A 41,601-nucleotide genomic window follows, 5' to 3' on the forward strand; every position below is an offset into this window, starting at 1 on the left:
GTCAAACTATGCACGTCTCCCCGGCAAAGCCGGGGGATTTCCCAATAGATTAAAGCATCTTATGCAAATATATCGAATTGCTTGTATATATTAATTGACAATGCCGCATTTGCAGTGACGAATAACTATTCAGAAAATGAAGAACCATTCATAGAAGTATCAATCTATAGACAAAACAGTTCCATTGTCATTGACATAAATGATAATGGAGAAAATATTTCAGAATCTATTAAGAGTGTTATTTTTTATCCAGGAATATCTTCCAGAAAACAATATGGTGGCACAGGATATGGGTTATGGCGAGCTATGGCAATTTGCAAATCAATGCATGGGAACCTTGAGTTAATAGATAACTCAAATGCTGTTAAAACCTTTAGAATGACACTACCGGATAACCAAATCACCAAGAAAAAGTTAGCCTATGTTATAGATGATGAAACTTCTTGGGTGAGAATCATTAAACGGTGGCTAGAAGAAATTGGATATAACGTAAAAACTGCAAATAACTATGAAGACGCCATCTCTTTAATAAAAGAACCTGAAAACGATGTATCATTAATAACCTTGGATATAGCTTTAAACGCCATCGACTCATACAACATTGATGGTCTTAAACTAATCAACCTAATAAAGGAAAGTTTAAAAAATACGAAATTAGTTGTAATATCCGGCCTTGTGGACAAGGCAGAACAATACACAAATCAAATAGATTTCTTACTGGAAAAAGTTAGCGATCATGGTGCTATTGATAAAAATGTATTTCAGTCATTAATAAAACAGCTAGAGAAATAAAATGCAATACAAAGAACCAGTATTTAAAATTTTATTAACCAGTTCTACATCTAGTGAATCAATTAAGGCCATTGAAGATAGAATTCATACTGCATTTAAAGACTCAGGAAAAAAAGCTTCAATAGACTCGTTCGAAACATGTGACAAAGCATTTTATAGCATAAAAACCCAAACTAATGCTTATGATTTTTTTGTTATAAATACAGAGAATCCACAATGCTACGGACACTCATTGATTGATTATATTGGATCATTCCCCCAAAACAAAAATAAAACTAAACTACTGATAAGTGGCAGTATTGCAAATATACACTCAAAAAACTATATTGGATCCAAACAATTCTACTATGTTCCAGAAGAAAAGTTAATCCAAATACATGCAACTGAATTCAACAATACAGAAATTTTAAAAAAAATCATCAAAACTTTTTTTACTGAAACACCAACTTTGTATATCTCCTACGGAAATGACCCTAAATTTACATCTAGAGAAATCATTGAAGAGTTTGATAAACTTGCAAGAATAGCCATCCCTCATTTTAATATATTATTTGACTTTAAAAGCTTAAAAATTGGAAGCGATGTAAAACAGTTTATGAATAACATGAAAGATGGCGACATTGTTTTGCTCATAATAAATGAAAAATATTTTAACTCTCCGTATTGTATGGAAGAGTTAGTTAATATGTTTGAAGCTTTGCATGGACGGATTTACCCACTATTTCTTGATTCAGGAAGATCATTTTATGACTCAAGAGTATATAGCACTATATTAATGGAGTGGATACAAGATAAAAAACATTTAGAAACCCAACAAGAACAAATAATATCGTTAGGTTCAAGACGAGATCAGAGTATTGACACAGATATCCACTTAAGGGACAAAATAATAGAAACCCTTCCAAGGTTTAGAGAATATGTCTTGCATTTTTTTACTGCCCCCATTGATCTTTACAGACAAGAGAAATACCTAGATATTTTTCAAAAAATCACTAATGATTTAAAATATAGAGATTACATAGACTTTTACGGCTCTGAAGAAGAAATGAAAAAAGCCCTACAAAACTGCTCCATTAAAAACATATCAAGTTAATCAAAAAATATAAATTCATACAAAAACCATCTTCACCTTATTTCTGGACTATAGCGTCGGTATAATATAAAAATTAATAAAACCCACCTCACACAATAAGCAACCCCACCACAAACAAAAAGAAAACAATCGCCCCCATTAAAGCATTCCAGCTAAACCTTCCCATCTTACTGGAATAAACCTCAGAGACTTCACCGGCTGGCACCCTTGTTTCCCCATCCCATGATTTGATGGTGACAAATCCCGGCACATGCTCAACCGAACTAGCCCGATACACAGAACCATCCTGCAGTATCACCCGGTAATGGTGTTTCATAGCCCTCTCTCCTGCACTGATGATAAAAAGTACACTCGCAGGAACAGGTTAGCCTACTTTAATGGCAGCGTTAATCGGATAGTTGTGATAAATATCATGTTTCTTATAAGTTACAACTAATTAATCCCCACTAAATTCCCACATCCGGAAAGCAGGCCATTATCAGCCAACCACTTCGCCAGCGCCACCAAACCCAGCATTCCCAGATAAAATGGCCACACCGCCAACGACAGCAACGCCTCCAGGAAAGTGCGTGGCAATTTGCCATTCGTAATGACCTTGTAAAGCTTATCCACCGTCAAGACGCCATTGTGCAAATCATTGAGAAAACTGTTATAAGCCGCGCGGAACTGCTTTTCCAACGCCAGATAATAGGTATCCAGAAAGCAAAACAGGATGATCGGGATGCCCGCCAGTATCGCCGCCTGATTAATGCCATCCTTGGCCACCACGACCAGTATTGCCGACACCAACGTGACAGCCCATTTTTTGCACTCGGCGCTATTCCCCGCCATTCGGTTGATGATGCCCTGATACATGTCGATATGCTTCATCACCGCACCGGAATCTGGTTTCAGGAAATCGTTCGCATCGCTCATCGCGCATTACCTTCAGCAAATTGTCCAATTAAGATCAGGATAATTGACATCCGCCTTCCAGCACAACACCCGTGCAGCTGTGGCTGCGTCTTGCGCTGCGGCATGCATTGGCCAAAGCCGCTTGACTAAACCCCGGCTCTCTGGACAATCCGGGGTGATCAATCCAATTTTGCGACAACCCCAAGGAAAAACCATGTCCCACTTGCAGTTCAGCCTGCTCGCCACTGACGGAGCCGCCCGCCGCGGACGCCTGAGTTTCCCGCGCGGCACGGTGGAAACGCCCGCCTTCATGCCGGTCGGCACCTACGGCACGGTCAAGGCGATGACGCCGGAAGAATTGCAGGGCATCGGCGCGGAAATCATCCTCGGCAACACCTTCCACCTGATGCTGCGCCCCGGCACTGACATCATCCGCCTGCACGGCGACCTGCACGGCTTCATGCACTGGGAACAGCCGATCCTGACCGACTCTGGCGGCTTCCAGGTGTTCTCGCTGGCGGACATGCGCAAGATTTCGGAAGAAGGCGTGCGCTTCCAGTCGCCGGTGGATGGTGCCAAGGTGCTGATGACGCCGGAATCCTCCATGCAGGTGCAGCGCGAACTCGGCTCCGACATTGTGATGATTTTCGACGAATGCACGCCTTACCCGGCCACCCCCGACGAAGCCCGCCACTCGATGGAACTGAGCCTGCGTTGGGCGCAACGCAGCAAGGCGGCGCACGCGGGCAACCCCTCCGCCCTGTTCGGCATTGTGCAGGGCGGCATGTATGAGGAACTGCGCAAGGCTTCCGCCCACGGCCTGCTGGAAATCGGTTTCGACGGCTACGCCATCGGCGGCCTGTCCGTCGGCGAGCCCAAGGACGAACGCGACAAGGTGCTGGAAGCCACCCTCCCCGAATTGCCCGGCGATCACCCGCGCTACCTGATGGGCGTCGGCAAGCCGGAAGACATCGTGGAAGCGGTGCGGCGCGGCGTGGACATGTTCGACTGCGTGATCCCCACCCGCAATGCGCGCAACGGTTTCCTGTTCACCCGCTATGGCACGCTGAAAATCCGCAACAGCCAATGCCAGCACGACACCCGCCCGATTGATGAGCAATGCGGCTGCTATACCTGCCGCCACTATTCCCGCGCCTACCTGCGCCATCTGGACAAATGCGGGGAAATCCTCGGCGCACGCCTCAACACCATCCACAACCTGTATTACTACCAGGAGCTGATGCGCGGCATCCGCACGGCGATTGCTGAAGGCCGGTTTGAGGATTTTGTGCGGGAGTTTTATGCGCTACGCCAGCAAGATGACTAACCAGGCGTCAGGCGGATGCAATGCCAGCAGGGGACATGCAGCACCGCTGACATCCCACAAACAACGCCCGGACTGACCCGGAGGCCGCCGCGTTGCATTACCGGACAACCATAGACGGCCTGCGGGCCGTGGCGGTGCTTGCTGTCATTAGCTACCACGCAGGCTTTTCCGTCTGGGGGGAAAGCGCACTACCGGGAGGTTTCCTGGGCGTCGACGTGTTTTTCGTGATCAGCGGCTACCTGATTTCGGGCCTGCTGCTGGCGGAGTTGGAAAACACTGGGCGCATTGACCTCAAGCATTTTTATGAGCGCCGGGCGCGGCGTATTTTGCCAGCCCTGCTGCTGGTGATGGCGGTTTCCCTGCCATACGCCTGGCGTTATCTGCTGCCCGACGGCCTGATCGAATACGCCCGGTCGATGCTTGCAACCCTCGCGTTTGTCTCCAACGGCTTCTTTTACCTCACCACCACGGCATATGGCGCGGAATCAAGCCAGCTCAAGCCTTTGCTGCACACCTGGTCGCTGGGGGTTGAAGAGCAGTTCTACCTGCTGTTTCCCTTGTTGCTGCTGCTGTTCCGCCGCCGTCTGCAACACTATCCGTTGCGGATCACCTTTGGGACGCTGCTGGCGAGTTTCTGTTTCAGCTTGATTTACAACGGGCGTGACCCGTCCCTGAATTTTTATCTGCCGTTTTCGCGCGGCTGGGAATTGCTCACGGGTACGCTGGTCGCCATCCTTGAGCGGAAATATCCGCCCCCTGGCAATCGGTTCGCCGCCGAAGCCATGCCCATGATCGGCCTGGGCATGGTGTGCTACGCCATCCTGTTCCTGTCCGGCGAAACCCACCACCCCGGCCTCCCCACACTGGTTCCAGTTGCTGGCGCGGCGCTGATCCTGGCCTTTGCGCGCGATGATGGCGTTGTCGGCAGGCTTCTGTCCCTGAAGCCGGTGGCATTTACCGGGCTGGTTTCCTATTCGCTGTATTTGTGGCATTTCCCGGTGTTCGCCTTCATGCGTATCCAGCACGCCACGCCGTCCAATGCGGAAATAGCCCGAAGCCTGCTGACCGTTTGCCTTCTGGCGGTGATCTCCTTTTATGGGGTGGAGCGCCCGTTCCGTAACCGGCGCATGGTTCCCCTCCGGCTGCTGGCGGTTTCCTTGGGTGCGGCGGGTGGCCTGATCCTGGCGGCCAGTTGCTGGTTTATCAGCGTTGACGGTGCGGTGTCCCGCCTGAATGGGGCCGCCCTGAATTTTTACCAGCATTTCAGCCGGAACGAATGGGATCGCCTGGAAGGTGAAAATGGCTCCAGCGGGGAAAGCCTGCATTTTGGCCGTAAGCGCGCGACCTGCGACCGGCGCGACCCGCCACACGCCTGCCAATTCGGCGATGGGCGTTTCGTCACCCTGGGCGACAGCTTTGTCGGCCACTACGAATACGCGCTGCTGGAGCGCCTCAGACAACGCCAGCAGGGGCTGCTCAGTTTCAGTTATGCGCAGTGCCCCTTCGTGGCGACGGATTTATGGTTCGGCGACCACGCGGAATGCCCCCTGGTCAACGAGCGCCGCTGGGCGATCATCAAGGGTTTCCACGAGCAGAAAATTTTCATTATTTCTGCCAATGAAGGCTTGTTCCTGGACGCCAAACGGCGCACCCGGAACCCTTTGCAGGACGGGCGGAATGAAATCCGCGCAGGCGAGCCGGTCGCCGCCCAGCAAGTCTGGGACAGCTATTTCGCCAATATCCGGCAGTTGCTGGCGCTGGGGCACAAGGTCATCCTGATCCGCACACTGCCGCCGCCTGACGGCATTGACGCCAAACAGGCCTTCTTCAATGCGCTCAGGGAGGCGGGCGCGGTCACGGTTCCCGTCCGTTATTCCAGCGTCAATCCGCAGGCAGTGCTGGAACGGGACAATAGCATTTACCCCGATTTCCATGCAGACAACCTGCTGGTCATCGACCCGGTCAACGCGTTGTGCTCCCAGCAGGGTCGGCTTGGCCAATGCATGGTCATCGCCCCGGAAGGGGCCCTGTATAACGGCGGCGGACATTTGTCCTATTTCGGTGCCAACCGGATACTGGATGACATGTTCCGGAAAATGGCCGAAAAACACTGGTAGCGGCGTAAACACTAACCCTCAATGGTGAAAATGGTTTGCCTGGCACCATTCCACTATCATGATGGAAACAGACATAAAACAGCCACCAAAGGAGCCCCCATCATGTTCAAGGCGCTGATACTTACCCAAATCGAAGGCAAAACCACGGCGGAAGTCCGCCAGATCGGCATTGACTCGCTGCCGCCGGGCGAGGTGCTGGTGGATGTCGCCTACTCCTCCGTCAATTACAAGGACGGCCTGGCGGTCACCGGCACCGGCAAAATCATCCGTTCCTTCCCGATGGTGCCTGGCGTCGACTTCGCCGGGACGGTGGTGGAATCCGCTTCCGACCGCTTCAAGCCGGGCGATGAAGTCATCCTCACCGGCTGGGGCGTGGGCGAGCGCCACTGGGGCGGTTATGCGCAGAAAGCCCGGGTGCAGGCCGACTGGCTGACGCCCATGCCCAAGGGGCTGGATGCGCGGAAAGCCATGATCATCGGCACCGCTGGCTTCACCGCCATGCTGTGCGTCATGACGCTGGAGGAAGCGGGTGTGAAACCGGACTCCGGCGATGTGCTGGTGACGGGCGCGGCGGGTGGCGTGGGCAGCGTGTCGGTGCTGCTGCTGTCACAGCTTGGCTATCCTGTCACCGCCGTCACTGGCCGCCCGGAAACGCAGGAGTTCCTCACCGAGCTGGGCGCAAAAGACTTCATCGACCGCGCCGTCATGCAGGAACCAGCCCGTCCGCTGGAAACACAGCGCTGGGCCGGGGCGGTGGATGTGGTCGGCGGCGACATCCTGGCGCGGATACTGGCGGAAATGGCTTACGGCGGCGCGGTTGCAGCCTGCGGCCTGGCCAACAGTCACGAACTGCACACCACCGTCATGCCCTTTATCCTGCGCAACGTCAGCCTGCGCGGGGTTGATTCCGTCAGTTGCCCGCAGCAACGCCGCATCCAGGCATGGGAACGGCTGGCCGAGCTCCTGCCGGAATCCGCCTACGCCAACATCGGCTGCGCCGTGGCGTTGGAAGAAGTCCCGCAAATCGCGTGGGAAATCATCGGCGGGAAAATCCAGGGGCGGATGCTGGTCGACCTGAACTTGTGAAGCGAGGGCGGAACATGACGCAAAAAACCCCGGTTTACCTGCGCTTCGCCAGCCAGTACGCCGAACAACTGCGCACCGGCCTGTCGGCGGTCGTCGCCATTGACGAAACCTTGTGGGTGGCCAACGACGAAACCACCAGCGTGGAGCGCCTGAGCGCGCAAAAACCCGACCATGACGGCAACCCGCAATACGGCGGCCACGCCCATTTCGACCTGCAAGACTACCTGCGCCTGCCGCAGGAGGCGGAATCCGGCAAGAAAACGGCTGAAACCGACACTGAAGGCATGGCTTACGCCGACGGGTATCTGTGGCTGGTCGGCTCCCACAGCCTCACCCGTGGCAATCCGGACAAGCACGAAGACGGGGACACTGCCAAGCGGTTCCAGCAACTGGCGACCCTCAAACGTGACGGCAACCGTTTCCTGTTGGCGCGGATTCCGGTTGCAAACGGCGACCACGGCCTGCCCGAGTTGCAGAAACGCGCCACACAGGACGGCGTCACCCGCACCGCCGCCCGCCTGCGCGCCAACGCCAGCGGCGATGAGCTGACCGACGCGCTGCGTTCCGACCCGCACCTGCGCGCCTTTCTCGACATCCCCAGCAAGGAAAACGGCTTGGACATCGAAGGGCTGGCGGTGACGGGGCAGCGCGTGTTCCTCGGCCTGCGCGGGCCGGTGCTGCGCGGCTGGGCGGTGATCCTGGAGCTGGTGCCGGTGGAGGATGCAAGCGCTTCCGGCCTGCTCCGGCTGACGCCGACCGGGCCGGAGGAACGGCCTTACCGCAAGCATTTCCTGAACCTGGCCGGGCGCGGAATCCGGGATTTGTGCGTGCAGGGTGATGACCTGCTGGTTTTGGCCGGGCCGACCATGGATTTGGAAGGGCCGATGGCGGTTTACCGCTGGCGCGGCGGCGCAACCCCGGCGGCGGAAAGCTTGGTGGAGGCGGAAGAGCTGGAAATAGTGTTGCCAGACATTCCGGTCAGCCCCGAAGACCACGCTGAAGGCGTCGCCCTGTTTCCCCGGCAGGATGGCGAGCCGGGGCTGCTGGTGGTGTATGACCCCTCCGCCGCCACGCGCCAGCCCGACAAGAAAACGGTCATCGCCGACCTGTTTGCGCTGGATTGAGGACGGCTCGCCGCAGCCATCATCCTTTCCCCCGCAGCCCTGATCCACATGCGCTATCATACTTCTTGCGACTCTCCGTATCAGTTGGTAAAACAAGGACATGATAGCAAGCAACCCCACCACCAACCTGCTGGTCGACCGTTTCGGGCGGCAGGTGACTTATGTGCGCCTCTCCGTCACCGACCGCTGCGACCTGCGCTGCGTCTACTGCATGTCGGAAGACATGGTCTTCGTCCCGCGCGAACAACTGCTGACGCTGGAAGAAATGGCGCGGCTGGGCAAGACGTTCGTTGGCCTCGGCGTGCACAAAATCCGCATAACCGGCGGCGAACCGTTGGTGCGGCGCAATATCCTCAAACTGTTCCGCGACCTGGGGCAAATAGAGGGTTTGCGCGACCTGACCCTGACCACCAACGCCACCCAGTTGGCGCGTTATGCCCAGGAGCTGAAGGATGCAGGTGTCACCCGCATCAATATCAGCCTGGACACCTTGCAGCCGGAACGTTTCCACCGCCTTACCCGCCTCGGCGACATCAACAAGGTGCTGGCGGGCATCGACGCCGCGCTGGCGGCCGGTTTCCAGCGCCTCAAACTGAACGCCGTCATCCTGAAGCACCGCAACCACGATGAAATCCGGGATCTGGTCGAGTTCGCCCATGAACGCGGGATGGACATCACCTTCATCGAAGAAATGCCGCTGGGCGTGATCGGCGACCACGACCGCGCCGAAGCCTATTACTCCAGCGATGAGATCCTGCGCGACCTGCGCCGGGACATGGAGTTGCAGGCAGTCGAGGACAATACCGGCGGGCCGGCGCGCTATTTCCGGCGCGTTGGCAGCCCGTACCGGGTCGGCTTCATTTCACCGCATAGCCACAATTTCTGCGACACCTGCAACCGTGTGCGGGTGACGGCGGAAGGGCGGCTGTTGTTGTGTTTGGGGCAGGAACATTCCGTGGATTTGCGCCGGGTGCTGCGGGCCAACCCGACCGATGACGACAGGGTGCGCGAGGCGCTGGTCCAGGCGATGGCGGTCAAGCCGCAAGGGCACGAATTCGCCATTGGCGGGCAGCCCGTGATTTTCCGGCACATGAATGCAACGGGGGGATAAGGGAATGCGTCTGCACAAAATCTGCAAAACTTTTCCGAGGTATCTCCACAAAATTAAAATATTGCCTGCACAAAGCGTGGGTAGCATACGTACCTGACACTACTCACCGAAACCGGGTTCTGACGATGAAAAAAATAATCTGTTTATCGTTAACGTCAGTTTTCCCGGCGGGTTCTAGCAGCCCAAAGACTCCACGGATTCCGGCTGACGGCGCGATGTCCGCAGCCGGGATTCCGAATCTTTCCCCATTATGTGATTGACTGCCTTATAGTGGCGGCTCCATCGTCGGTTTTATTAAGTGATGGAGGACAAATATGAACAAACAGATTCTGATTGCAGACGACGACCCCCACATCCGCGACGTGATCAGCTTTGCGCTGGAAAAAGCGGGCATGCAGGTGGCCCAGGCCGAAGACGGGCGGCAAGCGTTGGATGCGTTCCGCGCCCACCCGGCAGACCTGATCGTGCTTGACATCAATATGCCGGAGCTTGACGGGCTGGAAGTCTGCCGGGAGATCCGCAAGTTTTCCGATGCGCCGATCCTGTTTTTATCGTCGCGGGACGATGAGATCGACCGCATCCTCGGCCTGGAAATCGGCGGTGATGATTACGTCACCAAGCCGTTCAGCCCGCGTGAGCTGGTGGCGCGCATCAATGTCATCCTCAAACGGACGCAAGCGATACCCAAGGTGGTGGTGGAACCGCCACTTGGCGAGTTGCGTCATGGGCAGCTCAGTATCCAGCCGGAACAGCATGCCGCCCACTGGAATGCGCAAGCCATCAGCCTGACCGCCACCGAATTCGCCATGTTGCAGATGTTTGTGCGCCAACCTGCCCGCGTGTTCAGCCGCGACAGCATCATGAACAGCGCCTATGACGGCAATGTGTACGTCAGCGACCGCACCATTGACAGCCATATCCGCCATATCCGCCAGAAATTCGCCGAAGCGGGTTGTGACAACGTGATTGAAACCGTGCATGGGGTTGGGTATAAACTTGCTGCATGCCAATAAACGCACACCTGCCGTTACCCCGCAAAACCTTATTCCGTTTGCGCAGCATCCTGCTGATCGTGATGCTGGCGATTTTGGCGCTGCCGCTGGGTGGAATTTATTTTTTCCGCATTTACGAAAATGAACTGGTGCAGCAGACCGAACTGGAGCTGATTTCCCAGTCTGCCGTGCTGGCCGCCGCCATCCGCCAGTTCGTGCGCGACAAGCAGCAAAGCGATTATGGCTACATCCATTTTTCCCCTTCCCTGACTTCCCCACCCGGCTTCAGTCCGGATGGCCTGCACCCTGCCAATGATTTCTATACCCCTGTCAGCCCACGGGTGGACTTGATTGACCCAATCCTGCCGCCGCGCCCGGATGCCCGCCCCAGCACCCAGGCCACTGATCCGCTGGCCCGGCAGATTGGCGAATATATGGCCCACATCATCCAGGACACGCAGCAAATCACGCTCTCCGGCATCCGCCTGCTGGACATGAACGGCACCGTGATCGCCGGGCGTGAGGAAGTCGGCCTATCGCTGGCGCACGTTCCGGAAGTCAAGGAGGCGCTACAAGGCCATTACGCCAGCGTCATCCGCCAGCGCCTCTCCGATGAGCCGCCGCCGCCGCTGTATTCCATTAGCCGGGGCGCCAATATCCGCGTCTTCACCGCTTTTCCGGTCACTGAGAACGGGCGCTTGCAGGGCGTCATCTACCTGTCGCGCACGCCCAAAAACATTATCAAGCACCTCTATGAGGAACGGGACAAGGTGTTTCTGGCCACCTTCATCCTGATCTCACTGGCGGTGTTGCTGGTGTTGTTTGTGTCCTCCACCATTTCACGCCCGATCCGCGAGCTGTTGCAGCAGACCGAGCGGGTGCGGGAGGGCGAACAGCGGGAAGTGGAGCCGTTGCGGAACCCCGTCACCCGCGAAGTGGCACAGCTTTCCGACAGTTTTGCCGGTATGTCGCATGCGCTGGCGGAACGCTCCGACTACATCCGCCGCTTCGCCACCCATGTGTCGCATGAATTTAAGACCCCGCTGACCGCCATGCAGGGCGCGCTGGAACTGCTGCATGACCATCTGGATTCCATGCCGCCGGAACGCAGCGCACAATTCATCAACAACTTGCTGGCTGACACCCAGCGCCTCAAACAACTGGTCAACCGCCTGCTGGAACTGGCGCGCGCCGACGCCATGGCACCCAGCAACCAAACCAGCACCCTACCCGCCACCATCAAGGCGCTGCACAACCGTTACCAGGAACGCGGCTTACAGCTGCATTGCGGGGAACTGCCCACCACCCTGCTGGCGATCGCGCCAGATGCGCTGGAAGTGGTGTTCACCAACCTGCTGGACAACAGCCTGCAACACGGTGCCAGCCACGTCAGCCTGTATACCGGGAAGCGCAAGGGCAAACTGGAGCTGCGCCTGCACGACAACGGCGAAGGCATTTCCCCCGCCAACCGCGACAAGATTTTCACCCCGTTTTTCACCACCAAACGCAACAAGGGCGGCACTGGGCTAGGGCTAGAAATTATCGCCTCTATCCTCAAGGCTTATGGCGGCAGCATCTGTTTGGGTGAAGCGGAACAAGGTGCGGAGTTTGTGCTGGAGCTGCCGGTAGAAACTTAAGCAATTCCTGCCTGTTTGGCCACTCCGCCAAGCCATCTCTCGACCATCGTGTTTCCACTACCGATTGACATGCCCAGATCTTTCCAGAATCCGATCGAGCGCCAGAATAGCGGAAAGAAACCCGCAAACGCCGATTTCGGCCAGTTAGGGTAACCGCCTGCCGCACCACCGGCAGGCAACCGAGTGTCAATTGCCGAGTGATGTTATGCGCTACCTGAAAATCCTGTTACTGACATGCCTTTTCCTGTTTCCGTTGTACGCTGGCGCTTTCGCCCCGCCCGCAAAAATACAACTGGAAAGCAAGGACTGGGGTGACGCCAATCCCGATGACATAAAAACCGTCTTGGACTCGGTGGTGGAAGCCATCAGCCCTTACATGGAAGGACGCCAATTTGGCAATATCTTAGTCCGCAATGGCACAACTGGCCCCATATCCATTTACGATCGGGGACCAAATGGCGAATACATCGTCATGCTCAATGTGCATGGCCGTTACTGGGCGCAATTGACCTACCAGTTTTCACATGAAATGTGCCATCTGATGTCGAACTACGATCTGGCACCACGTAATATTTCTCACCAACAATGGTTCGAGGAATCCCTTTGTGAAGCTTTCAGCCTGTTTACCCTGGAAAAGATGACCGAACACTGGCATGACAACCCGCCTTACCCGCAATGGAAGGAATACGCCCGCAAGTTTCTTGAATACGAACAAGATAACCTCAAACAGGAGCACCGCAGGCTGCCCAAAGGCATGAAACTGCCCACTTGGTATTTGGAGTATCAAAAAGCACTTAGTGCCGACCCGTATGCGCAAGGACGCAGCCTCAACGAGTTGGTCGCCAACCAATTATTGCCAATCTTTGATGCGAACCCGGAAACCTGGGGAAGTATCAACTACCTGAATCTGGGCGATGACACCGATGACAAGTCCCTGGACAAGTATTTGACAGACTGGCAAAAAAGCGTGCCGCCCAAATGGCTCCGCACTGTCAAGGAAGTCAAGCAAAAGTTACTTGAAACGGCTGGATAGGCCTTTCTTCGGAAAAAGGTTTTTTGACCAAAAAAATAATTTTATTATACCCTATATAAAAAGCCGAACTTTCGAACCAAAAGTCCGTCATATAAAACAAGAGTTGCGGACAGGGAATAGGGTGTTAGATATGAACAAAAAACCTTTGCTACTTTTGTTGGCATTAACAATATTTATGATTGGGTACTGGATACCGGAAGACCGTCATGTGCCCGTTGAGGGTGCCAGACCGTATGACTGGAATCCTGCCGCTTACGGTTACAAAATCGGCGGCATCAATGCACAAAAAGGCATTAACATTTTTGCCAACAGGGGTACGCCAGTTGTAGCGACCACCAGTGGCTTGGTTCTTTACCGTGAAAATTCACCACAAGGCGAGAATTCGGTTTGGGTGCTGGGCGCAAAATGGCGCCTGCACCATTACGCCAATTTGGATGAAGTGGATGTCAAACCGGCAAGCTGGGTTAAAACGGGTGAAAAAATCGGCACTGTCGGCATACCTGCCAATGCTGCGGCGCGCTCACCTAACTTGTACTATTCCATTCGCAGCCTTCCTCCACAGGTCAGTGAATGGAAACCGGCGCAGCCTCTGGGATTAGACCAAGTGTTTTACGTCAATCCACACCAATTTTTGACGGATTACCAAAGTGACAGCGGCGAAACACCTACAGAGAACGTCACAACAGCTGAAAAAAAATGACACAGGTGCTTATTTATTGTTAACTTTCAACCACTAAGCATAACTGATCAATAAGCTCGATAGATGCCTGAGTTTTCTTTGGATGAAAACCCAGGCATTTATGCTTCATACAATATCAGCTCCTGCCACATACTTTTATGATATGTTTCCCGCACTATGCGTATTCCCCGATTCTACCTTCCCCACCCCATACAGGCAGGCCAACAGCTTGACCTGCCGCCGACGCTTTTCCACCATGCCATCCAAGTTCTGCGTTTGAGCGCTGGCGAATCGCTTATCCTGTTCAACGGTGACAGCGGTGAATATCTGGCGCGGCTTGAGACAGTAGGTAAACGCAGCGCCACAGTCCTGCTTGAAAACTTCTCCTCCGCCAATACGGAATCTCCCGTACAACTTACTTTGGCGCTAGCGATCATCAAGCCTGAAAAAATGGATTTCGCCCTGCAAAAAGCGGTGGAGTTGGGAGTCACCCATATCCAGCCATTGATCACCCAGCGCAGCGTAGTGCGGATAGGCAAGGAAAAAGCTGATAAAAAGGTGGAGCATTGGGAAGGCATCGCCATCGCCGCCTGTGAACAGTCTGGGCGCACCCGCCTACCAACAATATCGCCACCACAGACGCTGGACGCCTGGCTGGAACAGAAAACAACAGGCTCATGCCTGCTGCTGGCTCCTGGTGAATTTCCAAGCATACACCAGTTGCCTGCGCAGTTGCCCCCCCCCATTGCCTTACTCATCGGCCCAGAAGGCGGGTTCACGGATGAAGAAGTGGAGCAGTGCCTACGGGCAGGCATGACAGCGGTTTCGCTTGGCCCGCGCATCCTGCGGGCGGAAACTGCCAGCATTGCGGCGTTAACCTTGCTCCAACACCGCTATGGTGATTTCTGACCCTGCCTTTTGGGGCAGGCTCACTCCGTCGTTAATGGCGGCAGTTCTTGAGCCGCCTTTTTCAAGTATTCATCCAACGGCAACGCCGGTTTGGCATGCATATTGAGTGAACTCAAGGTCTGGTTGTAATACGGGTCGGCGGAAAATTCACTGTCCGCCGCCATTTCATCCAACATGTTCATACCGCGCAATCCCAATGGCAATGCGCTCAGCAGCAGGGCGATGCCCAGTGCGTGCGTCCGTTTCTGGCTGAGCACCCAATGCAGGTAAGCGTACAGCAGGATAGGCAACAACAGGAAATCGCCAATGCCCACCAACAACCAAGTGCTGGGTCGGTCGGAAGTCAGAAAATAATCCAACCAGCTGCCCAGTTCCTGCAATATCAGGGGAATCAGGGTAAACAGGGACACCACACTCAAAGCAGGCACAAATTCCCAGCGATGCGTGACCAGCCGGGAGATCCCGCCTATCAACAATGTCCACAGCAAGATCCACAATAAATTGGGCAATAAACCGCTGAGGTAGAATAACGGCTCTTTCTGTAAAGAAGTGTCCAGATAAGCATCAACCAGCAGTGAAACAATCGTCAGCAACAACAACAGCCCCGCCCATAACGGCTTGCACAAAGGCGTAAAAATGCCGCTGCAACGGCTGACATGCGTCATTTCCACCGGCATCTCTGACGACACCAGCCGCATCTTGCGGTTGCCCAACAGCAGCAGGCTGGGGATGGGTGCCAGCACAGGTTGTTGCCCCAGCTTATGGCCGTTCATGCGGGTGCCATTTTCATCCGACAAATTGTGGGCAAACAGCTGTCCGGCTTCATCCTGCTCCAAACGCAGATGGTGGGCGGAAACTGAGGCGTCCGACAAAATGATGTCATTGTCCAACGCCCGCCCGACAGTGACCGGGAAGCTTTCCAAGCGGTGATATTGGTTTAGGCCACGGCTTTGGATTTCCAGGATCATTTTTGCCATTTGAAATCCTCCAGCATCCGCTTAAGCAGCTGCATGCCGCCATCAAAAGTGGTTCCGGTTATGTCCAGATTGAACAACATTCCCTCACGCTTATGCCCAACCAGTGCGCCGCTAATCAGCAAATCACTCAAACCGGCATAATTGAGGTAATCACGGCGGCAGACCGTCATCTTGAATTCCTGCCCGGATACCGGCGTGAAATCGGTAAAACATTCAAAATTGGTGACATCTTGCTTACCGGCCTGGCTATTGGGCACGCTGGAATTCATGTTTTCATACTGCCGGTAGAAACGCGCCGGAATGATTTTATCGGTTTCCAGCCAAATATATTCATAAGAGAGGTTGCCCACTTCCAGATTTTCATCCAGATAAATGCTGTTCTCATTGCTGCACTGGGTGTAATAGGTGCGGATCAGGTCATCTGGATCAGGTTTCTGGCTATTATCCCAGCAACGGGTGGCACCCTCAATGTCACCAGGGACAGAAAAGCTCCCAATTTTCAGGCTAGTCCATTTTGAGTCCTGCAGATGCTGCACATACTTGTCGGCGCTGCCGTGCAACTGCTCGGTAATACGCAGGAGAATATCCTCATCCGCCTTAAACCCTGTCAGCTTCAGGCGCTCCAGCATGATGGCCAAATACTGGGCTGGCACCAGGAAACTAATGCCATTGCCGGAAGTGGCCACATTCACCCCAACAACTTCTTTCCCGCCATTGAGGGTCGGGCCGCCGCTCATACCGGGATTAAGACTGCCGGAAAACAGGATGTTGTTGTCATCACTGTATTTCATGACCCCGTTGTTGGTGCCTTCCACAATGGAAAACCCCTTGTCCATCGGGTTGCCGAGCGAGTACAGGCGCTCCCCTTTGGGCGGCACCTGGGTAATTTTCAGGGGTTCGCCCAAGGGGCGTTCGGCGCGCAAGACCGCAAGATCATGAATCACATCCACCGCCAGCAGCTCCAAACTGCCGGTATTGCCAGTGGTGGACAGATAATCCAGTTCAAATTCACCCGGATTATTGATGAACGTGCTGACCACATGGTAATTGGTGGCGATGATGTCGGATTGCATCACAACAAAGCCAGAACCGATGGTGGTTTTCTTGCCTGTTTGCTGGTTGATGACCCGCACCTGATAGACGGAACCTTCCACATCGGAATAAATGGATGATGATTCGCTTTCCGCCAGCGCAAACGGCGCAGCCAGCAGGATTGCGAACAGGAGTATGAGCCGTAGAAACACGTGGATATTCTTCCTTGAATTACAAAGCGGCAAAGACTTCCCTGGCAATGGCGATGGTTTCATCCAGATCGGCTTGGGTATGGGCGCTAGAGACGAAACCAGCCTCATAAGCGGAAGGTGCCAGATAAACCCCCCGTTCCAGCATACCATGGAAAAAACGGTTGAATTGCGTAATATTGCATGCCGTCACTTGGGCATACGTATCGATCCGCTTTTCGGATGTAAAGAACAAACCAAACATGCCGCCGACCTGCTGGGTAATAAAACCCACACCAGCGGTGGCGGCGGCCTGCCGCATGCCATTCATCAGATAATCAGTGCTATTCGTCAGATCAGCATAAAAATCCGGGCGGGAAATAATCTCCAACAGTTTCAACCCTGCCGTCATCGCAATTGGGTTGCCGGACAAGGTGCCCGCCTGATACACCGGCCCCAACGGCGACAACTGCCCCATAATGTCGCGCCTGCCGCCGAACGCACCAACCGGCATCCCTCCGCCGATCACCTTCCCCAACGTGGTCAGGTCAGGCCGGACGCCGTACACCGCCTGCGCGCCGCCCAGGGCCACCCGGAAGCCAGTCATGACCTCATCGAAAATCAACACCGAGCCATACTCGTCACACACGGCACGCAATGTTTCGAGGAATCCAGGCAGCGGTGGGATGCAATTCATATTGCCTGCCACCGGCTCGACGATAATACAGGCAATTTCATGCCCGCGAGCAGCAAACACTTCGCGCACCTGTGTGCTATTGTTGTAGTCGAGAGTCAGCGTGTATTGCGCCAACTCGGCTGGAACGCCGGGCGAGCTAGGTTGTCCAAAAGTGAGGGCACCGGAACCGGCCTTTACCAGCAGCGAATCGCCGTGGCCGTGGTAGCCGCCTTCAAACTTGACCATGTAGTTGCGCCCGGTGAAACCGCGCGCAAGGCGGATGGCGGACATGGTGGCCTCGGTGCCGGAGCTGGTCATGCGCACCATTTCGATGGCAGGCATGATAGAACAAATCTTCTCTGCCATGATAATTTCGATTTCCGTTGGCGCGCCGTAGCTCAGACCATCAACAGCGGCTGCCTGCACGGCGGCGATGACTTCCGGGTGCGCATGACCCGCCACCATCGGCCCCCAGGAGCCAACATAATCAATCAACCGGTTGCCGTCAGCGTCCCACATGTAAGCGCCCTGTGCGCGGGCGATGAAGCGGGGGGTTCCTCCAACGCTACGGAAAGCGCGCACGGGGGAATTGACCCCGCCGGGGATGGAACGTTTGGCTTGCTCGAACAGGGTTTCGGAACGGGTCACAGCTGGCATCCTTGACAGTTGAAGTTTACAGGGGGAAAAAGATTGCTATCTTACGTGAGAGGCGTCCGCTTGAACAGATACCAACTGGGTTTAGGACTATTGGCAGGCGCCGCCATTTTCCTATTTTACCTTGTCGGTAAACCACCCCCTATCGCCAGACTATCACCAGCTGGCCCGGCGACGGCACCAATAACAACAGTCCCCAAAGCCGGGATAGCGGCCTTTCTCTCACCTTGGCCGCACGCCAACACCGAACCCACGCCACCCCCGCCTTCCACAACCACAGCTGCTACCGTTGGCGGCGGTATTGAACCCATACTGGACCAGCTTAAAATTGTCCTGCAGGAATTGTCCGACTTGCAGGCGATGATGCCCAACCCGCTCACTCCCTACCAAACACCGGATGAATTTCTGCTACAAACTTGGCAACCGCGCTTTGACGCCCTGAACCAACAGCTCCAAGAACTGGTTGACAAAGCCAGCAGCATCTCCAGGAGGCAAACCCAACGCTTCTTGTGGGGGCAAGCGCTGACGCTTGGATTTGGCGATGAAACCGCTTACACCTTGGTGGCGATGCTGGGAAACCCACAGGACAATGCATTGTTCGACGAAATGCTGGACACCCTGGCCAACGGCCCCTACCTTCCAGAGGTAAAACAGCGGCTGGCATTCAGCATCCTGATGTCCTCCAGTTCAGGCAACTATGATGATGCGGGCAAGCCCATTGCCAACCAGACATTCACCCCCCGCCAACAACGTATCCGCCAGTTTCTGGAAGAACAGTTCCAGCACGAGACAGCCCCCCTCATATTGGGCGCTTACCTGGACATTTACTACTCACTATCACAGGAAAGCCCCACCCTAATCCCCGCCGATCAATTCTGGCAACAGTTGGAAACCTTGCGCACCCAACTCACACCGGACACCTATTACCGTTACCGCCTGCAAAAGCTCAACTTGGCGGGCGCTGACGCGGATTATGCCGACCTGTTGCGGGAAATCAGCACCAGCAGCATGACTCCCCAGCAACGTCAGGATACGGTCTTCGCCCTCAACAGCCAGGTCGCCATGCAGTTTTCCCCTGGATTCGACGGCGCGGCCAAACCGGTGGAAATGCCAGCGCAACAACGCCGCCTGTTGCAACACTATCTGGAAAACAACCTGCCGACACCTGATGCGCAAGACCGATACAGCCTATTCCAGTATGGGGAACAGACCTACACCATCGAACTGTTGCGCGACCAGAACAAGGCGGGCGACGCTTTCTACCAAAAAATCATCAACAGCAGCTCGCCGTTGGAACAACTGGCCCTGTTGTTGGGGACGCCCGTGAGCAATGAAAATATCTTGCAACGTCTGCGGGAAAACGCGCCACTGCGGCACAAGCTGAACACCCAGTTGCAACAACCCGACCTTACGCCGGAAATGCGCCGCCTACTGGAAGAAGGCGTCGGCATGCTCAAAAGCGAACCTTATGGGGAAGGGCAACCAACGCAGTCCGACCTGGGGGTTGACGAATATGGCCGCAGCATTTACACCCTACAGACCTTTACTGCGGATGGTGCCCGCCCTGATCCTGGATCAGCGCCCGATACAACATCGCCTGATGGGCAATATCCGGGCTATTGAACACATCTGTGATCACCGCCAGCATATCCGCCCCGTTTGCCAGCAAATCAGGCGCATTGGCTAAGGTAATGCCACCAATCGCACAGATGGGCAAATCCAGCCGTTGCCGTGCCTCACGCAGCAACCCCAGGGGGATCTGCGGCGCATGTGGTTTGGTTTGGGAAGGGAAAAAACTGCCAAAAGCGACATAATCCGCGCCGTGGCTTGCCGCTTGCAGCGCCAGCTCCAACGAGCCGTAACAAGAGACGCCGATAATGGCGGAACGCCCCAGATAGTCGCGGGCGGCATTGATCGCCGCATCATCCTTACCGATATGGACGCCATCCGCCAGCACCACTTTCGCCAGCGCCATATCATCATTGACGATGAACAACGCGCCATGTTCATGGCAGAGAGAGCGCAACGCCCGTGCCTCCTGTTCCCGACGCCCTTGCCCAACTGTTTTGTCACGGTACTGGACTAGGCTGGCCCCACCGCGCAACGCCTGCCCCACCTTCTCCAGCAGCAGGTTGCCGACGGAACCATCCGTAATGACGTAAAGCCCCTGCATCAAGCCCGTTGCCAGTAAAAACGGTCGGGAATCCACTGACAGCGCCCAAACTTGCGCCCCGCCTGCAAACTTCCCCAGGTATACGCTTGCGCCGCCGCCACCGCTTTGCTGACCTCCATGCCTTTGGCGAGATTCGCCGCACAAGCGGAAGCCAGCGTACAACCGGAACCGTGATAGTGCCCTGGCAGCCGTTCCCACGTCCAACCACGCAGCCGCTTGCGTTCACCGTACAGGACATTTTCCACCTGCTCAGTTTCGGCATGGGTTCCCGTCAGCAACACATAATCGCAACCCTGTTCCAGCAAAGAAAACGCCTGCTCATCCCGAGTTGCGCCCCCCATGGCCAAGCGCGCAGCTTCCGGCATATTGGGCGTCAGCAGCGTCGTCAGGGGCAACAGACATTCACGGATGGCTTCAACCAGAATATCGGAAGCAAGGCCTTTGCCGCCACCCGCAGCCAGCACCGGATCAAGAATCACGGGGGTCTCCGGTGCCTGCAACAGGATGCACTGCACCGCCTCGACTGCCGCCACACTGCCAAGCAGGCCGATTTTGAAAGCGGCAATGGGCATATCGGCCAGCACTGCTTCGGCCTGCTGCTCAATCAGGTAATCAGCGACCGGTTCCACGCGTTGCACATCACAAGTGTCTTGCACCGTCAAACAGGTGATCACCGAAACAGGATGGCAGCCTTGACTAACTATTGCTTCAATGTCAGCTTGAACGCCAGCACCGCCAGCGGGGTCATGCCCAGCCAACGTCATGACAACTGGCGGGGCCGATTGAGCGGATCCTTCCACTAGCAACAAATCTCTCCCAGACGTTTGACAACGATGACGATATTATCATCCATCTCGCTTCTATGCTTGTCGAATCCAAGACGTTGCATCAGCTTGAGCATACCGGTGTTGTGCGCCAACACTTCGCCCTCGACGGTGCGCAACCCTCTGCTGCGGGCGGCGTCAATCAAGGTTTGCATCATCAGCCCGCCCAATCCACGGTTCTGCCAAGCATCCGCAATCACCAGCGCAAACTCGCAGCTGGACTTGTCGGGGTTGATGGCGTAACGCGCCACACCGATTTCGACATCCTGGCCATCCTGCTTGCTCAACGCCACAAACGCCATTTCACGGTCGTAATCAATCTGCGTAAGCCGCACCAGCATGTCAGGCGTCAGCTCACGCAAGGCCTGCATGAAGCGCATGTAACGCGACTCTTTCGACAGGTTGCGCACGAATTCCTGCTCGACTTCCGCATCTTCCGGGCGAATCGGACGGATAACGATGTCCGTGCCGTCCGCCAGTTGCGGCTGCTTGACCAGGTCGTTCGGGTAGGGGTGAATCGCCATATGGTCATAACGCCGCGCCGTCGCAGGCGGGTAGTTGATGATGAAACGTGCGTCCACCGCCACCACGCCCTGCTCATCCGCCACCAGCGGGTTGATGTCCATTTCAACAATTTCCGGCAGCTCGCACACCATTTCGGACACGCGCTGCATCACTTTCCACAACGGATCGAAATTGATCGACGGCATATTGCGGAAATTGCCCAGCAGCTTGGCGACCCGGGTGCGGCAAACGGTTTTCTTGATCATGTAATCGTTCAACGGCGGCAACGCCACCGCACGGTCACGGTGCACCTCCACCGAAGTGCCGCCCGTACCGAAACTGATCACCGGCCCGAACACCGGGTCGCGCACCACGCCAACCATCAGCTCACGCGAGGATTTGCTGTGGTACATGCTTTCGATGGTGACGCCTTCGATCCTGGCTTCCGGCAAACTGCGGCGGGCCGCCTCGGTCAGCTCCTGATAGACGCTGCGCACCGCATGGGCGCTGCTGATGTTCAGGCGCACCCCATCCACATCCGATTTGTGGAGGATGTCAGGGGAACTGATTTTCATCACTACCGGGTAGCCGAGGGATTCTGCCGCCACCAACGCTTCAGAGGGGCTACGCGTCAGGATGGTTGGCATGGACGGAATGCGGAACGCCGCCAAAATGGCGCGTGACTCAGTGGTGGAAAGCGAGCGCCGCCCCTCGGCCAGCACGCTCTCAATGATCAGGCGTGCTCCGGCCACATCAGGCTCGCGTGCCTGCTCCTTTACGGAAGGGGGCACCTGCATCAGCAGCTTCTGGTTGCTGCGGTATTGGGTAAGGTAGGCAAACGCCTCCACCGCCGAATCCGGCGTACTGAAATGTGGCACCCCGGCATCCACCAACAGCTGGCGTCCAGCCGCCACCTGCTGTTCACCCATCCAGCAGGTCAGGATAGGCTTACAATGTTTGCGGTTTTTGGTGTCCTTGCACACCTCCACAATTGCTTGCGCCACTCCCGCAGGGTCAGTCATCGCTTGCGGTGCCAGCATCACCAGGACACCATCCAGGTTCTCATCCTGCATGCAGACTTTGAGGGCGGCGGTATAACGCGCCGGGTCTGCGTCGCCGAGAATATCCACCGGATTGCCATGTGACCAGGTAAACGGCAGAATTTTATTCAGCTCCGCCAGCGTATCAGGGCTGAGTTCAGCCATACGCACGCCCACTTCCACCACCCGGTCAGTCGCCATGACACCAGGGCCGCCGCCATTGGTGATGATCAACAAGCGGTTTTGCTGGGCGCGGATACCGGAGGAGAGTATTTGGGCCGCGGCAAACAACTGTGTCACCGTATTGACGCGCACGACGCCTGCCCGTTCCAATGCGGCCTCGAAAGCATCATCACCGCCAACAATCGCGCCAGTATGGGACGTGACCGCACGGGACACCTCCTCGTAGCGGCCAGCTTTCAGCACGATGACCGGCTTCATGCGCGAAGCGGTGCGCAACCCGCTCATAAAGCTGCGGGCATTGTGTATGCCTTCAACATACAGCAGAATACTGTCAGTTTTGGGATCAAGCGCCAAAAAGTCGAGCACATCACCAAAATCGACATCAGCGGTGTCCCCCAGCGTGACAACTGTGGAGAAACCAATCTGATGGCTGGCGGCCCAATCGAGGATGGCGGTGCACATTGCCCCAGATTGTGAAACCAACGCCAAATTCCCGGGTTGTGCTTGGTTGCGGCTGAATGTAGCATTAAGGCCAGAGGAAGGACGCATTATGCCGAGGCAGCTCGGCCCGATGATGTGGACGCCATACTGACGGGCAATGTCCACAATGTCTTTTTGCAGGCGTTTCCCTTGTGGGCCGGTTTCGGCGAAACCAGCAGAGATGATGACCACGCCTTTTACGCCGTGTTCGCCACATTGCTGGATAATGCCGGGAATGGTACGGGAGGGCGTCGCCACTACGGCCAAGTCGACAGGTTTATTCAGTTCGGTCAAATTAGGCCAAGCTTGGTGACCATGAACTTCGGTATGCTTAGGGTTGATCGGGTAAACAGCTCCCTTGAATCCTGCATTGAGCAGATTCTGGAAGACAATGGAACCCACTGAATTTTCCCGGTGACTGGCCCCGAATAGCGCAATATTATGCGGTGAGAATAGTTGATTTAAGTAATGGTGGCTCATGGCCAAAACCTCTATGATATACAGATGTAGCGCATTAAAGTCTATCTTTTTGTGCAATGCAGCATATTCTACTCCCATTTTTTAAAAAAGAACATGACAGTTGCAGTAATAACACACTCACATTGCCATTTGCATGACAACGGCACCCCGCACCACCCTGAATGTGCGGAGCGTTTGGACGCCATCAACAACCGCATGATCATGTCCGGGGTGGACTGGATTTCACGCCATTATGACTCGCATTGCGCGGAACGTGAACACCTGTTGCGTGTACATGACGCCGCTTATGTGGATCGCGTGTTCGCCACCTCGCCCAAGGAAGGCTTTGCCGACCTGGATGGTGACACCGGCATGAGCCCGTACACCTTGGATGCAGCCCTGCATGGCGCGGGTGCAGCAGTGATGGCGGTCGACCTCGTAATGGCGGGGAACCACAAGCATGCTTTCTGCATTATCCGCCCGCCCGGCCACCATGCTGGACGCAGCCGCGCCGCCGGTTTCTGCATTTTCAACAATGTGGCTGTCGGCGCAGCGCATGCCATGGACGTGTACGGAGTGGAGCGCATCATCATCGTGGACTTCGACGTACACCACGGCGATGGCACCGAAGAAATTTTCTCCGGCGACCCGCGCGTCATGTTCTGCTCGTCTTTCCAACACCCATTCTACCCCTTTACCGGGGCAGACACGAATGTGCCCAATATCTTCAACCTACCCTTGCCAGCAGGAACCGGCGGTGCCGCTTGGCGGGAAGCCGTATCCAACAATTGGTTGCCTGCCATGCGTGATTTCAAGCCAGAACTGGTGATGATTTCCGCAGGGTTTGACTCCCACTTGGAAGACGACATGGGCGGCTTCAATCTGGTGGAGCGCGATTACGTGTGGATTACCCGTGAGCTATGCCAGATCGCCAAGGATCACTGTGGTGGCCGGGTCGTGTCCTGCCTGGAAGGTGGTTATGAGTTGTCGCCACTAGGGCGCAGCGTGACCGCGCACATTAAAGAACTGGCCGAGTTTCACTGACTCGGCCGTTCAACTCCATAAGAATATAATTAATAATCGATATTTGTCGGATTTTCTCAATCCGATCTATTTATTTGATTTGCAAATCAATAAAAGCACATATCCCCATTAGGGTAGCCGCTGGAATGCGGCGCATAAAGTATAGTATCCTGCCTGCCACTTTAAGGGAGCGCCCTCCCGCTGACCCGTACACAGTTGGCTAATCACGGGCGTTTCACACAGGATTTCCAATACTGTCCTTGACGGAGGAGCCTCAATGACGGCTGTCGTTGCAACCAACCAGACCATTATCGTCGTCGGCGGTGGCATCAGCGGTATGACTGCTGCGCTGGAAGCTGCTGAAACCGGTAAGCAGGTCATCCTGCTGGAAAAACGCCCTTATCTTGGCGGACGTGTCTCCCAGCTGTACAAATACTTCCCCAAAATGTGTCACCCCACCTGCGGGCAAGAAATCAACCAGCGCCGCATCAAGATGAACAAAAACCTGACGGTGCTGACACAGGCGGAAGTGTCCAATATCAGCGGCGACAAAGGCGACTACACCGTCAGCGTCACCCTGACGCCACGTTATGTCAGCAGCAACTGCACGGTTTGCGGCGAATGCGAAAAAGCCTCCACCAGCGAATTCGATGACGAGTTCAACTACAACCTGGGCAAGCGCAAGAGCATCTACCTGCCCAACCCGATGGCTTATCCGCAGCAATACGTCATTGACTCCCGCATTATCGGCACACCTGAAGCCGAAGCCGCCAAGGCAGCCTGCAAATACGGTGCCATCGACCTTGACCAGCAGGAAGAAACCCTTGAGTTGAAAGCTGGTTCCGTCATCTTCGCCACCGGCTGGCGGCCTTTCGACGCCAACAAAATTCAGCCTTACGGCTATGACCGCTACCCCAACGTCATCAATAACGTTGAATTTGAGCGCCTGATGGATCCGCACGGCCCAACTGGCGGCAAACTGCTGCGCCCATCCGATGGCAAGGAAGCGAAAAACATTGCCTTCATCCAGTGCGCCGGTTCGCGTGACCGCAATTACTTGCGCCACTGTTCACGTTTCTGCTGCATGGCTTCCCTGAAGCAGACCCAGTACGTCACTGAAAAGTACGGCAGCGAAGGCAAGTCCACGATTTACTACATCGACATCCGTTCGATTGACCGTTTCGAAGACTTCTACCGCAACGTGCAAGCGGATGAAAATGTCAGCTTCATCAAGTCCAAGGTCGCCAAAGTCGAACAGGACAAGGAAGGCAACCCGGTGCTGCATGGCGTGGATACCGAAGGCTATCACCGTTATGCCAACACCCATGATCTGGTGGTGCTGGCCACTGGCATGGAGCCAAGCGTTGACTTCAAAGGGCTGCCGATCAAGATCGCAGTCAACGAAGAAGGCTTTATCGAACACGACGAAGCCAATGGTGGCATTTTCGCTGCCGGGGTTGCTGCCGACGCGATGGATGTCAACCGCGCCGTGCAACACGCCACTGCCGCAGCCCTGCGCGCAGTACAGGTCGTCAACCAGGTAGCAGGAGCATAAGATGAAAGTAGGTGGTTATCTGTGTACAGGTTGCGGCATCGGCGATCGTTTGGATGTCAGCACTCTGGAAAACGTCGCGGTGCGCGAAGGCCGCATTGCTTTCTGCAAAACCCATGACTTCCTGTGCAGTCAGGCTGGATTGGACATTATCAACGCCGACCTGAACGCAACAGGTGATGACAAGGTGGACAAGCTGGTCATTATGGCCTGCTCACGTCGCGCCAAGACCGAGGCATTCAATTTCGGTGCTGTGCCGACTTCCCGCGTCAACCTGCGCGAAGGCGTCATTTGGGTGCGCCCAGAAGGTGCTGAGAACGACGAAACGACCCTGGAAATGGCGTCCGACTACATCCGCATGGGTTGCGCCGAAGTCAAGGCGATGCATCAGGCCGACCCCAGCGGTGAACAAGGCAAGAACAACCATATTATGGTGGTTGGCGGTGGCGTTACCGGCATGACTGCGGCGCTGGAAGCCTCCAAAGCCGGTTACTACGCCAGCATCATCGAAAAATCCGACCGCCTCGGCGGGGTGATGGGGCAGTTATATAAGCGCCAACCGCAGCATTCCCCCTACCAAGAAGCGCAGGATACCGGCGTGGACGCCCTGATCGCAGCAGTGGAAGCCGACGACAAGATCACCGTTTACCTGAATTCCACAGTCGCCAGCACCAGCGGCGCACCAGGGCGCTTCAGTGTGGTGATTGCCTCCAGTGTAGGCGAAGGCTCCATGGCCGAATTCGGTGCCATCGTACAGGCGAGCGGCTTCAAACCTTATGACGCCAACAACCTGCCTGAATTCAGCTACGGCAAATCCCCTAACGTTGTCACCCAGCTTGAACTGGAAGCCATGGCCAAAGCCGCAGGCGACGGCCCGATCAAACGCGCCGACGGCAAAGCGGTGGAAAACGTCGTATTTGTCCAGTGCGCAGGCCAACGCAGCGAAAAGGAAGGCCACCTGTCATGGTGTTCCGGCCACTGCTGCGGCACCAGCATCAAGCAGGCCATGTACTTCAAGGGTGCCAACCCGGACGTTGAAACCACCATCCTGTTTGACGATTTACGCACACCGGGCGCAGGTGGTGAAAACTTCTACCGCAGCGCCCAGGACAAAATGGTCACCTTCCGCAAAGGCAAGGTTTCCACCGTGGATGTCAGCGGCAACGACCTGAAAGTCAACTTCAAGGATTTGATCCTGGGTGAAGACGACGCCATCAATGCCGACCTAGTGGTGCTGGCAACGGGCATGGTGCCAAACGCCGGGGTCAATATCGATGCCGAACCAACCGCTGGCGAAGTCAAGGTTCCGGTCGAATCCATCCTCAACCTGAAATACCGTCAGGGGCCGGACGTGCCACAACTGGTGAATGGTTTCGCCGATTCCCACTTCATCTGCTTCCCATATGAAACCCGCCGCACTGGCATCTACACCGCAGGCCCGGTGCGCCGCCCAATGGACGGTGGCCAGGCGCAAACTGACGCGATGGGCGCAGTGATGAAAGCCATCCAGGCGATCGAAAACTCTGCGATTGGCCGTGCGGCCCATCCACGCTCCGGCGACCTGAGCTTCCCGACTTTCCGTAAGGAAGGCTGCACCCAGTGCAAACGTTGTACGGTGGAATGCCCATTCGGCGCGATCAACGAAGACGAGAAAGGCTACCCGCAATACAACGAAGCGCGCTGCCGCCGTTGTGGCACCTGTATGGGTGCCTGCCCGGTGCAGGTCATTTCCTTCAAGAACTACTCCATCGAAACGGTCGGCGCACAGATCAAGGCGGTCGACGTACCGGACGAGTTCCAGGAAAAGCCTCGCATCCTGGTGCTGGCCTGCGAAAACGATGCCTACCCATCACTGGACATGGCCGCGCTGAAACGCAGTGAAATGAGCGCCTTCATCCGCGTCATTCCGGTGCGCTGCCTGGGTTCCACCAACACCATCTGGATCAAGGATGCGCTGGGCAACGGTTATGACGGCGTGGTCATGATGGGCTGCAAAAAAGGCGCAGATTACCAGTGCCATTTTGTCAAAGGCTCGGAAATGGCGCACGTTCGTATGGCCAAGATCGGCGACACCTTGTCCACCATGAACCTTGAGGCCGAGCGCGTGGCGGTGCACGAAGTTGCCATCACCGACATCAACCGCTCACCGAAATTGCTGGATGAAATGGTGGAAGTGATTAACCGTGTCGGCCTCAGCCCGTTCAAGTTCTAAGGAGGAGGATGCAATGAGCACTGCTATCAATCAGACCATGATTGACAAATACAAGGGCAACTTCCTCAAAGAGGTCGTGGACAACGTTGAGGAAGGCGATTGGGTCAAGATGTGCATGCAATGCGGCGTGTGCTCCGGCTCCTGCCCATTCGGGCCGCACTGGGAACATCCGCCGCAGGAAATCTTCATGATGATCCGCGCCAACAAGCGCGAAGAAGTGCTGTCTTCCAGCTCCATGTGGATGTGCACCTCCTGCTACAACTGCATCGCCCGCTGCCCGCGCGGCCTGCCGATCACCCACATCATGCACGGCCTGGCCACCCACGCCAAACGCACCGGCCTGATGCCGAAGCGGCAGCCTACCGCTGATTTCGGCACCAAATTCTGGAACAACATCACCAAGAACGGGCGCGCCAACGAACTGAAGCTCGGCTTGGCCCTGTACTTCAAGGATGGCTTCGCCGAGGGCGTCAAGGTCGCCATGGCGCAACAGAAACTGGGCATGAACATGCTGAAAACCAAACGCATGAACCCGATGGAAATCCTTGGCGGCCACGGCATCCAGGACAAATCCGGTTTCCACGCCATGCTGGAAAAAGCCCAGGAACTGGAAATGGCCCGCCTGCAAGCCGCCAATAAGGAGTGAGAGCAATGGCAAAGAAAGAGTATTCGTATTACCCAGGCTGCTCCTCCCAAAAAGGCGCATCCTCATCCAACCTCGACAAATCGGTGAAAACCCTGTGTGAAGAGTTGGATATTGTCCTGAACGAGATTCCTGACTGGAACTGCTGCGGCGCATCCGTCGGTTATGTGGAAGGCGGCGAACTGCCACGCCTGACGCTTTCCGCCCGCAATATTGCCCTGTCCGAAAAACACCATCCCGACCAGGACATTGTCGCCACCTGCGCCGCTTGCTGGCTCAACACCCGTGAAGCGCAGGAGCGCATCAACCATAACCCGCGCCTGAAAGAAGAGACCAACATCGCGCTACAGTCGGTCAAGCTGGAATACGCTGGCAAGAAAAAAGTCCGTCACATGGTTGAAGTCCTGATTGAGGACATCGGTTACGACGCGCTGGGGCAGAAGGTCAAAAAGCCGCTGGAAGGCCTGAAAATTGCCGGTTACGTTGGCTGCCAGACCAACCGCCCATTCGGCATCAACGGCGAATCGTTCGAAAACCCGCTGTACCTGGACAAAATGGTGGAAACCCTTGGCGGTGAAGCCTTGGTCAAGTACGAAAAGAAAGTGGCCTGCTGTAGCGGTGGCCTGATGTTCGCCGAACCGGAAAAAGGCCAGGCGTTGGTCAAGGACATCATCGAATCCGCCTACGACAACGGCGCGAACATGATCGTCACCCCCTGCCCGCTGTGCCAGATGAATGTGGAAGTCTACCAGGATGACATCAATGCCAAGTACAAGACCCATTTCAACATGCCGGTCATGTACTACAGCCAGCTGATGGATGTGGCGTTTGGCCGCTCCGCCGCTGACGCCGCGCTGGATGGCAATATTATCCAGTCCAGTGAACTGCGCAAAATTGCAGACAAGTAAACCGTTTATCGCGCGTTTATGGAAAAGGGGGCATAATGCCCCCCTTTCTTTGCTCAGGAAATGACATACATGAAAACAACCCTGATGATTCTTCCACTGGTGTTGACCTTGTCCACCAGCATTTTTATGGCGGCCTGCTCCGACAAAACAGCCAACACCCAGGCCGCAGACGCCAAGACTGAACCCAAAACGGAGACAAGCAAAATGACAGAACTGGTAAAAACGGATGTGAAAGTCGGCGATGGTGCGGAAGCAACCACTGGCAAAAACGTGTCCGTGCACTATACCGGCTGGTTGTATGACGAAACCGCACAGGACAAACACGGCGTCAAATTCGATAGTTCCCGCGACCGTGGCGAGCCTTTCACCTTCCCATTAGGCGGTGGCCGCGTCATCAAGGGCTGGGATGAAGGCGTCGCTGGCATGAAAATAGGCGGCCAACGCACCTTGGTGATCCCACCGGAAATGGGCTATGGCGCACGCGGCGCGGGTGGCGTCATCCCGCCCAATGCGACCCTGATCTTTGATGTCGAGCTGCTGGGCGTGCAATAAGCCGTTTCCTGCCGCGATGAAAAGGCGCATTGTTGCGCCTTTTTTATTGCCCGCGAGGGGTTCAGTCAGCGAAACGGAATTCCTGGATCGCCCATTCCTCATTGCCAGCGGTCAGCACCAGGCAGGAAGGGCCGCCGTGGGTGCGCGTCTGGCCCGCAGCACCGGGATTGATTACCCAAGGGTTTGTGCTTTTGTCCTGCACCATCTTGTGGGTATGGCCGTACACGATCACCCGCGCATCCGGGTGGCGCTGGCGTAGGGATTCATGGCTGGGGGTATGGTGGCCATGCTCATGCCCGTGTTCAATGCAGATTTTGCCGCCCGGCAATGCCAGTTCACTGCTCTCCGGCAAAGGGAAACCCACCATGCAGCGCGGCTCATTATTGCCCGCAACCGCAATCACAATGGCACTTTTCGGCCGCATGGCCGCCAACACGTCCTCCCCACAAATATCGCCCGCATGAATGGCGTAATCACATTCACGGATAATGTCGATAATGCGCGGATCAAGATGCCCATGTGTGTCAGAAATGATGGCGACAGAAACGTTATTCATCGTTATTTACCCCTAAAGCTTGTATTTGGCGAGATTTTCGCGTGCCCCCCTGGAGGAATGCAAGTTCCCAGCATAATCGGTGCGCAGGCTTGAAAGAACCTTCGTGCTTATTCACCGATCAGGATGAGTAATGTATCCTATAAACCATACTACACTTATGCTAACGCTTTAGGGAACCCGGACTTATCCCCTCCACAGCAACGAAGAAGCCAGGCCTGCATGATCTTTACCACCGTAGAATTTGCCGTTTTTTTCCTGATTGTGCTGATCTTCAACTGGTTTTTTCGCGGCATGCCCGGTTTTTACAAGCTCTTCCTGCTGGAAGCCAACGCAGTTTTCTACCTGAGTTTTGACGCCCGTTTTCTGCCCCTGATATTTTTGATCGGGCTGCTCAACTGGGGCTTCGGCTACCTGATCACCCTCACGGAAAGCGTTTTCCGCAAAAAGCTGCTCCTGTTTGCAGACATCACCCTAAGTCTGGCACCACTGGCGTTCTTCAAATACAGCGAGTTTTTTGCGGCCTCCATCCTGCCCTTGGTATGGGATGGCGACCTGGTTTCGCGCTTGCCGGAAATGGACCTGATTTTCCCGATCGGCATCAGCTTTTTCACCTTTCAGGGTATGTCTTACGCCATTGATGTCTACCGCGACAAAGGGCGTCTGGTCAGGAACCCGGTCGACATCCTGCTGTTCGTGTCATTTTTCCCCACGGTGCTGTCCGGCCCGATCATGCGCGCCCATGTGTTCGTGCCGCAACTGGAAAACCCCGTGTACAACACCCGCAGTTTCCAGCTGGGGTTTGCGCTGATCCTGTCGGGGCTGTTCAAGAAAATCGTCATCGCCAGCTATTTGTCCGAACACATTGTCCGGCAGGTGTTCCAGGTTCCGGCGGATTACTCCTCCCTCTCGGTGCTGGCGGCTGTCTACGCCTATTCGATCCAGATTTTCTGTGACTTTTCCGGCTACTCCGACCTGGCGATCGGCGTGGCGCTGCTGCTGGGGTACAGGATCCCTTTCAACTTCGACCGGCCCTACATCGCCACCGATTTGCAGGAATTCTGGCGGCGCTGGCACATTTCCCTGTCCACTTGGCTGCGGGATTATCTGTACATCCCCCTCGGCGGCAACCAGCATGGGAAAGCATTCAAGTACCTCAATATCCTGATCACCATGACCTTGGGCGGGCTGTGGCACGGCGCGCACATGCGCTTCCTGTTGTGGGGCATGCTGCACGGCCTGGGGCTGGCGCTCACCCACGCAGTCAAGGACATCCACCGCCACTTTGCGCACCGACGGCCACAAACCGGCCAAGAGGCCAAACCGAGCCTGCTGCTGAAAATTGTCCTCTGGCTGCTGACCTTCCACTTTGTTTCATTTGCCTGGGTGTTCTTTGAAGCCGAAGACACCGACCGCGCCATGGAAATCTTCCGGGCAGTGTTCACCCAAGAACAAACCGGGAAAGGCTTTGAGCTGCTGGTGATCCCCGCCATTGCCGTTGGCTTGCTGCTCAATTTTTTCGGCCCTTGGCTGCAAAAAACTTACCTGGAATTCCAGCGCCGCCTGCCCCTGCCCCTTCAGGTCGTGGTTATTGCACTGATTTGTATTATTATTCTACGGATGGGGCCGGAAGGGGTGCTTCCGTTTATCTATTTCCAGTTTTAAAGGGACGGCATGGACAACCAACAACACATCATCAGCAGGCGGCTCACGCCAGTCCGGGTCGTCGCCATTTGCATGCTGGTGCTGGCGGCGCTGTCCCTGAATGAACTGGAACGGTTGGCGATTTGGTTCGGGGACCGCTGCACCGACTGGTTGCCTGGTGCCGAAGCCTGGTGCGGCAAACCCGAAGAACTGGTGTTCAGCTCCAACGCCAAGGTGTTTTCCAGCAAGCTGCTGGACATGGAAAAAAGCGTGCTGGCGTTCACCCATAACCTGCCGGTGCTGGCGGCTTCCAAACCAGAAGCCGTCAAGCTCGCCGCCTTGCAGGCCACCCCCCGCCCACAAACAGCCGCAGCACCCAAACCCGCTTCCCAGCCGTCCGCCAACGCCCAACCCACACAACAGGGAACCCTACAGGCCAACGATGTCCTGATTGTTGGCGACTCCATGGTGTTGGAAGGTTTCGGCATCGCCCTGCAACGCCGCCTGAAACAGGTTGCAGGCTTGTCAGTCACCCGTGAAGGCAAATATTCCACCGGCCTGACCCGCCCGGATTATTTCGACTGGCCCGGTTACCTGACCGAACTGCTCGACAAGCACCAGCCCGACCTGCTGATCGTCAATATGGGGGCAAACGACCCACAGGACATTGTGGAGGAAGGCAAGCGTTACCATGTCGGCGACCCAGGTTGGAACGCCATTTACAGCGCCCGCATCAACCGTTTCCTCGCCATCGCGGCGGAACACGGGACCACCACCTTCTGGGTCGGGCTGCCGATCATGGGGCAAGACAAGTACGGCGACAAAATCCGGGTCATCAACCAACTGGTCGCCAGCGCTTGCGCCGGGCAGAAAATGGCGAAGTATTTCGACACCTGGAACGTGCTGGCAGCAGACGGCGGCGCGTACTCCTCCTTCCTGAAAAACGCGCAAGGACAAAAAGTGCGCGTCAGGGCCAAGGACGAAATCCACCTGACCGAAGCTGGCGGCGAAATCATGACCAGCTATTTCCTCTCCGCCATCAAGCCTTACGTCAACTGGTCGGCGCTGTAGATGGCCGACAATATCTGCTGCGTGAACGCCGAGCTGATCGTGCCAGCCGCTTCCGTCGATGTGATGGAAATTCAATTGCCATCCAAAGCGCGTGGAAAAAACACGGCGTATTTCGCCTGCATCCCCAAAGGCCGACGGTTGCCGAAACAACTGCCCGTGCTTTATCTGCTGCATGGCGCCTGGGATTCGCACCGGGCATGGATGGATCAGGCGGGTAACCAACTGCGCAAGCTGGTCAGGCAGTATGGCATGATGATTATCCTGCCCGATGGCGACCCCTTCGGCTGGTACGCCGATTCGCCGTTTGACCCCGCCAACCAGATCGAAACCTATTTGACCGCTGAACTGATCCCACATGTCGAGGCGAATTTGCCCGCCAACCCGGCGTTGCGTTCGATTGCGGGCCTGTCCATGGGCGGGCAGGGCGCGCTGGGGCTATACCTGCGGCATCCGGGGCTGTTCCGTTCCGCCAGCTCCATGAGTGGCATCCTGGACATCACCACGCACCCCGACAGTTGGGAGCTGGCACGGGTGTTCGGGAAGCTGGAGGAAAATCGGGCGCTGTGGGAGCGCCATTCCGTGCGTTATCTGATCAGGCAGTTGCCGCCTGCCGGGCACCTGCCCTGGCTGCTGACCGTTTCCCTGGATGATGCGCTGGCGCTGGACGACAACCGGCAGACGCACCAGGCGTTGCAACAGATGCGGATTGAGCACGACTACCGGGAGTCAGCCGGTAATCATGACTGGGAATATTGGACTGCTGAACTGCCACACCATGTCGGCTTCCATGCCCGCTATCTGCATTTGCAGGCGTAGCGGAGGCATTGCACCCCCGCACCCGTACTCGCCCGCCAGCTTACTGGCTTTGTTTGGGCGCAGCGTCAACCTCCAGCGCCGCCTTGCGGTCTTCCTCCGCCCGCTGGCGGGCTTCCTCAATCGCGGCCTGACGGCGCAGCTCGATAATATCCTTGCGCTCTTCCCAGCGTTTTTCGAGGATGTTTGCATGGGTCGGGATGGTTTGCTCGTCAAACAGCACCTGCCGCAACAAACGGAAGCCGAACCGCAACAGCGCCAGATCGTCTTTCAGCGCTTCACGGGTATCTTCGCCCAGCAGGTAAACCCGCGCAAACTGCTCGCTTTCCACAAAACGGCGGAAACGGTCAATATCGAAACTCGCCATGAAGTAAAGCTGGAAACTGAGCGGGTTGGGCTTGCCAACAGTAGGGCCAGCGGAGCGTTTTTTCAACATCAACTGCATCCACTCGCGGTTGACGGCGTCGTATTCCGGCACACCCTGCTGTTCGCGGTAATCGCGGATCGTCCTGACTTGATCCGTGCTCCAGCCTTGGCAGTGCGCTTCCTGGTTGCGGAAGTAATATTGCACATCGTCCGGCGAACCTTCCGCTCGGTGGGACAACAGGCCCAAGCCATAATAGCGGCAGGCGGAAGGGCGGTCGGCGTAAACGCTGCAACCCTCTTCACGCACGAACAGGCAGGCTTTGGTTTCATCGGTGCGCAACTTGACGCCCGGCGTGCCCTGCCCGTCCACCTGGAATGGCACGGTGTATTTTTCCAGGAACTCGGTGGAGGTGATGCCCAAACGCTGTTTCAGGCGCAGGATGTCGTAAGGGGCCAGCGTCACATCCGCCGCCTTGCAGCAGATATTGAAACAGGAAACGCCCGGATGGCAGTTGAACTGGATAGGCGAACCGTCCGTCAGCAGTTCAGGGACGAGGGAACTTTGGAATTCCTCAGGAATATCAAATTTTTCAGTCATGTTTTCGCTTACTGGGGTGTGTACGTGATGGGTAGGCCAGTATAGGGGGAAGCGCACAGAGGCGCAAATCAGCGCGCCATTCCCCTACCCAAAACCTTAAGAATCGGTAATTTTACCTGACGCGCTGCTATCTTAAAATCATAGGCATTGCAACCAGCCAACCGTGAGGCGCCAGACATGAAAGCAAGACATCTCGCACCACTGATCATCGCCTTCCTGAGCGTTCCGTTGTGGGCGAACAATACGCCATTCCAGGGCGGCCAGACGCCTGCGCCGCCCACCCAGCTCCAGCCGCCGCAGCTTGCCCCGGCACCGCCCAACATCCTGATGCAGTCAGAGGCGGTGCAGGTCTACAGCCTGCCGGATGGGCGTTACCACGCGGAAATCAATTATCAGGACAAGGCCGACGACACGCGCAAGTATTCGTTTGAAGGCACGCAGCAGGAAATCCGCCAGCAACTGGAGCAATCCGGCCTACCAGAAGACCGCAAACAGGCGGTAATGCAGGCGTTGGAACCAGGAACCGGCAATTTGGGTGACCTGTTCGGCAAGGAGTTCCCATTCAGCGACTCCCTGTTTGGCGGCAAAAACCCCTTTGATGACCCATTTTTCAAACAAGACCCGTTCGGCAGTGCATTTTTCCAAAACAATCCGTTCAACGATGAGTTTTTCCAGAAATTCATCCAGGGAATGTCGCAGTTCCAAGCACCGCTGACGCAGCCCGGCGACCCGTTGCCGCCAATCAATCCCCCTGCGCCAGCAAAACCTGCCGTCCAACCCGCAGCCAAAGACAAAGTCTGGCTATAATCCAGTTGCGGCAGGCAGGGGCCAACGGGTGCCTGCCGCCCAACCATTGGCGGCAGAATATTAATTAATAATGAATATTACAGCATTCGATTACATTATTTCCTGAGTGAAAGACTATACTATCCGCATGCTCTGCGGCACGGATGCGCAAAGGGTTTGCGTTGCGCTTAATGTGTGGCAGCCCAAGATTCACCTTGCCCAGATGCAAGCCAAGGAGAGTGCCATGATCTTCGACCTGCCGATGTTTACGTTGATCCATGTTGTCATCAGTGTTTTGGGAATCATCTCGGGGCTGGTCGTCGTCGGAGGGCTGATGGCCGGAGCCCGGCTTGAAGGCTGGACGGCCTTTTTCTTGGCGACCACCCTCTTCACCAGCCTGAGCGGATTCGGCTTTCCGTTCACACAGGTTTCCCCGCCGCACATTGTCGGGGCCATTTCGCTGGTGGTGTTGGCCGTTTGCCTTGCCGCCCGCTACTGGAAACATTTGGCAGGCAAATGGCGCGCAACCTATGTCGTCACAGCGGTGACTGCGCTTTACCTCAACACCTTCGTGTTGGTCGTACAGCTGTTCGTCAAGACGCCGCCCCTCGCGCAATTGGCGCCTACACAGCAGGAACCCCCATTCGCCGTGACGCAAGTGCTGATATTGGCGCTGTTTGTATACCTGGGATGGGCGGCGTTGCGGGGTTTTCGCCCGACAAGGTTCGGTTCTTAACGCAGCAGGAGAGTCCCCACCATGCGCCGCCTATTCATTGCTTTCGGCCTTGCCTTATTGTCCACGCAAGCCTTCGCTGCAACCTGGAACTGCCGCAACAACGATATGGAAGTCCATTGTGACACCAACAAGTGTGAAATCTCTGATGGCTTCACCCCATTCGACATCAGCCTGAACACCGCCAACGGGGCCTTATCCATTTGCGCCTACTCCGGCTGCTGGGAAGGGCAAGGCAAAGTGATGAAAGCAGGCCAACACATCCTCGCCTCCGGCACCAAGCTCAAATGGACAGGCCCTAACCCGAACAGCGCTGATTTCATCGTTGCCGTGGACACCAGCGACAAGGTGGGATTCATAAAAGGCGCAGGGTTTGCAATGCCAACACGCTGCACGAAAAAATAAAGAGGGGTGCAATTTCAGAAGTTTGCGGCATAATCCACTCTAGATACTTATGGCACGGATGCTGAACAGGCGGGTCACCGGCAAGCGGGTGTTGCGGTGACGGTTGTGTGAATGTACGTTCATAAATTCACATTTAAGGCTTCGCCCTTACCCCTTTCAGCGGACTCCGGCCTTGGCCCGCAGCTCCGCATTTTCAGCTTCCAGCGCTTGCAGGCGTTCGCGTAGTGGCAAGACAGCCGCCGCAACCTCCTCCTCCGTGAAACGCGGCGTGATATGTTGCGGGCAATTCCAGTCAAACGCTTCCAGCCGCATACGCAGAATACGTTCAACCCTGGCTTTATAACCCGGCACACTGACCAGTTGCGCAAGCTCCGGGTCAGCCTCAAGTGCGACCACCTCAATACGCACATACATCTTGAGCCGGGCGCGGTGTGCATAATCCATGAGAAACAAACAGGCACGATCATTTGCAACGGCATTGCCAACACTGATGTATTGCCGATTGCCCCGGAAATCCGCACAGGCAAGCGTGCGCTCATCCACCAGTTTCAGGAACCCGCGAGGCCCTCCCCGGTGCTGGACATACGGCCACCCGCTTTCAGACACGGTCGCCATATAGAAGCTGTCACGCTCGGCAATAAACCTGGCCTCATTCTCCGAAAACCGATCAAAAGCCCGCTGCCCCTTGAAATCAAACCAGAAATCATCCGCCTGCATGGACTTTTGCACAGCACGAACGCTAGGCGTCATGGCAATATCCAGAAAACCGTAAGACATGACCAACCTCCTCTTAATCCAGCTAAAACTGGCCGGAGCCAAAAGCCCCGGCCCATGCATGATCAGGCTGCCTCAGCTACCCGGACGACAGGAAAGTCGATATCCGTCTTGGCAACTTCGTTGAGGTAATTGGTGAAAGTGTTTTCAGCCACCAGACCGACAATTTCCACGATCTGTGCATCACTGAAACCAGCCAGACGTACCGCGGCCAGATCAGCATCACTGACATGCCCTCGCTCACGCGCGACTTTGGCCGCGAACCCCACCGCAGCATTAGCCTTGGCATCCGCTGACGTACCACGGCGATTACGTTCAATTTCTGCCTGATCCAGCTTCACCATATTCAGGCCAAGATAGGAATGGGCCGACAGGCAGTAATCGCACCCGTTGACCTGTGCAACCGCCAGCGCGATACGTTCGCGTGTTTTGGCATCCAGGCTGCTGGAAAGACCACCGTGAAAATTAACGTAGGCAGACAGTGCCGCCGGACTCAGTGCGATCAGACGAAACAGGTTAGGAACCGTACCCAGTTGTTGACGGATAATATCGAGCGTGCTTTTCGAAGCTTCAGGGGCATTATCGAAAGCAGGAATAGTAATACGTGACATGCTTATCTCCTTGAACAACAAGTCGAAATTGACTCGGTAAGGCTCATACTACTACCTTCCATTTATGCTGATAATCATGCAATATTGAGAATAATCTTTCCAAAAAATGGAATAATCAATGGATCGCCTTGAAGCCATGTCCATGCTTATCACCGTCATGGAACAGGGCAGCCTTTCCGCTGCCAGCCGCACCCTGCAAGTGCCCTTGGCAACCTTAAGCCGCAGAATCGCTGACCTGGAATCACGCTTGGGAACCCGGCTGCTGTTGCGTACCACCCGCAAACTCACGTTGACAGACGCCGGAGCTGCCTATATTGAAGCGGCCCGCCGTATTATCGAACAGGTGGAAGAGGCTGAACGTGAAGCGTCTGGCGAATTCATGGCCCCAAAAGGTGAGTTAGTCATCACCGCCCCCATCATGTTTGGCCGCCTGCATGTATTGCCGGTGGTGGCCGAGTTCCTGGCAATGTTCCCGGCAATCAATATCCGCCTGCTCCTGAACGACCGGAATGCCGACCTCATAGAAGAGCATGTGGATATGGCAGTGCGGATCGGCAAACTGCCGGACAGCTCAATGGTCGCAACCCCGATAGGCGAGATGCGGACAGTCACTTGCGCCAGCCCTGCACTGCTCGCTGAGTATGGTATACCGCAACAGCCTGACGACCTGTCACGCTTGCCCTGTGTCATGGTGGATACGCCCATGCCCTCACCCGCATGGCGATTCAGGGATGCGCCATCAGGCTTGCCGTTCGATGTCCCGATCCAACCGCGCCTGTCCGTCACCACCACAGAAGCCGCCGCCCAAGCAGCCATCCTCGGCGTTGGCGTCACCCGCTTGCTGCGTTACCAAACTGCCGAAGCTGTCGCCAAAGGGGCGTTGGAAATCATCCTGGAAGCCTATGAACCACCCCCTGCCCCCATCCATTTGCTGCACGCTTCACGCGGGCGCATGCCACTCAAAATGCGCCGCTTCCTCGATTTCGCCGCACCCCGGCTCAGGAAGGCATTAGGGCAATGAAGCCCCTTCATTTCGATCCCCACCAAACACAACCCACTTGCCCATCTTCATCCACCACAATTGGTTACGGGCAATTCCAGGATTCGCAAGCAAACATGGGTGCAATTTCAGAAGTTTGCGGCATAATCCACTATAGATGACACAAACTAAACGCCATTAGCGTTTAGCGGTAAAATCCATAAAAAAACACCCTGGAGGCTGACGCGATATGACCCTTCATTCTGAATTGGTCCAGGCGGTGCAGCGGCTTTCCTGCTGCCGCGACCTGGACGCAGTGATGGCAGTGCTGCGCGAAACGGCGCGGAACCTGACCGGTGCCGATGGCGTGACCGTTGTCCTGCGCGATGGCGACCTATGCCACTACGCCGACGAAAATGCGATTGCCCCGCTATGGAAAGGGCACCGTTTTCCCATGAAAAATTGCATCTCCGGCTGGTGCATGCTGCATCGCCAACAGGTCGCCATCCCCGACATTTACCTCGACCCACGCATCCCGCATGACGCTTACCGGCCAACGTTCGTCCAGAGCCTGGCCATGACCCCCATCCGTTCGGAAGACCCGATCGGTGCCATCGGCGCTTACTGGGCCAGCCACCATCACGCCAGCACGGAAGAGCTGGAAATCCTGCAAGCCCTCGGCGATTCGGCCTCCGTCGCCATCGCCAACGTCCAGCTGATCGACTCCCTAAAGGAGGCCAACCGGCGCAAGGACGAATTCCTGGCCATGCTGGCGCACGAACTGCGCAACCCTATCGCCCCCATCCGCAACGCCCTGCACGTCCTGCGGCTGCGGCCAGACGATGTGGCGACGGTCGAGCGGGCGCGGGAAATGATGGAGCGGCAGGCGCGGCATCTGGCCCAGATCGTGGACGACCTGCTGGACGTATCGCGCCTCACCCAAGGCAAGGTCACGCTCCGCCGTGAACGGCTGGATCTTGCCCGGCTAGTCCGGCAATGCGCCGAAGACCGCCAGGGCCTGCTCGAAATGGCCGGGCTGACGCTGGATATCCAACTTCCCCAGGCTCCTGTCTGGGTCATGGGCGACACCATGCGGCTGACCCAGGTTCTGGGCAATGTGCTCGACAATGCAGGCAAGTTCACCCCTTCCGGCGGCGCAGTGACTGTGCGCCTGACAGTGGATGGGCAGGGGAAACACGCCGCCGTCGCCATCCGCGACACGGGGATCGGCATTGAAGCGGAAATGCTCCCTTACGTCTTTGAGACGTTTGCCCAGTCAGACCGTTCGCTGGACCGCAGTCGGGGCGGGCTGGGGCTGGGGCTATCGGTCGCCAAAGGGCTGCTTGAAATGCACGAAGGGACGATAGCAGCGGCCAGCGCAGGCAACGGGCAAG

General features: G+C 55.9%; 39 protein-coding genes. 27 read left to right on the forward strand and 12 right to left on the reverse strand.

The window, feature by feature from the left end:
* Positions 1-69 precede the first annotated feature (69 nt).
* Positions 70-792 carry a response regulator gene (locus VSS37_RS18730; protein ID WP_324697725.1) on the forward strand — a complete coding sequence of 241 codons (723 nt, stop codon included), beginning with the start codon at positions 70-72 and terminating at the stop codon, positions 790-792.
* Between the two features lies 1 nt (position 793).
* Positions 794-1,885 carry a TIR domain-containing protein gene (locus VSS37_RS18735; protein WP_324697670.1) on the forward strand — a complete coding sequence of 364 codons (1,092 nt, stop codon included), beginning with the start codon at positions 794-796 and terminating at the stop codon, positions 1,883-1,885.
* An 88-nt stretch (positions 1,886-1,973) separates the two neighbouring features.
* Here VSS37_RS18735 and VSS37_RS18740 read toward each other — a convergent pair whose 3' ends face one another.
* Together VSS37_RS18740 and VSS37_RS18745 are read right to left on the reverse strand one after the other, a co-directional pair.
* Positions 1,974-2,201, reverse strand: coding sequence for a hypothetical protein (locus VSS37_RS18740; protein ID WP_324697672.1), 228 nt, complete (start codon positions 2,199-2,201; stop codon positions 1,974-1,976).
* Between the two features lie 116 nt (positions 2,202-2,317).
* Entirely contained in the window at positions 2,318-2,800 is a 483-nt protein-coding gene (locus tag VSS37_RS18745) for a hypothetical protein (RefSeq protein WP_324697673.1), read from the reverse strand.
* A 193-nt stretch (positions 2,801-2,993) separates the two neighbouring features.
* Between VSS37_RS18745 and tgt the strand changes: the two genes are divergently transcribed.
* The 10 genes from tgt to VSS37_RS18795 all read left to right on the forward strand — a co-directional run bounded on the left by tgt (position 2,994) and on the right by VSS37_RS18795 (position 14,794).
* On the forward strand, positions 2,994-4,106 hold the full coding sequence (tgt, locus tag VSS37_RS18750) for a tRNA guanosine(34) transglycosylase Tgt (protein WP_375339154.1): 1,113 nt from the start codon (positions 2,994-2,996) through the stop codon (positions 4,104-4,106).
* A gap of 92 nt (positions 4,107-4,198) precedes the next feature.
* Complete coding sequence (locus VSS37_RS18755; RefSeq protein WP_324697674.1) at positions 4,199-6,223, forward strand: acyltransferase family protein; 2,025 nt, start codon at positions 4,199-4,201, stop codon at positions 6,221-6,223.
* Between the two features lie 102 nt (positions 6,224-6,325).
* Positions 6,326-7,309, forward strand: a complete 984-nt coding sequence (gene acuI, locus VSS37_RS18760; RefSeq protein WP_324697676.1) for an acrylyl-CoA reductase (NADPH) — start codon at positions 6,326-6,328, stop codon at positions 7,307-7,309.
* Between the two features lie 14 nt (positions 7,310-7,323).
* Positions 7,324-8,433 (forward strand): DUF3616 domain-containing protein, encoded by a 1,110-nt coding sequence (locus VSS37_RS18765; protein ID WP_324697677.1) that lies wholly within the window; start codon positions 7,324-7,326, stop codon positions 8,431-8,433.
* A gap of 100 nt (positions 8,434-8,533) precedes the next feature.
* On the forward strand, positions 8,534-9,544 hold the full coding sequence (gene moaA, locus VSS37_RS18770) for a GTP 3',8-cyclase MoaA (RefSeq protein ID WP_324697678.1): 1,011 nt from the start codon (positions 8,534-8,536) through the stop codon (positions 9,542-9,544).
* Positions 9,545-9,858: 314 nt separating this feature from the next.
* The gene (locus tag VSS37_RS18775; protein ID WP_324697679.1) at positions 9,859-10,557 is read left to right on the forward strand and encodes a response regulator transcription factor; all 699 of its coding nucleotides are present in this window, start codon (positions 9,859-9,861) and stop codon (positions 10,555-10,557) included.
* Complete coding sequence (locus tag VSS37_RS18780; protein WP_324697680.1) at positions 10,548-12,173, forward strand: sensor histidine kinase; 1,626 nt, start codon at positions 10,548-10,550, stop codon at positions 12,171-12,173. Before VSS37_RS18775 ends, VSS37_RS18780 begins: the two co-directional genes overlap by 10 nt.
* A gap of 205 nt (positions 12,174-12,378) precedes the next feature.
* Positions 12,379-13,206 carry a hypothetical protein gene (locus tag VSS37_RS18785; RefSeq protein WP_324697682.1) on the forward strand — a complete coding sequence of 276 codons (828 nt, stop codon included), beginning with the start codon at positions 12,379-12,381 and terminating at the stop codon, positions 13,204-13,206.
* The gene (locus VSS37_RS18790; RefSeq protein ID WP_324697684.1) at positions 13,190-13,906 is read left to right on the forward strand and encodes a M23 family metallopeptidase; all 717 of its coding nucleotides are present in this window, start codon (positions 13,190-13,192) and stop codon (positions 13,904-13,906) included. The genes VSS37_RS18785 and VSS37_RS18790 overlap by 17 nt, the downstream gene beginning before the upstream one ends.
* Before the next feature lie 156 nt (positions 13,907-14,062).
* Entirely contained in the window at positions 14,063-14,794 is a 732-nt protein-coding gene (locus VSS37_RS18795; RefSeq protein ID WP_324697685.1) for a 16S rRNA (uracil(1498)-N(3))-methyltransferase, read from the forward strand.
* 20 nt (positions 14,795-14,814) lie between these two features.
* On the opposite strand, the gene VSS37_RS18800 is transcribed toward VSS37_RS18795, so the two are convergent.
* The 3 genes from VSS37_RS18800 to hemL are packed head-to-tail and all read right to left on the reverse strand — an operon-like array spanning position 14,815 to position 18,315.
* Positions 14,815-15,771, reverse strand: coding sequence for an FHA domain-containing protein (locus VSS37_RS18800; RefSeq protein ID WP_324697687.1), 957 nt, complete (start codon positions 15,769-15,771; stop codon positions 14,815-14,817).
* A complete protein-coding gene (locus VSS37_RS18805) occupies positions 15,759-17,015 on the reverse strand; it encodes a S1 family peptidase (protein ID WP_324697689.1) in 1,257 nt (418 codons plus the stop codon). The genes VSS37_RS18800 and VSS37_RS18805 overlap by 13 nt, the downstream gene beginning before the upstream one ends.
* Before the next feature lie 19 nt (positions 17,016-17,034).
* On the reverse strand, positions 17,035-18,315 hold the full coding sequence (gene hemL / locus VSS37_RS18810) for a glutamate-1-semialdehyde 2,1-aminomutase (protein ID WP_375339155.1): 1,281 nt from the start codon (positions 18,313-18,315) through the stop codon (positions 17,035-17,037).
* A gap of 69 nt (positions 18,316-18,384) precedes the next feature.
* Between hemL and VSS37_RS18815 the strand changes: the two genes are divergently transcribed.
* Positions 18,385-19,944, forward strand: a complete 1,560-nt coding sequence (locus VSS37_RS18815; RefSeq protein ID WP_324697692.1) for a hypothetical protein — start codon at positions 18,385-18,387, stop codon at positions 19,942-19,944.
* On the opposite strand, the gene thiE is transcribed toward VSS37_RS18815, so the two are convergent.
* The 3 genes from thiE to VSS37_RS18830 are packed head-to-tail and all read right to left on the reverse strand — an operon-like array spanning position 19,865 to position 24,005.
* Complete coding sequence (thiE, locus tag VSS37_RS18820; protein WP_324697728.1) at positions 19,865-20,494, reverse strand: thiamine phosphate synthase; 630 nt, start codon at positions 20,492-20,494, stop codon at positions 19,865-19,867. The two genes, VSS37_RS18815 and thiE, sit on opposite strands and share 80 nt — an antisense overlap.
* On the reverse strand, positions 20,494-21,294 hold the full coding sequence (gene thiD / locus VSS37_RS18825) for a bifunctional hydroxymethylpyrimidine kinase/phosphomethylpyrimidine kinase (protein ID WP_324697693.1): 801 nt from the start codon (positions 21,292-21,294) through the stop codon (positions 20,494-20,496). Before thiD ends, thiE begins: the two co-directional genes overlap by 1 nt.
* The gene (locus VSS37_RS18830) at positions 21,294-24,005 is read right to left on the reverse strand and encodes a bifunctional acetate--CoA ligase family protein/GNAT family N-acetyltransferase (RefSeq protein ID WP_324697695.1); all 2,712 of its coding nucleotides are present in this window, start codon (positions 24,003-24,005) and stop codon (positions 21,294-21,296) included. Before VSS37_RS18830 ends, thiD begins: the two co-directional genes overlap by 1 nt.
* A gap of 93 nt (positions 24,006-24,098) precedes the next feature.
* On the opposite strand from VSS37_RS18830, the gene VSS37_RS18835 reads away from it, so the two are divergent.
* From VSS37_RS18835 to VSS37_RS18860, 6 genes are all read left to right on the forward strand, one after another.
* Entirely contained in the window at positions 24,099-25,028 is a 930-nt protein-coding gene (locus VSS37_RS18835) for a histone deacetylase family protein (RefSeq protein ID WP_324697696.1), read from the forward strand.
* A 256-nt stretch (positions 25,029-25,284) separates the two neighbouring features.
* On the forward strand, positions 25,285-26,562 hold the full coding sequence (locus tag VSS37_RS18840) for a CoB--CoM heterodisulfide reductase iron-sulfur subunit A family protein (protein ID WP_324697697.1): 1,278 nt from the start codon (positions 25,285-25,287) through the stop codon (positions 26,560-26,562).
* A 1-nt stretch (position 26,563) separates the two neighbouring features.
* Positions 26,564-28,771 carry a hydrogenase iron-sulfur subunit gene (locus VSS37_RS18845; protein WP_324697698.1) on the forward strand — a complete coding sequence of 736 codons (2,208 nt, stop codon included), beginning with the start codon at positions 26,564-26,566 and terminating at the stop codon, positions 28,769-28,771.
* Positions 28,772-28,784: 13 nt separating this feature from the next.
* Positions 28,785-29,417: a 4Fe-4S dicluster domain-containing protein gene (locus VSS37_RS18850; RefSeq protein WP_324697700.1), complete on the forward strand. Its 633-nt coding sequence runs from the start codon at positions 28,785-28,787 to the stop codon at positions 29,415-29,417.
* 5 nt (positions 29,418-29,422) lie between these two features.
* On the forward strand, positions 29,423-30,322 hold the full coding sequence (locus VSS37_RS18855) for a CoB--CoM heterodisulfide reductase iron-sulfur subunit B family protein (protein WP_324697701.1): 900 nt from the start codon (positions 29,423-29,425) through the stop codon (positions 30,320-30,322).
* A gap of 69 nt (positions 30,323-30,391) precedes the next feature.
* Entirely contained in the window at positions 30,392-30,874 is a 483-nt protein-coding gene (locus tag VSS37_RS18860) for an FKBP-type peptidyl-prolyl cis-trans isomerase (RefSeq protein ID WP_324697703.1), read from the forward strand.
* Positions 30,875-30,935: 61 nt separating this feature from the next.
* Here VSS37_RS18860 and VSS37_RS18865 read toward each other — a convergent pair whose 3' ends face one another.
* A complete protein-coding gene (locus VSS37_RS18865) occupies positions 30,936-31,430 on the reverse strand; it encodes a metallophosphoesterase family protein (RefSeq protein WP_324697704.1) in 495 nt (164 codons plus the stop codon).
* A 219-nt stretch (positions 31,431-31,649) separates the two neighbouring features.
* Between VSS37_RS18865 and VSS37_RS18870 the strand changes: the two genes are divergently transcribed.
* The 3 genes from VSS37_RS18870 to VSS37_RS18880 are packed head-to-tail and all read left to right on the forward strand — an operon-like array spanning position 31,650 to position 34,958.
* On the forward strand, positions 31,650-33,092 hold the full coding sequence (locus tag VSS37_RS18870) for an MBOAT family O-acyltransferase (protein WP_324697706.1): 1,443 nt from the start codon (positions 31,650-31,652) through the stop codon (positions 33,090-33,092).
* A gap of 9 nt (positions 33,093-33,101) precedes the next feature.
* Positions 33,102-34,142 carry an SGNH/GDSL hydrolase family protein gene (locus VSS37_RS18875; protein ID WP_324697708.1) on the forward strand — a complete coding sequence of 347 codons (1,041 nt, stop codon included), beginning with the start codon at positions 33,102-33,104 and terminating at the stop codon, positions 34,140-34,142.
* The gene (locus VSS37_RS18880) at positions 34,143-34,958 is read left to right on the forward strand and encodes an alpha/beta hydrolase (RefSeq protein WP_324697711.1); all 816 of its coding nucleotides are present in this window, start codon (positions 34,143-34,145) and stop codon (positions 34,956-34,958) included.
* Positions 34,959-34,998: 40 nt separating this feature from the next.
* Here the strand turns inward: VSS37_RS18880 and VSS37_RS18885 are convergent, their stop codons facing one another.
* Positions 34,999-35,919, reverse strand: coding sequence for a YkgJ family cysteine cluster protein (locus VSS37_RS18885; RefSeq protein WP_324697713.1), 921 nt, complete (start codon positions 35,917-35,919; stop codon positions 34,999-35,001).
* A gap of 177 nt (positions 35,920-36,096) precedes the next feature.
* Between VSS37_RS18885 and VSS37_RS18890 the strand changes: the two genes are divergently transcribed.
* From VSS37_RS18890 to VSS37_RS18900, 3 genes are all read left to right on the forward strand, one after another.
* On the forward strand, positions 36,097-36,726 hold the full coding sequence (locus tag VSS37_RS18890) for a hypothetical protein (protein WP_324697715.1): 630 nt from the start codon (positions 36,097-36,099) through the stop codon (positions 36,724-36,726).
* Between the two features lie 223 nt (positions 36,727-36,949).
* Complete coding sequence (locus VSS37_RS18895; protein WP_324697716.1) at positions 36,950-37,441, forward strand: hypothetical protein; 492 nt, start codon at positions 36,950-36,952, stop codon at positions 37,439-37,441.
* Between the two features lie 21 nt (positions 37,442-37,462).
* Entirely contained in the window at positions 37,463-37,843 is a 381-nt protein-coding gene (locus VSS37_RS18900; RefSeq protein WP_324697717.1) for a hypothetical protein, read from the forward strand.
* 156 nt (positions 37,844-37,999) lie between these two features.
* On the opposite strand, the gene VSS37_RS18905 is transcribed toward VSS37_RS18900, so the two are convergent.
* Both VSS37_RS18905 and VSS37_RS18910 read right to left on the reverse strand, forming a co-directional pair.
* The gene (locus tag VSS37_RS18905; protein ID WP_324697719.1) at positions 38,000-38,620 is read right to left on the reverse strand and encodes a pyridoxamine 5'-phosphate oxidase family protein; all 621 of its coding nucleotides are present in this window, start codon (positions 38,618-38,620) and stop codon (positions 38,000-38,002) included.
* A 62-nt stretch (positions 38,621-38,682) separates the two neighbouring features.
* Positions 38,683-39,228, reverse strand: coding sequence for a carboxymuconolactone decarboxylase family protein (locus VSS37_RS18910; protein WP_324697720.1), 546 nt, complete (start codon positions 39,226-39,228; stop codon positions 38,683-38,685).
* A 118-nt stretch (positions 39,229-39,346) separates the two neighbouring features.
* Here VSS37_RS18910 and VSS37_RS18915 point away from each other — a divergent pair, with 118 nt between their 5' ends.
* Both VSS37_RS18915 and VSS37_RS18920 read left to right on the forward strand, forming a co-directional pair.
* Positions 39,347-40,249 carry a LysR family transcriptional regulator gene (locus VSS37_RS18915; protein ID WP_324697722.1) on the forward strand — a complete coding sequence of 301 codons (903 nt, stop codon included), beginning with the start codon at positions 39,347-39,349 and terminating at the stop codon, positions 40,247-40,249.
* Positions 40,250-40,457: 208 nt separating this feature from the next.
* On the forward strand, positions 40,458-41,601 hold a 1,144-nt coding region (locus VSS37_RS18920; protein ID WP_324697723.1), incomplete at its 3' end, for a GAF domain-containing sensor histidine kinase.

It is taken from the genome of Candidatus Thiothrix phosphatis, assembly GCF_035668035.1.
Taxonomy (GTDB): domain Bacteria; phylum Pseudomonadota; class Gammaproteobacteria; order Thiotrichales; family Thiotrichaceae; genus Thiothrix; species Thiothrix phosphatis.

Coding starts and splice junctions, on each gene's coding strand:
- VSS37_RS18850 (WP_324697700.1), top strand. CDS start 28,785: ATGAGCACTGCTATCAATCAGACCATGATTGACAAATACAAGGGCAAC.
- VSS37_RS18855 (WP_324697701.1), top strand. CDS start 29,423: ATGGCAAAGAAAGAGTATTCGTATTACCCAGGCTGCTCCTCCCAAAAA.
- VSS37_RS18840 (WP_324697697.1), top strand. CDS start 25,285: ATGACGGCTGTCGTTGCAACCAACCAGACCATTATCGTCGTCGGCGGT.
- VSS37_RS18860 (WP_324697703.1), top strand. CDS start 30,392: ATGAAAACAACCCTGATGATTCTTCCACTGGTGTTGACCTTGTCCACC.
- VSS37_RS18890 (WP_324697715.1), top strand. CDS start 36,097: ATGAAAGCAAGACATCTCGCACCACTGATCATCGCCTTCCTGAGCGTT.
- VSS37_RS18905 (WP_324697719.1), bottom strand. CDS start 38,620: ATGTCTTACGGTTTTCTGGATATTGCCATGACGCCTAGCGTTCGTGCT.
- VSS37_RS18835 (WP_324697696.1), top strand. CDS start 24,099: ATGACAGTTGCAGTAATAACACACTCACATTGCCATTTGCATGACAAC.
- VSS37_RS18900 (WP_324697717.1), top strand. CDS start 37,463: ATGCGCCGCCTATTCATTGCTTTCGGCCTTGCCTTATTGTCCACGCAA.
- acuI (WP_324697676.1), top strand. CDS start 6,326: ATGTTCAAGGCGCTGATACTTACCCAAATCGAAGGCAAAACCACGGCG.
- VSS37_RS18765 (WP_324697677.1), top strand. CDS start 7,324: ATGACGCAAAAAACCCCGGTTTACCTGCGCTTCGCCAGCCAGTACGCC.
- VSS37_RS18895 (WP_324697716.1), top strand. CDS start 36,950: ATGATCTTCGACCTGCCGATGTTTACGTTGATCCATGTTGTCATCAGT.
- VSS37_RS18795 (WP_324697685.1), top strand. CDS start 14,063: ATGCGTATTCCCCGATTCTACCTTCCCCACCCCATACAGGCAGGCCAA.
- VSS37_RS18735 (WP_324697670.1), top strand. CDS start 794: ATGCAATACAAAGAACCAGTATTTAAAATTTTATTAACCAGTTCTACA.
- VSS37_RS18915 (WP_324697722.1), top strand. CDS start 39,347: ATGGATCGCCTTGAAGCCATGTCCATGCTTATCACCGTCATGGAACAG.
- thiE (WP_324697728.1), bottom strand. CDS start 20,494: ATGCAGGGGCTTTACGTCATTACGGATGGTTCCGTCGGCAACCTGCTG.
- VSS37_RS18845 (WP_324697698.1), top strand. CDS start 26,564: ATGAAAGTAGGTGGTTATCTGTGTACAGGTTGCGGCATCGGCGATCGT.
- VSS37_RS18780 (WP_324697680.1), top strand. CDS start 10,548: ATGCCAATAAACGCACACCTGCCGTTACCCCGCAAAACCTTATTCCGT.
- tgt (WP_375339154.1), top strand. CDS start 2,994: ATGTCCCACTTGCAGTTCAGCCTGCTCGCCACTGACGGAGCCGCCCGC.
- VSS37_RS18740 (WP_324697672.1), bottom strand. CDS start 2,201: ATGAAACACCATTACCGGGTGATACTGCAGGATGGTTCTGTGTATCGG.
- VSS37_RS18885 (WP_324697713.1), bottom strand. CDS start 35,919: ATGACTGAAAAATTTGATATTCCTGAGGAATTCCAAAGTTCCCTCGTC.
- VSS37_RS18870 (WP_324697706.1), top strand. CDS start 31,650: ATGATCTTTACCACCGTAGAATTTGCCGTTTTTTTCCTGATTGTGCTG.
- VSS37_RS18745 (WP_324697673.1), bottom strand. CDS start 2,800: ATGAGCGATGCGAACGATTTCCTGAAACCAGATTCCGGTGCGGTGATG.
- moaA (WP_324697678.1), top strand. CDS start 8,534: ATGATAGCAAGCAACCCCACCACCAACCTGCTGGTCGACCGTTTCGGG.
- VSS37_RS18880 (WP_324697711.1), top strand. CDS start 34,143: ATGGCCGACAATATCTGCTGCGTGAACGCCGAGCTGATCGTGCCAGCC.
- VSS37_RS18865 (WP_324697704.1), bottom strand. CDS start 31,430: ATGAATAACGTTTCTGTCGCCATCATTTCTGACACACATGGGCATCTT.
- VSS37_RS18830 (WP_324697695.1), bottom strand. CDS start 24,005: ATGAGCCACCATTACTTAAATCAACTATTCTCACCGCATAATATTGCG.
- VSS37_RS18775 (WP_324697679.1), top strand. CDS start 9,859: ATGAACAAACAGATTCTGATTGCAGACGACGACCCCCACATCCGCGAC.
- VSS37_RS18875 (WP_324697708.1), top strand. CDS start 33,102: ATGGACAACCAACAACACATCATCAGCAGGCGGCTCACGCCAGTCCGG.
- VSS37_RS18910 (WP_324697720.1), bottom strand. CDS start 39,228: ATGTCACGTATTACTATTCCTGCTTTCGATAATGCCCCTGAAGCTTCG.
- VSS37_RS18800 (WP_324697687.1), bottom strand. CDS start 15,771: ATGGCAAAAATGATCCTGGAAATCCAAAGCCGTGGCCTAAACCAATAT.
- VSS37_RS18785 (WP_324697682.1), top strand. CDS start 12,379: ATGCGCTACCTGAAAATCCTGTTACTGACATGCCTTTTCCTGTTTCCG.